At 43.2% G+C, this 56445-nt stretch carries 68 protein-coding genes, 1 tRNA gene and 1 other RNA gene (2 of these 70 running past the window's edge); 50 read left to right on the top strand and 20 right to left on the bottom strand.

Translation table 11 applies throughout. The features are described 5' to 3' along the window. The 3 genes from IEE84_RS04170 to IEE84_RS04180 form a co-directional block, all read right to left on the bottom strand. Positions 1 to 1086, bottom strand: partial view of an aspartate kinase gene (locus IEE84_RS04170; protein WP_057759246.1) — the 5' portion only. 201 nt of this gene lie to the left of the window's left edge; only the first 1086 of its 1287 coding nucleotides appear in the window; its start codon is at positions 1084 to 1086; its stop codon lies off the left edge, out of view. A gap of 357 nt (positions 1087 to 1443) precedes the next feature. Then, complete coding sequence (alaS, locus tag IEE84_RS04175) at positions 1444 to 4116, bottom strand: alanine--tRNA ligase (RefSeq protein WP_191114953.1); 2673 nt, start codon at positions 4114 to 4116, stop codon at positions 1444 to 1446. Positions 4117 to 4270: 154 nt separating this feature from the next. Further along, positions 4271 to 6022: a TIGR00341 family protein gene (locus IEE84_RS04180; protein ID WP_191114954.1), complete on the bottom strand. Its 1752-nt coding sequence runs from the start codon at positions 6020 to 6022 to the stop codon at positions 4271 to 4273. A gap of 275 nt (positions 6023 to 6297) precedes the next feature. Here IEE84_RS04180 and IEE84_RS04185 point away from each other — a divergent pair, with 275 nt between their 5' ends. Continuing rightward, positions 6298 to 6510, top strand: a complete 213-nt coding sequence (locus IEE84_RS04185) for a hypothetical protein (RefSeq protein ID WP_102094255.1) — start codon at positions 6298 to 6300, stop codon at positions 6508 to 6510. Between the two features lie 154 nt (positions 6511 to 6664). Here the strand turns inward: IEE84_RS04185 and IEE84_RS04190 are convergent, their stop codons facing one another. Then, positions 6665 to 8068, bottom strand: coding sequence for a L,D-transpeptidase family protein (locus tag IEE84_RS04190; RefSeq protein ID WP_191114955.1), 1404 nt, complete (start codon positions 8066 to 8068; stop codon positions 6665 to 6667). 340 nt (positions 8069 to 8408) lie between these two features. Here IEE84_RS04190 and prmB point away from each other — a divergent pair, with 340 nt between their 5' ends. Both prmB and aroC read left to right on the top strand, forming a co-directional pair. Next, positions 8409 to 9581 (top strand): 50S ribosomal protein L3 N(5)-glutamine methyltransferase, encoded by a 1173-nt coding sequence (prmB, locus tag IEE84_RS04195; RefSeq protein ID WP_191114956.1) that lies wholly within the window; start codon positions 8409 to 8411, stop codon positions 9579 to 9581. Positions 9582 to 9726: 145 nt separating this feature from the next. After that, positions 9727 to 10830: a chorismate synthase gene (gene aroC, locus IEE84_RS04200; protein WP_191114957.1), complete on the top strand. Its 1104-nt coding sequence runs from the start codon at positions 9727 to 9729 to the stop codon at positions 10828 to 10830. A gap of 131 nt (positions 10831 to 10961) precedes the next feature. Here the strand turns inward: aroC and IEE84_RS04205 are convergent, their stop codons facing one another. From IEE84_RS04205 to IEE84_RS04220, 4 genes are all read right to left on the bottom strand, one after another. After that, the gene (locus IEE84_RS04205; RefSeq protein ID WP_191114958.1) at positions 10962 to 11162 is read right to left on the bottom strand and encodes a hypothetical protein; all 201 of its coding nucleotides are present in this window, start codon (positions 11160 to 11162) and stop codon (positions 10962 to 10964) included. A gap of 235 nt (positions 11163 to 11397) precedes the next feature. Then, on the bottom strand, positions 11398 to 13194 hold the full coding sequence (gene creC, locus IEE84_RS04210) for a two-component system sensor histidine kinase CreC (RefSeq protein WP_191114959.1): 1797 nt from the start codon (positions 13192 to 13194) through the stop codon (positions 11398 to 11400). Positions 13195 to 13210: 16 nt separating this feature from the next. Further along, positions 13211 to 13990: a response regulator gene (locus tag IEE84_RS04215; protein ID WP_191114960.1), complete on the bottom strand. Its 780-nt coding sequence runs from the start codon at positions 13988 to 13990 to the stop codon at positions 13211 to 13213. Positions 13991 to 14222: 232 nt separating this feature from the next. Further along, positions 14223 to 15593 (bottom strand): glycerophosphodiester phosphodiesterase family protein, encoded by a 1371-nt coding sequence (locus tag IEE84_RS04220; protein WP_191114961.1) that lies wholly within the window; start codon positions 15591 to 15593, stop codon positions 14223 to 14225. A gap of 411 nt (positions 15594 to 16004) precedes the next feature. Here IEE84_RS04220 and IEE84_RS04225 point away from each other — a divergent pair, with 411 nt between their 5' ends. Together IEE84_RS04225 and ssrA are read left to right on the top strand one after the other, a co-directional pair. Then, entirely contained in the window at positions 16005 to 16676 is a 672-nt protein-coding gene (locus IEE84_RS04225; protein WP_191114962.1) for an alpha/beta hydrolase, read from the top strand. An 85-nt stretch (positions 16677 to 16761) separates the two neighbouring features. Next, positions 16762 to 17120, top strand: a transfer-messenger RNA (tmRNA) gene (gene ssrA / locus IEE84_RS04230). An 82-nt stretch (positions 17121 to 17202) separates the two neighbouring features. Here ssrA and IEE84_RS04235 read toward each other — a convergent pair. The 9 genes from IEE84_RS04235 to IEE84_RS04270 form a co-directional block, all read right to left on the bottom strand. Next, on the bottom strand, positions 17203 to 18357 hold the full coding sequence (locus tag IEE84_RS04235) for a tyrosine-type recombinase/integrase (RefSeq protein WP_191114963.1): 1155 nt from the start codon (positions 18355 to 18357) through the stop codon (positions 17203 to 17205). Positions 18358 to 18549: 192 nt separating this feature from the next. Beyond that, a complete protein-coding gene (locus tag IEE84_RS04240; RefSeq protein WP_191114964.1) occupies positions 18550 to 19101 on the bottom strand; it encodes a hypothetical protein in 552 nt (183 codons plus the stop codon). Beyond that, positions 19091 to 19645 (bottom strand): hypothetical protein, encoded by a 555-nt coding sequence (locus IEE84_RS04245; protein WP_191114965.1) that lies wholly within the window; start codon positions 19643 to 19645, stop codon positions 19091 to 19093. The genes IEE84_RS04240 and IEE84_RS04245 overlap by 11 nt, the downstream gene beginning before the upstream one ends. Positions 19646 to 19647: 2 nt before the next feature. Further along, on the bottom strand, positions 19648 to 19845 hold the full coding sequence (locus IEE84_RS04250; protein WP_191114966.1) for a TraR/DksA C4-type zinc finger protein: 198 nt from the start codon (positions 19843 to 19845) through the stop codon (positions 19648 to 19650). A gap of 1 nt (position 19846) precedes the next feature. Next, positions 19847 to 19972, bottom strand: coding sequence for a hypothetical protein (locus IEE84_RS13175; RefSeq protein ID WP_267442916.1), 126 nt, complete (start codon positions 19970 to 19972; stop codon positions 19847 to 19849). Positions 19973 to 20099: 127 nt separating this feature from the next. Further along, on the bottom strand, positions 20100 to 20390 hold the full coding sequence (locus tag IEE84_RS04255; protein ID WP_191114967.1) for a hypothetical protein: 291 nt from the start codon (positions 20388 to 20390) through the stop codon (positions 20100 to 20102). A gap of 231 nt (positions 20391 to 20621) precedes the next feature. Continuing rightward, positions 20622 to 20897: a hypothetical protein gene (locus IEE84_RS04260; RefSeq protein ID WP_191114968.1), complete on the bottom strand. Its 276-nt coding sequence runs from the start codon at positions 20895 to 20897 to the stop codon at positions 20622 to 20624. Positions 20898 to 20972: 75 nt separating this feature from the next. Continuing rightward, complete coding sequence (locus IEE84_RS04265; protein WP_191114969.1) at positions 20973 to 21476, bottom strand: HIRAN domain-containing protein; 504 nt, start codon at positions 21474 to 21476, stop codon at positions 20973 to 20975. A 16-nt stretch (positions 21477 to 21492) separates the two neighbouring features. Further along, complete coding sequence (locus IEE84_RS04270; protein ID WP_191114970.1) at positions 21493 to 22254, bottom strand: XRE family transcriptional regulator; 762 nt, start codon at positions 22252 to 22254, stop codon at positions 21493 to 21495. Between the two features lie 125 nt (positions 22255 to 22379). Here IEE84_RS04270 and IEE84_RS04275 point away from each other — a divergent pair, with 125 nt between their 5' ends. The 44 genes from IEE84_RS04275 (at position 22380) to IEE84_RS04485 (ending at position 52373) form a co-directional block, all read left to right on the top strand. Further along, positions 22380 to 22601, top strand: coding sequence for a transcriptional regulator (locus tag IEE84_RS04275; protein ID WP_134292421.1), 222 nt, complete (start codon positions 22380 to 22382; stop codon positions 22599 to 22601). A 54-nt stretch (positions 22602 to 22655) separates the two neighbouring features. After that, positions 22656 to 23105 carry a phage regulatory CII family protein gene (locus tag IEE84_RS04280; protein WP_191114971.1) on the top strand — a complete coding sequence of 150 codons (450 nt, stop codon included), beginning with the start codon at positions 22656 to 22658 and terminating at the stop codon, positions 23103 to 23105. After that, positions 23098 to 23286: a hypothetical protein gene (locus IEE84_RS04285; RefSeq protein WP_134292423.1), complete on the top strand. Its 189-nt coding sequence runs from the start codon at positions 23098 to 23100 to the stop codon at positions 23284 to 23286. The genes IEE84_RS04280 and IEE84_RS04285 overlap by 8 nt, the downstream gene beginning before the upstream one ends. A gap of 40 nt (positions 23287 to 23326) precedes the next feature. Further along, positions 23327 to 24049, top strand: a complete 723-nt coding sequence (locus tag IEE84_RS04290; protein ID WP_191114972.1) for a phage antirepressor KilAC domain-containing protein — start codon at positions 23327 to 23329, stop codon at positions 24047 to 24049. Further along, positions 24049 to 25428, top strand: coding sequence for a YdaU family protein (locus IEE84_RS04295; protein WP_191114973.1), 1380 nt, complete (start codon positions 24049 to 24051; stop codon positions 25426 to 25428). The genes IEE84_RS04290 and IEE84_RS04295 overlap by 1 nt, the downstream gene beginning before the upstream one ends. Next, on the top strand, positions 25425 to 25745 hold the full coding sequence (locus IEE84_RS04300; RefSeq protein ID WP_191114974.1) for a hypothetical protein: 321 nt from the start codon (positions 25425 to 25427) through the stop codon (positions 25743 to 25745). The genes IEE84_RS04295 and IEE84_RS04300 overlap by 4 nt, the downstream gene beginning before the upstream one ends. Before the next feature lie 12 nt (positions 25746 to 25757). Continuing rightward, on the top strand, positions 25758 to 25955 hold the full coding sequence (locus IEE84_RS04305; protein WP_191114975.1) for a hypothetical protein: 198 nt from the start codon (positions 25758 to 25760) through the stop codon (positions 25953 to 25955). Beyond that, a complete protein-coding gene (locus tag IEE84_RS04310) occupies positions 25955 to 26440 on the top strand; it encodes a hypothetical protein (protein WP_224737967.1) in 486 nt (161 codons plus the stop codon). The genes IEE84_RS04305 and IEE84_RS04310 overlap by 1 nt, the downstream gene beginning before the upstream one ends. Positions 26441 to 26442: 2 nt before the next feature. Further along, positions 26443 to 26625, top strand: a complete 183-nt coding sequence (locus tag IEE84_RS04315; protein WP_191114977.1) for a hypothetical protein — start codon at positions 26443 to 26445, stop codon at positions 26623 to 26625. A gap of 10 nt (positions 26626 to 26635) precedes the next feature. Next, complete coding sequence (locus IEE84_RS04320) at positions 26636 to 27226, top strand: deoxynucleotide monophosphate kinase family protein (protein WP_191114978.1); 591 nt, start codon at positions 26636 to 26638, stop codon at positions 27224 to 27226. Next, entirely contained in the window at positions 27219 to 28058 is an 840-nt protein-coding gene (locus IEE84_RS04325) for a hypothetical protein (RefSeq protein WP_191114979.1), read from the top strand. The genes IEE84_RS04320 and IEE84_RS04325 overlap by 8 nt, the downstream gene beginning before the upstream one ends. Positions 28059 to 28333: 275 nt before the next feature. Continuing rightward, entirely contained in the window at positions 28334 to 28537 is a 204-nt protein-coding gene (locus IEE84_RS04330; RefSeq protein WP_191114980.1) for a hypothetical protein, read from the top strand. Continuing rightward, a tRNA-Val gene (locus IEE84_RS04335) sits at positions 28532 to 28608 on the top strand. The genes IEE84_RS04330 and IEE84_RS04335 overlap by 6 nt, the downstream gene beginning before the upstream one ends. Positions 28609 to 28713: 105 nt before the next feature. Beyond that, the gene (locus IEE84_RS04340) at positions 28714 to 28932 is read left to right on the top strand and encodes a hypothetical protein (protein WP_191114981.1); all 219 of its coding nucleotides are present in this window, start codon (positions 28714 to 28716) and stop codon (positions 28930 to 28932) included. Between the two features lie 27 nt (positions 28933 to 28959). Further along, positions 28960 to 29145 (top strand): hypothetical protein, encoded by a 186-nt coding sequence (locus IEE84_RS13205; protein WP_323969974.1) that lies wholly within the window; start codon positions 28960 to 28962, stop codon positions 29143 to 29145. After that, on the top strand, positions 29118 to 29234 hold the full coding sequence (locus IEE84_RS13210; protein WP_323969956.1) for an HNH endonuclease: 117 nt from the start codon (positions 29118 to 29120) through the stop codon (positions 29232 to 29234). The genes IEE84_RS13205 and IEE84_RS13210 overlap by 28 nt, the downstream gene beginning before the upstream one ends. 134 nt (positions 29235 to 29368) lie before the next feature. Next, positions 29369 to 29890 carry an HNH endonuclease gene (locus IEE84_RS04350; protein ID WP_224737895.1) on the top strand — a complete coding sequence of 174 codons (522 nt, stop codon included), beginning with the start codon at positions 29369 to 29371 and terminating at the stop codon, positions 29888 to 29890. A 115-nt stretch (positions 29891 to 30005) separates the two neighbouring features. Then, a complete protein-coding gene (locus IEE84_RS04355; protein ID WP_191114984.1) occupies positions 30006 to 30482 on the top strand; it encodes a phage terminase small subunit P27 family in 477 nt (158 codons plus the stop codon). Positions 30483 to 30644: 162 nt separating this feature from the next. Further along, positions 30645 to 32348, top strand: a complete 1704-nt coding sequence (locus tag IEE84_RS04360; protein ID WP_191114985.1) for a terminase large subunit — start codon at positions 30645 to 30647, stop codon at positions 32346 to 32348. Beyond that, on the top strand, positions 32345 to 33595 hold the full coding sequence (locus IEE84_RS04365; RefSeq protein WP_191114986.1) for a phage portal protein: 1251 nt from the start codon (positions 32345 to 32347) through the stop codon (positions 33593 to 33595). Before IEE84_RS04360 ends, IEE84_RS04365 begins: the two co-directional genes overlap by 4 nt. Continuing rightward, positions 33567 to 34244, top strand: a complete 678-nt coding sequence (locus IEE84_RS04370; RefSeq protein WP_191114987.1) for an HK97 family phage prohead protease — start codon at positions 33567 to 33569, stop codon at positions 34242 to 34244. The genes IEE84_RS04365 and IEE84_RS04370 overlap by 29 nt, the downstream gene beginning before the upstream one ends. Position 34245: 1 nt before the next feature. Next, on the top strand, positions 34246 to 35433 hold the full coding sequence (locus tag IEE84_RS04375; protein WP_191114988.1) for a phage major capsid protein: 1188 nt from the start codon (positions 34246 to 34248) through the stop codon (positions 35431 to 35433). Positions 35434 to 35557: 124 nt separating this feature from the next. Then, the gene (locus IEE84_RS04380) at positions 35558 to 35893 is read left to right on the top strand and encodes a hypothetical protein (RefSeq protein WP_191114989.1); all 336 of its coding nucleotides are present in this window, start codon (positions 35558 to 35560) and stop codon (positions 35891 to 35893) included. 33 nt (positions 35894 to 35926) lie between these two features. Next, positions 35927 to 36109 carry a DUF7302 family protein gene (locus tag IEE84_RS04385; RefSeq protein ID WP_191114990.1) on the top strand — a complete coding sequence of 61 codons (183 nt, stop codon included), beginning with the start codon at positions 35927 to 35929 and terminating at the stop codon, positions 36107 to 36109. Between the two features lie 2 nt (positions 36110 to 36111). Continuing rightward, positions 36112 to 36420, top strand: a complete 309-nt coding sequence (locus tag IEE84_RS04390) for a head-tail connector protein (protein WP_191114991.1) — start codon at positions 36112 to 36114, stop codon at positions 36418 to 36420. A 30-nt stretch (positions 36421 to 36450) separates the two neighbouring features. Continuing rightward, positions 36451 to 36690 (top strand): hypothetical protein, encoded by a 240-nt coding sequence (locus tag IEE84_RS04395; protein ID WP_191114992.1) that lies wholly within the window; start codon positions 36451 to 36453, stop codon positions 36688 to 36690. 5 nt (positions 36691 to 36695) lie between these two features. Continuing rightward, positions 36696 to 37052, top strand: coding sequence for a phage head closure protein (locus IEE84_RS04400; protein ID WP_191114993.1), 357 nt, complete (start codon positions 36696 to 36698; stop codon positions 37050 to 37052). A 3-nt stretch (positions 37053 to 37055) separates the two neighbouring features. Beyond that, the gene (locus tag IEE84_RS04405) at positions 37056 to 37559 is read left to right on the top strand and encodes an HK97-gp10 family putative phage morphogenesis protein (protein WP_191114994.1); all 504 of its coding nucleotides are present in this window, start codon (positions 37056 to 37058) and stop codon (positions 37557 to 37559) included. After that, on the top strand, positions 37556 to 37918 hold the full coding sequence (locus IEE84_RS04410) for a DUF3168 domain-containing protein (RefSeq protein WP_191114995.1): 363 nt from the start codon (positions 37556 to 37558) through the stop codon (positions 37916 to 37918). The genes IEE84_RS04405 and IEE84_RS04410 overlap by 4 nt, the downstream gene beginning before the upstream one ends. A 29-nt stretch (positions 37919 to 37947) precedes the next feature. Next, positions 37948 to 38439 carry a phage tail tube protein gene (locus tag IEE84_RS04415; protein ID WP_191114996.1) on the top strand — a complete coding sequence of 164 codons (492 nt, stop codon included), beginning with the start codon at positions 37948 to 37950 and terminating at the stop codon, positions 38437 to 38439. Positions 38440 to 38517: 78 nt separating this feature from the next. Next, positions 38518 to 38868 carry a phage tail assembly chaperone family protein, TAC gene (locus tag IEE84_RS04420; RefSeq protein WP_191114997.1) on the top strand — a complete coding sequence of 117 codons (351 nt, stop codon included), beginning with the start codon at positions 38518 to 38520 and terminating at the stop codon, positions 38866 to 38868. An 86-nt stretch (positions 38869 to 38954) separates the two neighbouring features. After that, complete coding sequence (locus IEE84_RS04425) at positions 38955 to 39161, top strand: hypothetical protein (protein WP_191114998.1); 207 nt, start codon at positions 38955 to 38957, stop codon at positions 39159 to 39161. 65 nt (positions 39162 to 39226) lie between these two features. Next, a complete protein-coding gene (locus IEE84_RS04430; protein ID WP_191114999.1) occupies positions 39227 to 39904 on the top strand; it encodes a hypothetical protein in 678 nt (225 codons plus the stop codon). Positions 39905 to 40144: 240 nt separating this feature from the next. Next, entirely contained in the window at positions 40145 to 43492 is a 3348-nt protein-coding gene (locus tag IEE84_RS04435; protein ID WP_191115000.1) for a lytic transglycosylase domain-containing protein, read from the top strand. Beyond that, entirely contained in the window at positions 43489 to 43965 is a 477-nt protein-coding gene (locus tag IEE84_RS04440) for a hypothetical protein (RefSeq protein WP_191115001.1), read from the top strand. Before IEE84_RS04435 ends, IEE84_RS04440 begins: the two co-directional genes overlap by 4 nt. Continuing rightward, the gene (locus tag IEE84_RS04445; protein ID WP_191115002.1) at positions 43965 to 44489 is read left to right on the top strand and encodes a DUF1833 family protein; all 525 of its coding nucleotides are present in this window, start codon (positions 43965 to 43967) and stop codon (positions 44487 to 44489) included. The genes IEE84_RS04440 and IEE84_RS04445 overlap by 1 nt, the downstream gene beginning before the upstream one ends. Then, complete coding sequence (locus tag IEE84_RS04450) at positions 44486 to 44866, top strand: hypothetical protein (RefSeq protein ID WP_191115003.1); 381 nt, start codon at positions 44486 to 44488, stop codon at positions 44864 to 44866. The genes IEE84_RS04445 and IEE84_RS04450 overlap by 4 nt, the downstream gene beginning before the upstream one ends. Beyond that, positions 44835 to 47711, top strand: coding sequence for a host specificity factor TipJ family phage tail protein (locus IEE84_RS04455; RefSeq protein ID WP_191115004.1), 2877 nt, complete (start codon positions 44835 to 44837; stop codon positions 47709 to 47711). Before IEE84_RS04450 ends, IEE84_RS04455 begins: the two co-directional genes overlap by 32 nt. A gap of 55 nt (positions 47712 to 47766) precedes the next feature. Further along, positions 47767 to 49365 carry a hypothetical protein gene (locus IEE84_RS04460; RefSeq protein ID WP_191115005.1) on the top strand — a complete coding sequence of 533 codons (1599 nt, stop codon included), beginning with the start codon at positions 47767 to 47769 and terminating at the stop codon, positions 49363 to 49365. 1 nt (position 49366) lies between these two features. Further along, positions 49367 to 50101, top strand: a complete 735-nt coding sequence (locus IEE84_RS04465; RefSeq protein ID WP_191115006.1) for a hypothetical protein — start codon at positions 49367 to 49369, stop codon at positions 50099 to 50101. A 48-nt stretch (positions 50102 to 50149) separates the two neighbouring features. Then, positions 50150 to 50662 carry a hypothetical protein gene (locus IEE84_RS04470; RefSeq protein WP_191115007.1) on the top strand — a complete coding sequence of 171 codons (513 nt, stop codon included), beginning with the start codon at positions 50150 to 50152 and terminating at the stop codon, positions 50660 to 50662. Between the two features lie 9 nt (positions 50663 to 50671). Further along, the gene (locus IEE84_RS04475) at positions 50672 to 51013 is read left to right on the top strand and encodes a hypothetical protein (protein WP_191115008.1); all 342 of its coding nucleotides are present in this window, start codon (positions 50672 to 50674) and stop codon (positions 51011 to 51013) included. Between the two features lie 63 nt (positions 51014 to 51076). Further along, the gene (locus IEE84_RS04480) at positions 51077 to 51571 is read left to right on the top strand and encodes a glycoside hydrolase family 108 protein (protein ID WP_191115009.1); all 495 of its coding nucleotides are present in this window, start codon (positions 51077 to 51079) and stop codon (positions 51569 to 51571) included. 94 nt (positions 51572 to 51665) lie between these two features. Beyond that, a complete protein-coding gene (locus tag IEE84_RS04485) occupies positions 51666 to 52373 on the top strand; it encodes a GDSL-type esterase/lipase family protein (protein WP_191115010.1) in 708 nt (235 codons plus the stop codon). Between the two features lie 770 nt (positions 52374 to 53143). Here the strand turns inward: IEE84_RS04485 and IEE84_RS04490 are convergent. After that, the gene (locus IEE84_RS04490) at positions 53144 to 53644 is read right to left on the bottom strand and encodes a BLUF domain-containing protein (protein WP_224737896.1); all 501 of its coding nucleotides are present in this window, start codon (positions 53642 to 53644) and stop codon (positions 53144 to 53146) included. Positions 53645 to 54115: 471 nt separating this feature from the next. Between IEE84_RS04490 and IEE84_RS04495 the strand changes: the two genes are divergently transcribed. Further along, positions 54116 to 55747, top strand: a complete 1632-nt coding sequence (locus IEE84_RS04495; protein WP_191115012.1) for a long-chain-fatty-acid--CoA ligase — start codon at positions 54116 to 54118, stop codon at positions 55745 to 55747. A gap of 62 nt (positions 55748 to 55809) precedes the next feature. Here IEE84_RS04495 and IEE84_RS13085 read toward each other — a convergent pair whose 3' ends face one another. Both IEE84_RS13085 and IEE84_RS04505 read right to left on the bottom strand, forming a co-directional pair. After that, positions 55810 to 56028, bottom strand: coding sequence for an MgtC/SapB family protein (locus IEE84_RS13085; protein ID WP_224737968.1), 219 nt, complete (start codon positions 56026 to 56028; stop codon positions 55810 to 55812). A gap of 341 nt (positions 56029 to 56369) precedes the next feature. Beyond that, a protein-coding gene (locus IEE84_RS04505) for a glycosyltransferase family 2 protein (RefSeq protein WP_191115013.1) crosses the window boundary here: on the bottom strand, positions 56370 to 56445 show its final stretch. The gene runs 599 nt beyond the window's last position; the window shows 76 of its 675 coding nt (coding positions 600-675); its start codon lies off the right edge, out of view; it ends in the stop codon at positions 56370 to 56372.

Below are 56445 nucleotides of genomic sequence, written 5' to 3' on the forward strand. Positions count from 1 at the left end.
GCCAACACCAACTAGTGACACTTTAACAACTTCACTGTTGCCCAATATTTCTTTGGCGCCAATTTCATCTTTCACTTCTTCGTTAAGTACTTTTAGCGTCTTATCTAAATCAGTGCGGTTAACCGTGAAAGTAAAATCAGTAGTACCGTTATCCGAAAGATTTTGTACAATCATATCGATTTCGATATTGGCACGACCAATTGGGCTTAAGATAGCAGAGGCGATACCAGGATGGTCAGGCACGCCGCGTACTAAGATTTTTGCTTCGTCTCTGTTGAACGCGATACCTGAGATGATTGCCTGTTCCATATTGTCTCCTTCGTCTATCGTAATTAGGGTACCCACGTTGTCTTGAAATTCTTGGTCAAAGCTACCGTCTGTGTTTTCATCAAAGCTAGAGAGTACACGCAGCGGCACGCCATATTTACCAGCGAATTCTACTGAGCGAATCTGTAGAATCTTGGAGCCAAGACTTGCCATTTCAAGCATTTCTTCAAACGTAATTTTTTCAAGCTTTTTGGCTTTTGAGGTCACACGAGGGTCAGTGGTATAGACACCATCGACATCGGTATAAATTTGACACTCATCAGCGCCTAAGGCCGCAGCAATCGCCACACCTGTGGTATCAGAACCGCCGCGCCCTAATGTGGTCGCGTTGCCTTCTTCATCGATACCTTGGAAACCTGCCACAATAACGATATTGCCAGCATCTAATTGCTCACGTATGTTTTTGTCATCGATGCTTTCGATACGGGCTTTGTTATGGGCGTTGTCGGTTTTAATCGCGACTTGGCGACCAGTCATTGAACGGGCACCAATACCAAGCTCTTTAATCGCCATGGCAAGTAGAGAGATAGAAACCTGCTCACCTGTTGAGACCATTTGATCGTATTCGCGAGGATCAGGCTGCGTGCTAATTTGGCGAGCTAGATCGATTAAACGGTTGGTTTCGCCGCTCATGGCTGAGACCACGACGACCACTTGATGACCATTGTCATGCCAGCGTTTGACTCGTTTGGCGACGTTTTTGATGCGGTCGATACTGCCCATCGAGGTGCCGCCGTATTTCTGTACTATTAACGCCATAAAAATCTACCTATTTATTCAATAATGACTTTTTATTGTCATTGAGGAGAGTCAATGTGATGCTCGTCAATGCTTGTATAGATAAAGCCAGATGATAAGAGTTATGTCTTTAGGTTTTTCATCCTTCTAATGGTATATATCAACCTTATGGAATGAACAATATGCCCAAACGTTGACCTTTATACCATATCTACCGCATAACTTTAAGCCTCAGGAGCGCTTAGATGTATGGCGATTGGTTATAGTAGTTATAACCAATCACGTATTCTATGCGTAGTAGAGTAAAGCTATGCGATAAATATAAGTTACATTGTGAGACGCTATACCAGTATATTCGCGAGTTTAATATTCGCTAGCTTAGCTAAGCTGGGTTTCAATCCAAGCAGGTAGAGCACTAATAACCGCTGCACTGTTACCAGACTTCGGTGCGCCGCCTTGTGCGTAGTCAGGCTTACCACCACCTTTACCGCCAAGCTCACCTGCCAAATGACGAATAATATCACCAGCCTTCACTTTGGCAGTAACAGATTTTGCGACGCTCGCTGCGAGTGCTAATTGGTCATCTTTATCACCAATTAATACAATCACGCTATCAGGCAGTTTTGATTTGATATCGTCCATCAGCGTACGGATGGATTTACCATCGATACCGCTTAAAGTGCTGATAAGAACCGGGGTACCTGTGATCGTTTGTACATCATCAAGCAAGTTGGCTGCTTGAGCACTGGCGATTTTTTGCTCTAAGCGCTCTAGTTGTTTTTCTAGGTCGCGTTGCTTATCTGCCATAGTACGGACGCGCTGCGCCACTTCAGGACGTTTTACTTTCAGCTGACTTGCCAACTCGCTCAGTTGTTGCTCGCTTTGCTGAATATTTTTGACCGCGTTCATGCCAGTGACAGCTTCAACTCGGCGGATGCCAGCCGCAATACCAGACTCACTGGTGATTTTTAGCACACCGATATCGCCCGTACGCTGTACGTGCAAGCCACCACATAGCTCGATAGAGAAAGGCTTGCGCTGACCATCGATGATACGGTCTGTACCCATGGTTAGGACTCGAACGTCACTGCCATACTTTTCACCAAACAGTGCCATAGCGCCTTGGTTCATCGCTTCGTCAATCGACATGTGCTCGATACGGGCAGGGGTGTTGGCTTGAATTTGCTCATTAACGAGACGTTCGACACGCATGATTTCAGCGGCGCTGACAGGCTTATCGTAAGCAAAGTCAAAACGTAGTACTTCGCTTGAAACTAGTGAGCCTTTTTGCGTGACCGCATCGCCTAGCACTTCTCTTAGCGCTGCATGCAATAGGTGAGTGGCCGAATGGTTTTTGGCACTGGCTGCACGAATGCTAGACAGTACTTGCGCTTCAGCGGTTTGCTTAGTACTGATATCGCCCATGGTCACGACACCATAATGGATAATCGCCTGACCAGATTTTTTGGTATCTTGTACTTCAAAGACGCCAGATGCTGTACGAATTTCACCAAGCTCACCAACTTGACCACCACCTTCAGCATAAAATGGGGTGCGATCCAATACCACAACGCCTTCCATGCCTTCTGTTAAGCTGTCTGCTGGGTTGCCGTCTTTATAAAGCGCGTCAATAGTCACGCCGTCTTCTTCAAGCTGCTCATAGCCGATAAATGTCGTTGGCGTTTCTACTTGGATGACACTGCTATAATCGACGTCAAACTTGCCAGCATCACGCGCACGCTCACGTTGTGCCTGCATATGCTCATCAAATTCTGCTTCATCAATAGCGATACCACGCTCACGAGTGATATCAGCAGTCAAATCAAGTGGGAAACCATAGGTATCATAAAGCTTAAAGGCGGCTTCGCCAGATAGCGTATCGCCATCTTGTAAGCCTTCAAGTTCGCTGGCAAGTAAACGTAAGCCTTGGGCCAATGTTTTAGCAAACTGTGCTTCTTCTTTTTGAATAGCACTTTCGATGACGCTTTGCTTGTCCTTTAGCTCAGGATAGGCACTGCCCATTTCAGCCACAAGCGGCGCTACCATCTTATAGAAAAACTCACTATCAGCGCCAAGCTTGTTGCCATGACGTACCGCACGACGAATGACACGGCGCAATACATAGCCGCGACCTTCATTACTTGGCGTAACACCATCAGCAATCAAAAACGCCACGGCACGAATATGGTCGGCGATGACTTTTAGTGATGATTGTTGCTCGTTATTGATCTCTAGGATGTCAGCTGCCGCATCCATCAAATGGACAAATAAATCGATTTCGTAGTTGCCATGGACACCTTGCATAATGGCACTAATACGCTCAAGCCCCATGCCTGTGTCGACGCTAGGTGCTGGCAGTGGTAATAGCGTGCCGTCTTTTTGACGATTGAACTGCATGAATACGCAGTTCCAAATCTCAATATAGCGATCGCCGTCTTCTTCTGGGGTACCTGGCAAGCCGCCTTCAATATCGGCGCCATGATCATAAAAGACTTCGGTGCAAGGACCACAAGGACCCGTATCACCCATCGTCCAAAAGTTATCAGAAGCGTAAGGAGCCCCTTTGTTATCACCAATACGAATGATGCGCTCACTTGGAATACCGATGTTTTTATTCCAAATCTCAAAAGCTTCGTCATCAGTTTCATAGATAGTGACATAGAGACGATCTTTATCAATCGCTAACCATTTATCTGAGGTCAAAAACTCCCAGATATACTCGATACCTGATTGCTTGAAGTAATCGCCAAACGAAAAATTACCAAGCATTTCAAAGAACGTATGATGACGGGCAGTATAGCCGACGTTATCTAAGTCATTATGTTTGCCGCCAGCACGTACGCACTTTTGAGAGGTTACCGCACGTGTATAGTCACGTGGCTCCATACCCAAAAAGGTTTCTTTAAACTGATTCATACCGGCATTGGTAAATAGCAATGTCGGATCATTGTGTGGAATCAAGCTAGACGATGAAACTTGGGTGTGCTGCTTGCTTATGAAAAAATCGATAAAGGCTTGGCGAATATCGGCTGAGCGAAATGGCTGGCTCACAGCGGCTCCTTACTGACGGATAGAATTGAGTAAATGACATAAAATAATTTTGCAAGCGATTTTAGCACAAACGCCCAAGCTCTTGGTACAAGAGTTATAACTACTAGGTTATTATACGTGTGCTAGTCATTGCTTAATTTGTAGAGTATGCAGGCTAATTGGTCAAAATTGCCGCATCCGTTTCATCTAATTTGTCTTGCGTCGTTGGATTAGACTCGATTACTTGCACAGGCAAATAACGTAGTTGGAGCTTGATTGGCAAGTACTCTGGGAAATTCTCTGCCATATCATTGGTAATGAGCGTTTCAATCTGGCGTACGTCATATGAGCTCGGTAAAGTCTCTCCACGTACGATTGCCCGCACCACTTGATTGTCATCAAGCGTGTCGAACTGGGTATTGGTCAATACATTACCTTGATCGATAAAATAGTTGTTGATCGCTTCCTTGACACTACTCTCAAATACTTGCTGCTTGGCATTGGTCTGTAGATTGATGGTCAAATAGGCACCTAAGCCGCCAAGTAGTAATAAAGTCACGGCGTTCCGCTGCAAAAAAGTCAAATAGGTATTGGATTTATAATCGTCATCGACCAAACGACGGAAGCCTAATACCCATAATACAAGCGCATTGGTAAACTGGATAGCAAGAATGTTGGTCGCTGCCAATAACAGCGCACCAAGCCCAAGCTGCATCTCGCCATTAGCGAGCAAAATACCGCTAGCAGCTAGTGGTGGTACCAAGGCTGTGGCAACTGCAACGCCGACAACAGCAACCGAGAGATGCGGAGATACCATCGCATAAGCACCAGCCGTACCACCTGCTAAGGCAATCATTAAATCCATAGAGGTGGGCTGGGTACGTGATAGGATTTCTGCCGTTAGCGGTTGGTCTTTATGTAGCCAACCAACGATAAAGCCGACCAATACCACCAATGAGACACCGATAATGACGGTAAAGAGCGACTTACGTAGCAATGGCATACGGTGATCGATAATTGCTAGCGCTATACCCGTGATAGGGCCTAGCATCATCGCAACTAACATCGCTCCGATAACCACGGCTGCTGAATTGGTCACTAGCCCATAACTGGCAATGATGGCAGACAAAATATTCATGATGAAGTACATCTTGCTAGGTAGCGCGTTCGCCTCAATCCTAACCCGCACCTCTGGGTAATCTACCTTTTGATTGCTGAATTGCTCGGCGACAAATTGCTTGTAAGACTCGAGTTTGGCTTCTTTTTCCTCTTGGACCTCATCCTCGTCACTTTCATCTTGAGACTTTTGAGCGTCGCTATCTTCTACATCGGTGTCTTTATTTTGGCTTTTATCTTCTGAGTCATTATTTTGATGGTCATTATTGCGACTAGGTGCATTTTTTATCTGTTGTTGATTGGCTGTTTTGTTATCTGATGACTGTGCTGCGATGTTTGTGTCATCAGCAGGGTCATCAGCATAGTCGTCTTCTGCTTCTACCGTTACTTCAGCATCACTATCGTCTTGAGCACTTTTTTCTGTTGTTTCTGCCGTATCCGACTGAAAGAAATCGGACTTTTCTTTCGCTTCTATAGATTCTGACTCTGCAATCTCAGACGCTTCAGTATTTGACTGTGACTCAGGTTCTGTCGACTCCAATGTTGCCACGACCACATCGTCACTGATGGTTTGCATGGTTATCTCAGCGTCAGGTGGCTGCGCGCATTCAGTGTCTACTTCGGAGTCTATTTCGTCATCTGTATCAGTCGGTTGCTTGTGTTGATTGTCTTCGCTTTCATCATTGTCTACAGCGGCATCATCAACTACTGGGTCAATTGTCGCGTCTTGATTGTGAGAGGCATCATTAGTGGCTGGTGAATCGTTTTGATCCACTGAGTTAGGCGCAGTGTTTTTTTCAGATGAGGACATAGCAGATAGCGTTCTTAGTAGATAAAGAAAGTCATTATTGTAATGATAAATAGATAAAGATATAGGAGATTCTTGAAAATATAAAAAAGAGTTGAGAGAGGATGGGAGTAAGAACTGATGTTTCTTATGATTAATTCTAAAACCTTAATAATAGCATGGTTTTTATTCAAAAGTCATCTAATATAGATGCTATAAGGGTTCAAGGTAAATACTTACTTTTTTTGTGGAATTAAGGTTAAATATATTATATCCACAATAAAGATAAGGAATAACTTATGAACTGGCCTTTATTTTCTGTCATCTACTCAATGGCAGCTACCGTGACTATCGGACTTTTTATGATCGGAGCTCTCATTACAGGGTTCGATGAGATATTTCATATTCAAATAGCAGTGGGATTGGGTGTTTTGGCTTCAATACCTGCAGGATTATTCTTTACCAAAAAAATTGGCAGTATTACTGGGAATGAGGAAGGCTATAAAACATAAAGGCGAACAGTAAAACATAAAGACAAGCAGTGTTATCGATGTGAAGTGGAACCGCCCATCAGCAAACAAAAAAGACCTCAATATGGAGGTCTTTTTTGTAATCATTAGAATTATTTGTTAACTAGCATCGAAGCCAGATTCAATAAGGTTCTATTTATTGAAGTTCGACAACCGCGCCATTTTCGATATTGGCATAAACTTCTAACACATCCCAGTTGGTCAAACGAACACAACCTGCTGAGCCTTGTCGACTGATACCTTCAGGTACTGGTGAGCCATGTAAACCGTAAGAAGGCTTAGATAATCCCATCCAAACGACACCGACTGGGTTGTTTGGTCCTGGTGCTATCATGTGAACTTTCTTTTGAGCGCCTTCACCAACGGTTGATTTATACCAAGGCATTTTCACTTTATTGATAATTTTGAACGTGCCTTTTGGAGACGGTGTGGCATCGCTACCGACGGTCGTCGGATAAGTAGCAACCAATTTGTCACCATTATAGGCATACAATGTTTTGTCGGCTTTGTTGGCAACCACGCGATTGATACGTTGGTTCAGCTTGTCACGAGTATTTAGCACTGTGATAGTCTCGCCAACAGCGTACTTTTTATTTTTGTTGAGTTTATCTAAGTAACGTACATCCATATGGAAACGTTCACCTAGCATCTCTTTAATATCTTGATAATAAAGACCCTTCATTTTTGACTTCGCTTCTGAACCAGAAGGGGTAGTCGCAAAATTGGTATTGATATCGTCTGCGGTCAACGTGTAAGTAACAAGGACAGGTTTGTTCGCAGGGATATTTTTAACCAAGGCATCCCAAGTTTTTTGATCCATTTTACCAGTCGCTGGCAAGCCTTTCATCGTTTGGAAGTTAACAAGGGCTTTTTTGCTGTTCATGCCCCAACCGCCATCAATAGGACCAGGAGAAGCATGGTTCCAATCGAGCAGCGCCTGCATTTTGATGGTCATCGCTGAGTTGACTTTCATATTAGGTGACCAGACAGCACCATTCACTTGCTTAGCATAGTTCGACAAGTTCAGCGTTGTGTGCTTCTTACCATCTTTGTCTTCGATGTTTTTGATGGTTGGGTCATCGCTAAAGTCTTGACGCTTCTCACTCTCTGGTAACTCAAAAGCGAGTGGATCAGATGAGTCGATAGATGATAGGTCGCTAGGCGCCGCAACGGCTTGACCCTCACTAATATCATCATTGCGGTCAGCCTGCTCATCTTTGCGCGTCAGTTCTGCTGCGCTCATATTGTCAGCAGCTGGGGCTGGCAGGTTTTGGTTGGCTTCTTGCTTATTATTGATAAGCTGGTTCATGCTGTCGACTGGTTTCGCTTTCTCTGTATTTAACTGTACAGTAGCAGCGCCATCTGAGCGACTACGGTTCTCTTGCACATTCAGGCTAACCTTTTTGGCAAGACCTGGCATAGCGTCAGCCGTGCGTACTGGCAATGTGCGAGTACTATCGGTAGGTGCAGCAAGTGCGGCTACACTGGCACTTACAGCTGCGATAGATATGGCAGTAATAATTGGCTTTATTTTCATCATATTGAGTCACTTGTGGTTGCTACTAATGCGGCTATTATGCGCATAATTTGATTGCATCGCAAACTTTTGACACATCTTTTTGCATTTAAGACTTGCCAAACGTCAACTGCTGACGTATTCGCTACAGTTGGGTAATAATTTAACCAAGGTGTGTATGGCGTCGTGCTCGATTCTTACGCAAACTGTTCATTATTCGCACTATTTTTTGTGCAAGTAAAAATGACAGTTATTGGCGCTACTAGAGGTTTACGTCTATAATGTATGACTGAATTTTATTTAATATAACGATTTTTAGCAAAAAGCAATTTAACCCGTTAGCAGTTAATCCATAAGGTGCGATATGTCAGAAGACCAAACAATGAGTGCAGAAGAGTTTCAAAACCAATACTTCAATGATGAGTCTGAGGGCTTAGACGGTGAGATGGAGTATGATTTAGAGACTGGACTTCTTGGTGAGCACGATGAATTTGCTAACTTACATGCAGAGCTAAACGAAGCACGTGAGCAGCTCGTCAGTATTCGCGACTTTATTCGTTTTTCAGTCACGCAGCTGCGTAACTACGACGTAGTTGTGGCACAAGGCACGACCGATGAGTTTGCAGAAGCGTCAGCCATTGTCTTGCACTCTTTGTCTCTCGATTGGTCTGCCAATGAGCAGATTTTAGACTGTCGTCTGACCACGTCTGAGAAGCAGTTGGTACTAGGACTGTTAGAAGAGCGTATCGCTGAACGTAAGCCGTTAAGTTATCTGATTAACTTATCGTACTTCTGCGACCTACCTTTTTATGTTGATGAGCGTGTTCTTATCCCGCGCTCACCGATTGCAGAGTTGATTCGTCAGCAGTTCCATCCGTACTTTGAAGTTACCGAATTGGCCAAACCACTGGGTGTCAGTCCGAACGAAAAGTCAGCGGTATTTTATGATCATGGCCTAGATGTGAAGCAGTTGTCGCAGCCTGAGCGTATCTTGGACTTGTGTACTGGCTCTGGTTGTATCGCAATCGCGCTTGCTACCCGTTTCGTTGATGCGTTGGTCGATGCCGTTGATATCGATAAAGGCGCATTAGAAGTGGCAATGGTCAACGTCGATCATCATGACCTTGGTCATCAAGTCAACGTAATCGAGTCTGATTTGTTTGCCAAGATACCTGCTGAGAACCAGTATGAGCTTATCGTAACTAATCCGCCGTACGTAGACGCTGCTATCATGGCAGATTTGCCGCCTGAGTTCTTATATGAGCCTGAGCATGCACTAGCAGCGGGTCAAGATGGCTTAGATTTGGTACATCGTATCTTATTTGAAGCGCCAGATTACCTTAGCCCAGATGGGTTGCTGATCTGTGAAGTGGGTGACAGCGAATGGGCCTTAAAACAAGCCTATCCTGAAATCCAGTTTGATTGGTTGAAGTTTGCACATGGCGGGCATGGTGTCTTTGCGATTACCTATGATGAGCTAGTCTCAAATCGTCAACTATTTGCCTCTTATGTTCAGCTATTAGATAGTCTTAAATAGATAAATATTAGCTTGAACGGGCGTCGGCTATACAAGCCGAAACTATAAGCAACAACCACAATCACTCATTACAAGCAGTATAATTAATAACCATGAGTGATTGGTCACATAGTCATCAGTAGCGTTTACTTGTTTAAGGACAGTTATGGCAGGCAATAGTATTGGGCAGGTTTTTACGGTCACCACTTGCGGTGAGTCGCATGGGGCAGGCCTTATGGCCATCGTTGATGGCGTACCACCAGGTTTAGCATTATCTGCAGAAGACCTACAAGTAGATTTGGATCGTCGCAAACCAGGTACGTCTAAGTATTCAACCCAGCGCCGTGAGTCTGATGAAGTTGAGATTATCTCTGGCGTATTTGAAGGCAAAACCACAGGTACGTCTATCGGTTTATTGATTCGCAATACCAATCAAAAATCTAAAGACTATAGCGATATCAAAGATACTTTCCGTCCTGGACACGCTGACTATACTTATAGTATGAAATATGGCTTCCGTGACTATCGTGGTGGCGGTCGTTCGTCAGCGCGTGAGACGGCTATGCGTGTAGCAGCTGGTGCTATCGCCAAGAAATACTTGCAAGAACGTCTAGGCGTAAAAATCCGTGGTCACGTGACTCAGATTGGTAATGAGCATAGTAACGTTCTAGATCCGAGCCAAATTGACTGGGAGTTTGTAAACAGCAATCCGTTCTTTTGTGCAGACAAAGAAGCGATTGGCCGTTTTGAAACCTTGATTGATAATTTGCGCCGTGAAGGCACTAGCTGTGGCGCGCGCCTTGATATCATTGCGAGCGGTGTGCCAGTAGGCTTAGGTGAGCCAGTATTTGATCGTTTAGATGCAGATATTGCTCATGCGATGATGAGTATCAATGCGGTCAAAGGCGTCGAGATTGGCGATGGGATGGCGGTGGCAGGTCAATTCGGACATAGTGCTCGTGATGAGCTGACGCCAGATGGGTTTGCAGCCAACCATGCTGGTGGTGTCTTGGGCGGTATCTCATCAGGCCAAGATGTCCGTGTGAGTATTGCTTTAAAACCAACGTCTAGCATTACTACTGCTGGCAAGAGCATTAACACTCAAGGTGAAGCCGTCGATATGTTGACTAAGGGTCGTCATGATCCTTGCGTTGGTGTGCGTGCTACGCCTATTGCCGAAGCGATGCTAGCGATTGTAGTGCTTGATCATTATCTGCGTCACCGTGGTCAAAACGCCGATGTAAAGCCGCCAGTACAATCGATTACTTAGCATTTTTTTAACGTAATCAGCCCTTTGTTGTTTCCAGTAGTTTAATACTAGAAATAATAAAGGGCTTTTTTATGTCCAAACAAAATACAGGTGTTACCTAAATACAATTAATGTGTTGAGCGAACAAGATATCAGGCTGCCAGTTGATACTCATCAATAGCTACGCACTGCTGATGTCGAAATACCAATAATAACCGCTGACTAGGAATCGCTAACCAATGACCAAACTCAATACTATCGACGCCTTGGCTTGATAAGGTTTGTGCACAGTGATGACGGCTAAGTCCGATTAGGCTCTTGACGATAGGGTTATCCGTTAATTGATGTGACATAGATTTTCTACTCCTAATTTGCTTTACGAATGTGACGGTTCAACAGATCCTAGTGCTATCGTAAAACAATGAAGTAGAAATCCTGTGTAGTCATAATGGAAAATTGATGAACTGTTATATAGTCATTCCACTATAAAAGTATTACAGCGTTAACCTCGCTTGAAGTATCACATATACATCTGCACTCGGTTGCCTTGTACTACTCTTAAATTGAATCGACTATAAGTTATTATTCTCAAGCTAGTGGTAGGGTGATACTAACCATCACACCAGAACGCTGGTTTTTACCAGTATCAGTGTTATCAGTTCTAGCTTTATTAGTGTCAGCTTTATCACCATTGGTACGGACATTATTGAGGGCTACCTGACCATCATGATGTTCAATCACTTGCTTCACTAGTGTTAGACCAAGGCCCGTGCCTTTCTTGAGCGTATTACTACTATGGTCATTTTGCCTCGGCCCAGTCGTCGGATCTGCCGACTCTGTATATAGATCATTGCTGTCTGTGCGATTTGTTGTTTGAGATGATGGTTGGCTTTGATGAGATAGGCTAAAGTAACGCTCAAATGCTTTGGCGATAGCATATTCGGGTAGCAGTTTACCATCATTGAATATATCGATAGTGACGGTTCGAGCAGTGCTATGCAATGAAATATCAACGGTACGATTTGCAAAGTGTATCGCATTATCAAGCACATTTTGCAATACCTGTATTAACCAAAATTGGTCAGCATACACACTAGTCGCTGCCAGTATTTCTGCTGGCAAATTTGCAGTATTGGTCACATTCTTATGATCAATATATATATCGATAGGGTATAGATTCTGCTGTTGCTGCTTGGCTGTATTATCTTTGATCAGGCTTTGCAATAATGGTAACAGGGGAGTCAGTTGTCGGTTGAGCTTAAAGGTAGGCTGTTCTACTTTAGCCAGCAACAGTAGGCGGTCGATGAGTTGTTGCATTTTTACGCTTTGTTCACCAACCGTCTCAATAAGCATCTGCCGATCTTCATTATCTAGTTTATTGCCATCTAACCCATCGTCCTCTAACAGCTCGCTACTGGCGCGTATGGCAGTCAAAGGGCTTTTTAGCTCGTGGGTCAAAGTATGGACATAATCAGTCACATAAGCACGATTTTCCAATCGATGCTTCATAGTCTCGATGGTATCGGTCAGGCTATTTAATTCACGACCCAGATAAAAATAGGGCTTTTTGGTGTCTTCTGCCAATGCACTGGTATATTGAGTCACCAAGGTAATGCTCTGCTTAAGCCACCATGCCACTAGACCTGCCAGTATAAGGGCGGCGATACTGATAAGTAATGCGGTGATAAGCATGCGGTTACGAGTGTCATCTAAATAAGGTAATACGCTAGCGACAGGCTTACCGACACTGACCACACCAATGATATCTCCAGACGGATTTTTGATGGGCTGAGCTACATACATGACCGAACCGTCGCGCCGCTGATAGTCTCGCAGCGTACTTCTTGCACCGTATTGACCTCTTAATGTGAGATAGACATCATTCCAGCGCCCATAGTTTTGCCCTTCATTATTGTCAGGTTTGGGTAGCGAGTCATAAATGACCTTGCCGCTGCTGTCTGTTACATATACCCGAAAACTGCTATAGCTTTTGGTCTGATAGACGGGACCTAAATTATCGTTAATCGCTGGTATGCCCACAAAGGCCGCATCAAGTTGCGCTTGATAAGCTTCATCGTATAGTTGTCCTGTAGATAATGGCATCTGGAGACTGGCCGCAAGTAATTTACTGGTGTCTAGGAGCGTGTCTTCGATGACTTGCTGCGCGGTTGGCTTGACGTAGCCAAACAATTGAGTAAACACAACTACGCCGCATATGACGAGCACTAACGCAACGGCTAGCCAAATTCTAAAAAATATACTTAAATTGAGTAGTCGTTTGCGTTTGGGTGCTTGCTGAGCAGTACCAATGGGGTGCAATTTGGCATACCAATTACTTTGCTCGTTATGAATAGCATTTTCAGCAGGATTGGTTTTATTATTCATAAACTAGCAGCCACCGTTAAGCGGGACATAGTGCGTAACCCAGTCCGCGATGCGTATGGATGACATCGACATTAGCATCTACCATAGCGAGCTGTTTACGAATTGACTTGATATGACTGTCTATCGTGCGTGCTAAGCGGTGGTCAGGATAGTCGCTTACTGCGCTAAGCAATTGCTCACGGCTAAAGACTTGATGCGGCGCTTGTAATAACGTCAGCAAAATTTTGCGTTCTGTATTACTAAGCTCCAGCTTTTGCTCTTGCCACGTTAATGAATAGTTGAGCGGTTGATAATGCCAAACACCAGATTGATTTTCAAACGTTAATGCTTGTCCTGATAGATTATTCGAGGAAGTACTATCCGTACTGTCATTTGAATTTGGGGTATGAGAGCCTGACTGCTGAATCAGCTGTTCACGTCGCCAAATGGCTTTTAGGCGTGCGACCAACTCACGTGGACTAAAGGGTTTGGCGCAATAGTCGTCACCGCCCATCTCCAACCCTAAAATACGATCGACCTCATCGCTACGCGCGGTCAAAAACACGATAGGCAAATCTTTTAAGGCGTCGATATCAGGTGTATGACGTATTTGTTGACATAGGCTCAAGCCATCACCATCTGGTAGACCGACATCCATAATGATCGCCGATAGATCTTGTGCTTCATGACTATGCAGCATGGGTAACACACTACTGGCATTGTCCAGCCAAGTTATCTGCCAGCCTTCGCGCTTGCAAGTAACCTTAAGCGACATCGCGATCGCAGGATCATCTTCTACCAGTAAAATATGGGTCATAGTCTCTACATCGTTTTATAAGCTTAGTAAATTATCGTAGCACAAAAGAGCAGACTGCTCTTGCTGCTACGAGTTAAATGGTGTGAAAAGTTAATGGAAAAGTAAGGTGCTCAGTAGATAGTGTGCGATGTAATCACCTTAATACATTCAACAAAAAGGCCAGCTCAATAAATAAGCTGGCCTTGGTAACGAAGATTAAGCATGACTGTCTATTAATAGACTAAGCATAAATCTATTTAAGACCTTTGCAGTTGGCATAGTAGCTCACTGTAGCGGGCCAATCTGAGAAAATACCTTGGACACCGACGTCTTGCGCTAGTACGTCAATATAATTCATCATATCACCATCATTGTTGATAGCATCGCTAAGACCGCTATAGTACCAATCGCCACCATCGGTTAATGGCCCTGAACGCTCTATCGACCAAGTAATGATTTTTAGACCATTGGCTTTGGCTTGTTTTGCGTATTCTGATGGTTGCATATTTCCCTTACCATCAGTAGTGACTAGCAACCAAAGTGCTGGGGCAATGGTGTTAATGCCGCGTGCTTTGATATCAGCCAATGAGTGCTTCCATGTGCTTGCGTCATTTTTATCAAATGTTTTATCCTTAGCGGTCTCATTGCTGTCATCGATCAGATAAACGGCATTAGCCCCATAAGCTGGCTCGTTTTTGATCCAGTAATCCAGATCTTCTATATTAAATGACTGGGCAAATACATCGCGTGCAGGCACGTCCGCTGCCTTATAAGTATCTATCAGCTGTTGGCGATAATCGTCCAAACGATAGCCGTTAAACGGCATGGTCACGGCGGGCGCTTTTAGCTCAGGTGTGTGCTTCATGCCTAGCTGGCGTGCCAACGCGATATGCTCCGTTAAAGTTAACACTTTGCCGTTTTGCGAGTATAAGTCCGTTCGCCAAGGCGCGGTTGCATTCATATATTCACTAATACTGGTTGCTTTTTTATTGGCAGCATCCATCTTACCCGTCAAGGTTTTAAACTGAGCAGCACTGATATCTGAGGTACGGCATTCGATACTATCGGCATTGGTAAGTTTGCCTTTAGCATCCAATATTGGCGGTACAGTGCATTGGTTGGCGAGCGGCGTGGTTAGAATATTGGTAGTGGTGTGCAAGTCGTTCTGGGCATGACGACAGACAAGCTCACCGTCATTGGTAAAAGCGACATCACATTCCAAGATGCCAGTACCCATTTGTGCTGACGCCACGTAGCTATCATAAGTATGTTCAGGCAGCTGTAATGGCGCACCTCGATGCGCAATAGAGAAATCTGTCTTACTTGGCAGTTGCCCCTTGCACGCCTGTAGCTCTTCTTTTAGTGGTCCCTCGTCCATGTCGTTTATCAGGTAAAATGGACGCACTCCATAGGTATATGCGACAGGTGAGGGCGATTGTAGCTGTGATTGCGGTTGCGCTGTCGATAAAGAGGCTTTTGATGTGAGCATTGAGCGGCTATCGGTAGTGCAGCCTACTATCAATAAGGAACTGATCAGCGTTAAAGGTAAGGCGATATTAATCTTATTAACCTTAGCCGGCGTCTGCTTACTCAGCTCAAGCGCTGATTTATTAGAAATTGTCATGTAAAATGTTCCTGCAAAATTATAAAAAATCCCATCGGACGTATGGATAGGAATTGAAAAATTAATGTTTGACTATTGGTTGCTACTTGCCAAAAGAAGCTAAGGGTCGTGCATTCTTGTAAGAACTTAGCATTAATGCGGATACAATTGTAGGCACATGTACTAAAGAATAGACAGCTGACAGTATTTGAGCTTTATAGTTTTAAGCTTGATAGTATTGAGCTTATCGGTCGTAAAATCATACGTGTCTTCTTATACTGTTCACATTTTTGCTATTGTCTATTTAGTACCTCACTATTGACCATACTCTCAAACTAACAGATGATATTGACCATATAATGACACACACATTATTTTGGAAAAAATATAGAAATGCTTAAGGCATATCTCACTACATTATTAAGGATAACTATGAGTAACTATTTAGACGCAGTCGTCGTTGAGCACAATCCCTCTCAAAAAAAGATAGATCGCGCAGTGATTTGGCTACATGGTTTAGGTGCTAGCGGTCATGATTTTGAGCCAGTGGTACCGCAGCTTGGACTGGCTGATGATATGGCAGTACGTTTTATATTCCCACATGCCCCTAAACGCCCAGTCACGGTAAATGGCGGCATGGTGATGCCAGCATGGTACGACATCATAGAGATGAGTCTGGAGCGTAAAGTAGATGTGGCTCAGATTGAAGAGTCTGCTCAGCAGATACAAGATTTGATCAGTCGTGAGATTGAGCGCGGCGTGCTACCAGAGCATATCGTCATCGCAGGGTTTTCGCAGGGCGGGGCAGTTGCGTATCATGTGGCACTTGGCTATCCAAAACGTTTGGCTGGTTTGATGACGCTCTCTACCTACTTAGCAACCAACGACAATATTGAGTATAGTGCTGCTAATAGAGACATGCCGATTTTAATTGAGCATGGCTCGCATGACCCAGTCGTGCCTGTCATTCTAGGTGAACAAGCCCAGCAGTTATTGTCGGCAAAGGACTATAATGTGTCTTACAATACGTATCCGATGGCACATCAAGTCTGTATGCCGCAGATTCAAAATATCGGCAAATGGTTAAACACTGTTTTGGCGTAAATTATTAAGCTGTAACGTAATGTAATGCAGGCTACTTATAGGTTGAAACATAACCGATATCTCCTATATAATAGCCAGTCTTATTGGGGATGTTCTGGCTTCGACGCTGGTGATGAAACTCAATGATGCATGTCGAGAGTGTATGTCCTCTCGTTAATCAAACATATATTGTTATAGTCGCAAACGACGAAACTTACGCTCTAGCAGCTTAAACCCTGCTTACTTAGTTGCTGATCACCTACAGTTGGTTAACTAAGTTGAAGCGTCCGCATGTAGGCTCGCCACAAGTGATTGTCTCAATTGCTTGGGTTCAAAAGTAGAGAATCGTCCAATCCATCCTGACTGTCGGATCGGTGCGGATTAAAACTAAAGACAGAAACTAAACATGTAGATTCATGAGCGTAATGCTGGCGGACGCGGGTTCAACTCCCGCCATCTCCACCAAATATATTAAATAAAGTCAGTCACTTAGGTGGCTGGCTTTTTTTATGACATGATTTTGACATGATTGGCTGGCAAGACGATGTCAGTCAGTTGTCAGCTTTGATATCTCAAGCTTATTCTGATCACCATGCAACCAACGCCCATATCGTTTGATAAGCATTTGCAAGCTATGGCCTAACTGGTTGGCGACGAATACTGGATTTACATTATCCATAAGAAGCATTGTAGCGTAAGTATGTCTGGCATTGTATGCAGGGCGATGTCTCACCCTCGTAGACTTCATTGCTTCAATCAATCTCATGCGGGCAGGCTTTTCATTGTAGAAAGGTTCATTCGTTTCTGGACATATCATCACATAGTCATCATTCAGCTTCATAGCGTCCAGTGCTTCAAATGCACGCTTCGAGCGGTCATTCAAATATACTTCACGCGCTGTATGAGTTTTGGTAACTTGCTTCTCAACGCCGCGCACACGGCTTTTATTGATGATCACTGAGCCGTTGAACCAGTCAATATCCTTCCATCTTAGAGCGTTCAGCTCACTAGGACGACATCCAGTCCAAAACGCTACTTCAAAATACCAATAATAAAAATGGTCCTTATCTGCCAAATTCTTATCCAACCAATTTAGTAAGGCATTCATTTCATCACGGGTGAATGGATCAGGTAGTCCTGATTGCACCTTTTTATTTTTAATCATGGCCATGGGGTTTTCTGCAGGCGTGATTAATCGCAGCTCAATGGCTTTATCAAAGACACCGCGCAGTGGTACAAGGCAATTATTAAAAGTCTTGTCAGACTTAAAGTTAATGTCAGAGATGATGTCACGTATTAGGTCAGACGTTATTTCGTGAATGGGTATCAGTGCCATTTCAGGCATCCAGTGCTTATTCAATGCACTCACGTAGTCTTTTTTAGAGTCGGTATTGGCTTCACAGTGCTTCAGATACTTTTGGGCGATTTCTTGAAATAAAGCGCCATCACCAACGATAACGCTATCATCATTAACCATTTCGCCTTTAGCGCTGGCGAGGTCTGCTTCCGTGAGCACGCCCCATTCGGCTTTGGTAATTAGGTCGCGTCTAATTTTAGCAGCTGCTTTGATGCCTTCCGCAGTGACTGGGTGCGGGAGCGTGATGTGATAGGACTTACCGTCTCTGCTAAAGTAGATCTGAATGCGTCCCGATCTAAGCCGCACGCCTTGCGGTAACGTATGTCTGCTTGCTGTGTCATCCACTTGTTATATCCTCTTATTGAGTAATATATATTATTACTTTCTCGCGTCCAAACAACGTTTTCTGGCCAGTGTTGCTTACGGTGAGGAAGTTTCTGCTCAGCAATGCCCGTTAGTTCAGAGAATTGCTTGGCGTCCACCCAATCAAGCGGCGTTAAGCCCATTTGATGGAGTAAGTCGATAGTGGCTTGAGATTCATTTGGCATTTTCAATCACCTCAATTAATGATAGTTCAAGTTTATAAATCTTGTACTTATGATCAGATAACAGCTTTCGGCTTTCCATCCATGCCTTGTATTTCTCAGACACACTTTCGTTAAGCCATTTAATTGCAAGCTTGGCGTTATCTATTTCGTAATCCAATAACTCTTTTTCGCTTTCGAAGTGAGTGTTTGAGTAAATCAAGACACCATCATCAGTTACATTCGGAAAGTCTAAGCTGTCTGTGATAGCGGTTTTTATATCGCCTTTATCATCTGCATAATAAAGGGTAATAGGGCTTTTAATATCGTCAGCGCCATTCCAATAATATTCGCGCTGTTCTTTGGTTAGAGACTCAAGACCTTGACAGATTATTTCTAATTCCGTGTCTTTTGGTCTGCCGCCCAAAGCATAAGATAAATTGCCAGTCTCAACGTTCAGAGACACTAGATTGTTGACATATGCAGACGCCACACAAATTAGACCTTCCTTTGCATGTATGGCCCTAGGCGTACCTAAATGCTTTTGTAGTTCTCTAGCTTTCACAATCGCTCTCCTTATCCAACCTCAAGCCCATCACAACAAACGAACGATCACCATCATTGGCATACATAAAGTTTTCGCCGTCGTCAGCGGTATAGGTATGCAGTATGGTCGCGCCTTTAGTTGACATTCCAAATGTCGCCTCAAGCACATATATCCTTTGAAACTTGCTACTGCCGTCCTTTGGTACCAGTTGACCGTAAAACCAATTTTGTACGTAAAAATCAGATGCAGTTACTTCGCTTGCTGGATTGAAAGCTTTAGCCGCTTGCTTAATCATGACTACTTGCGGCTTAAACCCATCAGGTATCTCAACATCAGTCTCAACCGGAGGTATATTGTTGTTATCCAAGCTTCTTGCAATCTCATAACGACAATAAGCTCCATCATCTAGCTTGCATGGTGCTACATGCATACGGTGACCATCTGTTGCATAAGTATTGCCACTAGCGACGTGTATAAGCTCGAAATGTTCGTTCGCTATACAATCGTCTTTTAGCGCCAAGCACAGCCAATTAAAATCACCTTCTTTGATAAACTTATCCATAACTATCTCCGCCCTTCAAAATGATTTTGACAGTCAACGCACCGGGTAACACCACCAATGGCGCGTCGCTTGCTTGGTATTTCTTCACCGCACGCTTGGCAATCAAGCAATGACGGCATGTTAAATGTTGGTAGGGCACGCAGACGAGCTGTCATTTCAGCATCGATACGTTCACCAGCGCGATCAATATCATCAGCCATCTTAATTACTCTCCACGTTGCTGCCACAGATAGGGCAGGTCTTTGCTGGCATGTCCAGACTTAGCTCAGTTTCGAGCAGCTCAAGCGCTAATGCTTCCATTTCTTGCGGGGATTTATAGTCTGGCATGATTAATCCTTACTGCTATCAACCTGTTTTTTAATTTCAGCCTTTAAATAACCTTTAAAGACCCATTTGGCAAAGTTATAAATTGCTAAGCCTAGAACGATGAAAAATATCATTTTAAAATCAATCATCACTCTCTCCCGTAAGCTGTGGATATAAACAGGTTGGCATGCTTTGCTGTCCCTGCCTGCTCAGATGCCTCGTAGACTTCATCGTCAAACCCATTCATAGGGTCTGTGACGTAGTTGTCATCGTCTTGCGCTAGATACGCCTTATGTTCGGCTATCAGCGCGTCTTGACCTGCTTCCTGACGCTCAAAAGCCTGATTGATATACTGCACGCCAGCCGTTGCTGCTGTCATACCAAGAACCAATAATGCGATAAGGCCAATGCTGGCTAGAAAGTCTTTGATTGAGTTCATAACGGTTACTCTGTGTCGATGTGATACATATAATAATAACCATAGTTATAATTACTGTCAATAACCAAAGTAATAAAAACTACAAATAGTTATTACTTTAGGATTCTTATAGTTATAATAAAACTGTAAGTAATTGTTAGAATGGAATTACAGGCACAAAAAAACCGCCACTAGGGCGGTTTAATATTAGATTTCGACTTTCATGTCTTTACTTTATGTTCTGCAATGAAATCAGGAATACTTACCAAGCCAATCGCGAATTTTTTGAGAAACATTAAACGAAGCCCACAGTTTCCCATTTACTGGAATAACAAATATCTTATCATCACTATCAGTAAAATTTCGTAAATGATCTACAATCTCTCTAGCTGACTTGTTTGATTTAACTATCCATTGAGATTCTGTCGGTCTGGCATAAGCACCAGTTCCGCATGTTTTGATTCCTTCGTATATACGGTCGTAGTCCTTCTTCTTAACAAGATCATAGGTTATAGAGTATAAAGCCATAATTTCACCTCATGCTATCGCCAGTCTCAAGCGTGCTGGCACGGACGCTTATTTATCCTTAGCCAATACCTAGCTTTAAAAGACTATCGAGAAAACAAAAAACAATATTAGTACGCCTACGATAATCATTGTCATCGATATTTTTTGTTTGGGTGTTCCTGATAGCGGTGACGGTGACGGTGACGGCTGACTGGCTGCATCGTTATATTTTTTTAAACTTTGCGACGATCCAGCTAAATCCTCAAGGTTTAAATCAACCCAAGCACCGTACATAGGATGATCTCCTCTATATATCTTGCATCTTACAGACAGAGTATCTCTATTGCCTTCGCATAGGTGGCGATAACGAATAGCATCTTGCTTGGATAAATACCCCAATGTCCCATGAGTAGAAACAACAGCTACTGCATTTTTGTCGTAAGGGTTATTTGGCTCATATACTAATTCGACATCAACAAAAGCAGATGCGCCTTTCTTAAGGGAATTAGGGTTTTTGTAGTTTTTGTCTAAAGCGGGCTGATAGTTCGATTCACCCACAATTGGGGTGTTGAACTCATACCCAAAATGCCAGTCCGTCATCTGCAAAATCCTTTTATTAATGCTTTAAGAATGAATATCGCACCCGTCCAAATAGCGCGAACTGATTAAACGTATCACGAGTAATTAACTGATCTGGGTAGGTGTCTTTGTCAGTATTATCTGATTTTAATATCACCGTGCCATCTAAGTTTTTAATGGTGCGCTTACACATCATTTCGCCATCAGCATTAAACACGTAAATCTTATTATTAATAAAGTTATCGTATTCGCTTTCATTGGTGTTTACCAGCATTAGAGTGCCATGCGGTATGGTATTACCCATGCTATCACTACAAGCGTGCATCAGAACCAATCCATTGCCATCAATGGGCAGGTCGTTATCTCTTAGAAATTCAACGGTAAACGCTTGGGTATGATAATCAGGATGTTCAAGATTGACGTATCCATTTCCACAGCTGGCTTTGATATCCAAATATTTAATATCAACCAACCCATAATCTGTACGACCGCCAATAATAATATGATCTGAATTCTTGGCATCCTTTGAGTAGTCCCTGTCTTTTTCGTTAGACAGTGATGACTTAGTCACACTTCCTATGGCGCCTTGATCAAGCATCTCTCCAATGCCATTTGCCAGCCAATCAATATTAACCTCAAACACCTTGGCTAGCTCGCTTATATAAGTAGTCCGCTTTGTAAGCCCTTTTTCTATCTTGTAATAACTTGGCTGAGACATACCAGTGGCATCTGCCACATCTTGTTGAGATAGATTCAACCTGTCTCTAGCCAGCTTAACCCTCTCTGCTAATGTGCTCATTAACAACCTCCAATTATTACAGTTATTTTAATAACCTAGGTTATCAATGTAAAATGCTTAAAGTTATTGATTTATAATAACTAAAGTTATATTATTAAGGGGTAATTATACCTAGGGTAATAAAAATGAATCCCAACAATCCTTATAAAGCTCTCGTCAGCTATTTCGGCAACCAGCATAAAACAGCTAAAGCCTTGGGCTGTAGCCAGCCTGGTGTATGGAAATGGGTTCGAGGCAAATCTAATATGTCAGCTGCTTTGGCACTAAAGGCAGAACGAGTAACTAATGGTGAGTTCAAGGCCGTCGATCTTTGCCCCGCACTAGCATCGCCTGAAGCCACTGATTAAATACTACAACCAACCCTTAATCAATAACACGTTTTTATAAATAGGAATGACACGATGGACGTAATAGACGCAGCACACAAAACAGTACATAACTCATTACACGGCGGTTCAACAGCTATTGCTGCACGTATGGGTATGTCTAACACCGTACTCAACAACAAAGTAAGCCCAACTTGCAACACACATCATTTGCGTCTGGATGAGGCGGTCACGATCATGGAATACACAGGTGATACCAGCATCATTCAAGCGATGGCCCATCGTCTTGGTGGTGTGTTTACCCGTGTAGATGACGAGGCGACGCAGGCAAGCATAATCATGACCGCATTATCTACGTCTGCATGCCAGGGCGACATCATGAGTGAGATGCAAAAAGCATTAGAAGATGGTCGTATTGATTGTAATGAGCGTGACGCGCTACAGACAAAGACTCAAGACGCCATGGTAGCGCTACGCACACTCAGCGTCCAAATCACGAATCATTGTGAGGGTAATCATGCATAAGATTGATCAGTGTAAAGCTAGCCAGCTAAGAACAGCTTTAGTTGTGACAGGTAATGATGCAGACATCAAACGTGAGTTTGAACGTATCGAACGTGCTTGCCAGCACAAACAAGGGTGGGAGCTTAAACACAAAGCAGACGCCCAAACAAAAACCCCATCAGTTGGAGCTGATGGGGTTTAGGCGTTTCTTCAAAGCAAAAACTAGATAAAGGAATACTACAATGAATATTCAATTGATGCAAGCAAATAACGATAAGCGCATGTCTAGCCGTGAAATGGCAGATCTATGTGCCAAGCCTCATGACAATGTATTAAAGCTAGTTCGCTCGTTGATTGAAAAGGGTATCGTAAAAAATACGACACCCCACCAATACACGCACGAACAGAATGGTCAGCAATACACTCACTTCTTATCAGACCAGCGTGACAGCTTGGTTATTGTTGCTCGTTTATCGCCTGAATTTACAGCCGCCGTCATTGACCGCTGGCAAGAACTAGAAGCGCAAGCAAGTGCGACAGTCATTCCACAAACGTTATCACAGGCACTACGTTTAGCTGCTGATCAAGCTGATTTAATCGACAAGCAGAATGAGCGCTTGGCCCTTGCTGAACCTAAAGCAGCTGCATTGGATGTTATTGATAGCGCTACAGGTAGTCTTAATGCGCGTGATACAGCTAAGACACTAGGCGTTCAACCACAGAAGTTCAATGCATGGTGTATTGCTCATAACTGGATGTATCGTGACAACAAAGAAAAGCTACAGATGTGCAGCAATCGACTACAACAAGGGTTCATGTCACAACGTCCAGTAACTTACACCGTGCCAGTTAATCGGAATGGTGTCACTGTTTATGAAACACGCGCTACAACGCAGCCGCTATTCACGCCAAAGGGCCTAGCACGTCTTGCCCATATATTTGCCATCGTTCATGAGGTGGCCTAATGCATTTCTATAACTTCAACATTGCTGATTTTAACAACTCAACACGCCACCTATCGTTACCTGAGCGTGCTATCTATCGCGACTTGATAGATATGTACTATCACAACGAACAAGCCATCGATTCGTCAGATATGGATAAGCTGGCTCGTCGTCTGCTATGTACTACGCCTGAATATCTCAAGATGCTCGAATACATACTTGATGAATACTTTGTCAAACGTGGTAAGCGTCATCACCATCATCGTATCGATAAAGAGATTAAGAATTACAAATTCAAAAACGGTAACGCTGATAGTAACGGCAAGCGTAACGCTGTAACGAATGATGTAACGCAGGGTGTAACGTCAAGTAACGATAGCTGTAACGTTACGTGTAACGATGATGATATGCCAATGACAGCAGCAGAACGAACCCGTAAGTCTCGTCAAGAACGTAAGTTAATGATTAACGCCCTTACTAATATAGGCGTGTGCGTTGATAAAGGCATTAAGGCTGCTGATTTAAAACTTCTATATGCAGCGAACATTGATGATGTAACAAGTAACGTTACAAGCAGCGTAACGCAATATGTAACGCCTAGTAACGATGACTGTAACGCTAGTAACGCAAAAAACGCTGCTATAACTAGTAACCATGAACCAGTAACCAATAACCAGAAACCAGTTAGTGAGAGAGACGCACACACAAACACAGGCGAGGTGATTGTGGATAAGTTTAACCATGGTTCTGTGGATAACTCTACTGACAATAACCAACCATCAGCCAGCCAACCAGTACCAGTTGAACCACAGCCATCAGCTAACCAGCCAGCAACCAAAGCTGACCAGATACGTGACCAACGTGCTGATGATATTGAGAATTGGGAAGCACCAACCATTGACCAGATGCGCGGTGAGTTATTCAAAGCAGGCAAGATGATACAGCTGACCGATGATCAGTATCAGTTTGAAATCTCAGCATTCAAAGCTCATTACGCTGAGCAAGCGCTCAAAGGCAATCCACTGACCACAGAATCTTATCGCAAAGTAAAACTAATCAAATGGATGATGCGTGAAGCAGACAACCAGAAAGCCGATCAAGCACGTCAGGAAAAAGCTAAGGGCTGTTTCTCTACAGATAACGAGGATTGGGGCACCACGGGCAACAAAGGCGATTCAAACTTTGATAGCGACTTACCGCCTGTCTACCATCCAAGCCACAGCGCAGGACAGCCTACTGATGAGTATGCGCCACTGTTCTTGAATGGCTGCAAGCGGTCACATTTACCAGGTATGACAACTGCGGAGACTGAGGCGTATGTAGATAGATATGTTCAGTCTGGTGAAGCTCGAGTAGCAGCATACGATCGTTTATCAAGAGAAATGAAGGAGGCTGTATGAAGCAGTTAACGCAAGATATATTTAATGGCATGCCTAAATGGGTTAAGAGCGCACGTATAGATGCAAAAGGGAAGCTGGTTGTTTACAGCCTAGAGAAATCTTTAGTCACTAGAATTTTAAACAATGAGATTTTATTGCCGTGGAACTGCGGCATATGGGACTCAGGGTACGACACTACGGACTGGAAAAACAGTGCGATAGATAGAGTTGTGATTGAAGTTAAGCCTGGCTATACATGTGGTGACTGCGGATATCATCATGAGCCGCACCAGTGCCGGACGACATTTTGCGAAGGCTGTGACGCTCTACTTAGGTAAGGTGATGTGAGCATGAAAACCACAAAGGGCCTCAACGTCTTAGGACTGCAAAAGTCATTTGATACAAAGGTTTATTTTTATCAAGGCTGGTCTGGTCGAGTGAGAGTAGTTGAAGGCAACCCTTTCTATGATGACTACGCCAAGTGGTCAGAGAGCGGTCAGGCTAGAGATCATGAATATGGTGATATTAATTTAAAGGATGGTAAGTGATGATTTTAATCGGTATCGACACGGGCGTTAAGACAGGCTTTGCTCATAGTATTGATGGCGTGCTTCAGGATGTATCAACACAGACCATCCTTAGTGCACAAGATAGAGTCTTAGAGATTAGAGACGAAGCGGCACAGTCAGACGTTAAGCTGGTGGTTTGCATTGAGGACGTTCGCAAGCGCAAATGGGTAGACCACAGCATTGGTAAGGAACGTTTGAAGGGTGTTGGCTCAGTCACAAGAGATTGCAGCATCTGGCAAGAGTTCTGTGAACGTAATGGCCTACGTCATATATTAGTACCACCATCTCACATTGATACCAAGCGTAATGCTGAGGACTTCGAGATGATTACTGGCTGGACGGCTCGCACATCTGAGCACGCTCGAGACGCTGGCATGATGATCTACAAATATCACAGGCTTATTGATAAAGGTGTGGTCGACGTGCCAGCGCCAAAGCCAATTAAAAAGAGAGGGAGTAAGTAACTATGGATTGGAGATATTGGCCAGAGTGTTTTCATGCGCTATTAGCGATGATTTATAACGTGGTACTGGTATTAGCTGTGTCATTTACTGTGCTTGAGCTATATAAGCTATCAGGCTCGTTATTAGCATTGCTTGGGTTCGTAGCGCTACTGATGGTTATGAAGCCAGGATTTAAACGCGATTAAGGATAGTGTGATGAGTGATGTTGATTGCACGTTTGACGATGGGATTGAGTTACAGACTTTTGGAGAATTACCAGTGAGTAAGATGAGATTGATTGGTATAGCAGGTGAGGCTCGTAGCGGTAAAGACACAGCCGCTAAATACTTGCTGAATAAGCTGGGCGGTGATTGGTACAGCGCATCGTTTGCAGACCCGATGAAAGAGATGCTAAACGTCATAGGTGTTGACACTGGTGACAACTTCAAAGACTTACCTGTTAATCAATATGGTGTGTCTACACGCCATATGCTGCAAACACTTGGCACCGAGTGGGGCCGTAACTTAATAGATAGTGATTTCTGGGTTGATGTTTTCGCAAATATGAATGCCCACCAATGTGTGATCGTGCCTGACGTGCGTTTTGAGAATGAAGCGGATTTAATTCGTGAGTTTGGTTTTCTGATCCACATCGAAGGACGTGGTGGTATTGAGGGCAGTCATATATCCGAGCGCAAGCTTCAGTATGATGATAGGGATATTTATGTCGATAATCGAGGTTCACTCTCTGAGCTTTACGCAAGGCTTGAGTCAATAGATTTAGAAAGTGAGTCGAGAGATGACTAATATCGAAATCAAGACCGAATGGGTCGACAAGGCAGGCGAGGTAATGGAAGTGCTGCATGTCGATTATGATAAAGACGAACTTAGGTTTAAATGGCTTAACAATCCAAATCGCACAAAAGAAAGAGTTATATCTATCGACAAGTTCCTCCGTTACGCTGTGCCAGTTGTCCGAGCGCAAGAAGTGTCGGATAAGCCTGAGCCAGTAAAAGAAAATCCTGCTAAGCCAGGGCAGCAGTTTATTTCTGTATGGGATGGTGAGTCACAACTTAACTTTGGTCAGTCTCCAAACCTGCAGCTATCAAATCAAGACTGGTTAGAGCAAGGCATGCATGCCAAGACTGTTAAGTTTAATATTGGTTCCGGTGGATTACCGCCAGAAGTAAACTGGGAAGACCATTGTGCTGCTATCGCTATGATTGATGACAAGCCAGCCAAGGCGCTGGCAAGTATATTGCTATGGGGTAGCGACACTAACTGGAATTGGTCACGTCATTTCGATGAGGTCGTACAGTATCTGGCAGCCAATATGATTGAGCGCTGCAATAAAGATAAGCGTGCTGCACCGCAGGCATGTACTCATAGCCTGCCTGAGCTGGCACGACTGATGGCACGTATGGTGTTGCATTTTGAATTGTACGAGCTGTGGGATATATACACAGTGAAAGGTCGGTTGCAGTTCTCAGGAATAGAAGTAAAGGCTAGTTCTTATACAACATTATGGGTACGGTATCAGCGTCAAATAATGGACGATCTTATTGATATGGTATGCACGGCTGATCAGTATATCAGTAGCTATCGCGGGCAGCTTAACAAGGTAGATGATAACGCTTGACGCACCGTGCCAGATTAGGGTAGTATTTGTCATACTGCTAAATGGTAACAGATAAAGCAGAATATAAAAGACGATAGCTTAATTGCTCTCGTCTTTTTTTATACCTGATTGATTTAGCCACAGTCAGCACATGCCATAGAGACACCCGCCAGCAGGTGGCACTGCAAACCAAATCGAAGTCTTCATGGTACAATTACCATTGCATGTGGTGGTTATTGTTATCGTGCAAGGCGAACGTAGCTGCTTATTTATTGACTACTAGTTAAGGTTAATCCATGTCAAATAAAGATTGTAGCGCTGAATATGTAGAAACAATCCAGTCTATCAGGTCGGATGTCAGAGATTTAAGGTTCATGCTAGCAGACAAGAGCCATGGCTATGAACTAGCTGATGGTCTTTTAGATAAACTGGGAGCGCTTGAGCTTCTAACATTGCAATTACTCAAAGAGTCTAAGTTAGAAGAAAGCATTATCCCGTAGGTAGCTCAGCTGGCTAGAGCACTACCTTGACATGGTAGAGGTCGCAGGTTCGAGTCCTGTCCAATGGGCCAAAGCATTCTGGCACCCTCATTCATGACGGTGCCAAATATTCCTTACCCACGTTAGAAATAGCGTGGGCTTTTTTATGTCTAACGTTTGGTAGCGAGGCTGTTGTTATGCGATACGAGTGCACAAGCGAAACGCTGTATAACAACTACCGAACAGGCGAAACGCTAGAGTATAGAGACTCAAACCTGAAGCTACTTACTGCTAGAGCTAACAATGGTAACAGCGATGCTAAGAAGTGCATGGCTTTGATTGAGCCTGATAATAATAAATGGAAACCAAAGTCATGCCGTCCACACCTTGCCGTCAATACCGATGCCCGAACTTAGTTAAACGAAAAGACAAAGGATACTGTGATGAGCATGCAGACCAACGAAGCAACTGGACCAAGCGACCAGACAGAACAGGCAGCACAACCAAGCGAGGTTATGGACATGCTTGGCGCAAGATTCGTGCGCAAGTACTTGATCGTGATGGTCGTCTTTGCGTGGCTTGTAAGCGCTCAAGTAGATACGTGCCAGCCACCGATGTCGATCACATAATTAATAAGGCAAACGGAGGTACAGACGAGCTTGAAAACCTCCAATCACTGTGTCGTAAGTGCCATAGGTCAAAGACAGCTAATGAGTAAGGTTAATAGATATGCCGTCATATAAGTATGTAACTTGCGAGTGGTGCAAGCACAGCGTTAAGCGCCACGTAAGAGGCACAAGAGATGCTGGCAAGTTCTGTTCACGTGAATGTTCTTATGCAAGCGCGACCAACATGAAGTTAGAGCGGCAATCTTTAGAGCGACTAATAAAGAAGCAACGCAAGCGAGCAGCTAAAGCAGCCAAAGAAGCAAGACAAGCACAAGCTGTGTTAGAACGCATGCAATATATTGATGAAGCTCTTAATTGCGTATGCAAGTCTTGTGATATTTCATTTAAACAAAAGACTCATATGGGGAAAAAAGAGGCTTACTGCACGGTTTGCGCAGAAGAAGTGCGCACTAAGGCTGATAAAAAACAGAATCGTATATGTAAATCAAGACGTCGTGCAAGGATAAGAAAAACAAAGAATGAACGTATAGACCCAATAGATGTATTTAATACTGCTGATTGGACTTGCTACCTATGTGGCAATCTTACACCTGAGGTATTACGTGGCAGCTATGACAATCGTGCGCCAGAGTTAGACCATATCATTCCATTGTCTAAAGGCGGCACACATACGATGGATAATGTGGCTTGTTGCTGTAGAAAATGCAACAACATTAAGGGTGATAACTTACCCTCTACCCCATAGGGCACATCAATCCTTCAGCCGGAAGCCCCGTGTGACCGCCATCCAAGTCACATTTTTACGACCGCGAAATTAAAAACTTAGGTTGAAAGCAAAACTTAAAAAATTGGAGATTGAGATGGGCGGCGTTGCAACGGTACCAGGTCGTGGTCGCAAGCCAAAACCCACGAAGCAAAAACAGCTAGCGGGTAATCCCGGTAAGCGTGCACTGAATAATAATGAACCTGAATTTACTAAGCTCACCAAAGTTGATGCCCCTGCTTGGATGCCTGATATCGCTATTGGTATGTGGGAAACCATCGTCCCTGATTTATTAGCTAATGATGTTTTGACGGTACCGGATTTGCATAACGTTGAATCATTTTGCATGGCATATTGTCGCTGGCGTGAAGCTGAACAAGATATTAATGAGAATGGCATTACCATTCATACTGAAAAAACGGTGATTAAAAACCCAGCGGTAACAGTAGTCAATGAAGCCAAACGTCAGATGGTGCAGTTTGGTAGCTTGCTTGGACTTGACCCCTCAAGTAGACAGCGATTAATGGGACCTAAACCAAATGAAAACCAAGGCAATCCATTTGCCGACTTATAAACTTAGGAGTTTTTATGATAAATAAATCTCGTGCGCTCAGAGCGATTTTAATATTAGTGGACATCGCTTTTGTTGCTTATACAAAGTGTCGCAATAAAAACAAACCATGACCGCTACTAAGCGGTTTCTTTAAACCTAAAACAAAAGACAAGAAACTATGAAATGGCCCGCACTAAATACACCAATGTTGCTAAAGCTGAAAAGTATGCACGCGACGTTGTTGCGGGCAAAACCATCGCATGTAAGTGGGTAACGCTAGCATGCCAACGTCACCTTGATGACAAGAAAGCCAGTCGCTCAAAGGATTTTCCGTACAAGTTTGACCCTGCAAAAGCTGAAAAAATAGCCAAGTTTATCCAGTTGCTGCCGCACACCAAGGGCAAGTGGGCACAAGAACGCTTATTGATTACGCTCGAGCCTTGGCAGTTATTCAGTATCTGCATTCCGTTTGGCTGGATTCACAAGAAAACTAAGCTGCGTCGCTATACACGCGTCATTATTTTTGTGCCACGTAAGAACGGTAAGTCAATCATTGCTGCTGGTATCGGCTTGTATATGTTCGTCGCTGATGGTGAGTTTGGTGCTGAAGTCTATTCAGGTGCAACCACTGAGAAGCAAGCATGGGAAGTATTCCGACCTGCTAAGCAAATGGTTGACCGCACACCACAAATGAAAGAGTGGTATGGCATTGAATCCAATGCCTCAAACATGAATGTATCGCGTGATGGTAGCCGATTCGAACCAATCATTGGTACACCAGGTGACGGTTCAAGTCCGTCTTGTGCGTTGGTTGATGAATACCATGAGCACAAAGACAGCACATTGTACGACACGATGGAAACAGGCATGGGTTCGCGTGAGCAGCCAATGATGGTCGTTATCACCACTGCCGGTAGCGGTATTGGTGGACCATGCTACATGCTAATTCGTGACGCACAAAAAATGCTTGAAGGTGTGATGGATATCCCTGATATGTGGGCGATGATCTATACCAAAGACGAACATGACGACTGGACAAGCGAGCTTGCGCTACGCAAAGCCAATCCAAACTACGATATATCAGTCAGCGGCGACTTCTTAGAAGCGCGGTGCCGTGATGCTGTGCAATCTGCACGTAAGCAAAACACCTTTAGAACCAAGCACGTCAATGAATTTGTCGGTGCCAAGTCTGCTTGGATGAATATGTCTAAGTGGAATCAAGCGCCGGCACGTTTATCTCTTGATGAATTACAGGGCCGTCCGTGTTATATCGGCCTCGATTTGGCAACTAAGATTGATATGGTCGCCAAAATTATGGTCTTTCCTCCGTATGGTGGGGATCCTAATTACCACGTCCATGGCAAGTACTACATTCCAGAAGCACGTCTCTACGAAGAGGGCGAGGTTAATAGTGAGCGGTACCAAGAGTGGGACAAGCTTGGCTTGCTTACTGTGACTGATGGTGAGGTCATTCAGTTCTCAGTGATTGAAGATGACATCCGCGATGACATGGCGACTCACGATGTGCAAGAGGTGGCGTTTGACCCATGGCAGGCCGCACAGCTCGCTCAAAACATGGAGAACGATGGCGTAACAATGGTTGAGATACGCCATACCGTTCAAATGATATCTGAACCCATGAAAGAGATGGAAGCGCTGGTGTTATCACAGCGATGGGCGCATGGCGATTGCCCAATTATGACTTGGATGATATCGAACGTGACTGCCACCTTAGATAAAAAAGACAATATCTATCCAAACAAAGAGCGACCAGAAAACAAGATTGATGGGCCAGTTGCTGGAATCATGGCGTTGGCGCGTGCGACGGTACATGACCATGACGCTGGCAACTTAAACGACTTTCTAATGGACCCAATTATCGCATGAGTACACTTAATGACAGCAACTGGTGGTCACGATTCAGAGGTTCGTGGCGTAATGACAGCCGCCTAGACAAGGGAGATACTTCTACGCCTTTTACGGGTGGCAGTACTGCTGGTGGCAATAGCATCAGCCCAGACAAAGCAATGAAGCTTGCTACTGTGTGGGCGTGTGTCCGATTGCGTAGTGAAACCATCGCTTCATTGCCATTTCATCTTCGTGACGAAAAAAAAGACCTAGCAAAAGACCATCCTTTATATCGAATTTTGCATGATCAGCCCAACGCCGACATGACTGCTAGTGAGTTTTGGGAGGCTATGGTTGCTTCTCAAGAGCTTGATGGTAATGGTTACGCGCTAATACTCAGAAACACCTTAAAAACAGTCATCGCTTTAGAGTTTTTAGACCCAGAACATATGCACGTAAGCCGCAGCAAGATGGGCAAAATTGATTACACATATAAGAAAGGTACTAAGGATGAAGTTGTTTATGACGAAGAAGACATCCTACACCTAAAGGGCTTTTCTCTTGACGGCTTGGTTGGTTTGTCTGCTATCAAATATCAGTCCGATGTCATTGGTGGTCAGATTGATGCAAACAATGCGGCCAATTCTGAATTTAAAAACAATCTCAAAGCTGGTGGCTTTCTTAAGACTGGTGAAAAAACGCTCAACAAAGAACAGCGTGAACGCTTACGCCAGAACTTAGCGACATTTGGTGAGCCTCAGAATGCTGGCAAGTGGATGGTACTTGAATCTGGTATGGAACCAGCCAGTGCTTCACATGTACGTATTAGTGCACAAGATGCTCAGTTGCTTGAAAACCGCCGCTTTGGTATCGAAGAGATATGTCGAACTTTTAAAACCCCGCCACAGCTTATCTATCATATGGATAAGGCGTCGTCATGGGCATCCAGCCTTGAGCAAATGAACTTGGGTTATTTGACGTATGGATTACGGCCAACACTGGTACGTATTGAGCAGATGGTCACGCGCAAGCTGCTGACACCTGAAGAACGAAAAAAATACTCACCGAAGTTTTCTGTTGAGGGTTTGTTGCGGGCAGATAGTGCCGCTCGTTCAGGGTTCTATAGCACCTTACTCCAAAATGGCGTAATGACACGTAACGAGGTACGAGCCTTAGAAGATCTGCCTGCACATACTGGCGCTGATCAGTTGACGGTGCAGCTCAATCTTACCCCTATTGAATTACTAGGACGAACCAATGAGCAAACTAAAGACAAAACAGATTAGCTTTGATGTAAAAGCTATCGAAGATGATGGCACGTTTAGCGGTTACTGCAGCGTGTTTGATGTTGAAGATAGTTATGGTGATGTCGTAAAGGCTGGCGCTTATGCTGAGACCATTAAAGAATGGGCAGAGAAAGGCAAAATGCCGCCGGTTCTTTGGCAGCATGGGCGTGGGGATGTTATCGGCGTATGGACCAAGCTTGTTGAAGATGAAAAAGGTTTGTATGGCGAGGGGCGCTTACTAATTAAAGATGTTACGAAAGCACGTGAAGCTCATGCATTGATGAAGCATGGCGCTATTGACGGTCTGTCAATTGGCTACCGCGTAAGAAAGTGGTCGTTCAACGAAGAAGACGGCGTGCTTGAGTTATTGGATATTGATTTAAAAGAAATCAGTATTGTGACATTCCCTGCCAATGAAGACAGCCTTGTCGATAACATAAAATCTATTTTAGAAAGCGGCGATATTCCGTCACTACCCGAATTTGAGAAGTTCCTGCGTGATGCTGGTGGCTTCTCAAAATCGCAAGCCACTGCCATAGCTGGGCATGGTCTGCGCTCATTGATTCAGGGCGAGCCTGAAGCAAAAAAATTAGCTAATGACGCCAGTGAAACATTGGCAATCTTACAACGCATTAATAGGAATGTTTAATATGACTGATGAAACTAAAGCGCTCGCCACTGAGTTGGAAAAGGCCACGGGCAAAGTAAATGAATTGGGCGTTGAGCTCAAAGGCCGTATGGAAAAAGGTGAAAAAGGTATCAACGATCTAAAAGACCAGGTCGATGAAGCGCTGACGTTAATGAACGAAGCCAAAACTCGCCTTGATGAAGTCGAACAGAAACAAGCGCGCCGCGGCGATGACGGTAAAGTTGAGCAAAAATCACTTGGTCAGCAAATGTATGAAAGCGAACAGTTTAAGTCGTTTGCTGAAAACCCACGCAATGGCAGCCGCGCGACACTACATGTTAAAGACATCACCAGTGCCACAACTGCCGCACCTGGTTCTGCTGGCGCGTTAACTACGCCGCAAACTGTGCCAGGCATTGTGGCGCCACCAAACCAAGTACTGCATATTCGTGACTTGATTGCATCTGGTACTACCAATAGCAATTCCATTGAGTACATTCGCGAAACAGGCTTTACCAATAATGCAGGTGCGCAAACCGCTGAAGGTGCGTTAAAGGCTAAATCTGATTTGCAGTTTGATGATGAAACAGTGGCAGTTCGTACCATTGCCCACTGGGTTAAAGCGTCTCGCCAAATCTTGGACGATGCTGCGCAGCTTGAATCATATATTGGTGGTCGCTTGATGTATGGTTTGAAATTGGTTGAAGACCGTCAGTTGCTTAATGGCGATGGACTAACTGGTAATCTAAAGGGGATTATTCCACAAGCATCAGTCTTTGCCGATCCTACTGCAATGGCTAGTTATACGGTGATGGATCAGTTGCGACTGGCTCAGCTGCAAGCAGTTATGGCTGAATATCCAGCAAGTGGTCATGTGTTGAATCCAATTGATTGGGCGATCATGGAATTATCGAAAGATAACGAAGGTCGTTATATTATTGGTAATCCACAAGGTACAGCACAACCTACAATGTGGGGTCTGCCTGTCGTTACTACTCAAGCGATGGGTTTTGGCAAGTTCTTAACCGGTGCATTCAACATGGGTGCGCAAGTGTTTGACCGCATGCAAGCATCAATTGCTGTTGCTACTGAAAACGAAGATGATTTTGTGAAGAATATGATTACCATTCTTTGTGAAGAGCGCTTGGCGTTAGCTGTTTATCGTCCAGAAGCTTTCATCACTGGTACGCTTGCAGCGAAAACGGTGTAATAGTTAACGAAACTTTTATCCTTAGAAATAAAAAACACGCAACCTGTCTAACAAGTTGCGTGTTTTTTTATTAAGCCAAAGCCAGTTTATTAAGCTGATTTTGTCTTACTAACAGGAGCATGTCATGGAATATAAAGTCACTAAGCAGCACTGGGGCGACAAACAGTACTTTGAGGGCGATACGCGCGAAGTTAAAAACGACTCAGACGCTAAAGATTTGATGCGTATGGGTATGATTATCGATCCTAAAGCAGCTGCAGCAGAAAAGAAAAAGGCGGCCGCTGATGCCAAAGCTAAAGCAGACGCTGACGAAGCTGCAGCTAAGGCTAAAAAAGAAGCTGACGAAGCCAAGGCTAAGGCTGGTGCTGAAAAAGCTGAGAAAGAATCTGATGAGGCAGAGAAGGCAGCGCCTGAAACCAATAACAAGATGGCGAAGAAGCCATCTAACAAGTCAGAGTAATTAATTATGTTTATACGTACTTTGAGATACACGATGGTTAATCGGATTTTTCGACAGAGTAATACCACTGTCGAAGTAGATAAGGCCGAAGGTGAGAAGCTAGTGCAAAAAGGCCATGCTGTTGAAGTCGATGCACCTCATGTTGAGGTAGTAAAAGCGGAAACGCCAAAAACCAAAGCTGCAGCAAAAAACGATACCAAAGATAAGGCAGATTAATTATGGTCACAATCGAGCAGGTTAAGCATCAATGCCGCATCGAGCACGATGATGAAGATGTGCTGCTGGCTGGATATATAGCAGCTGCTCGCGACCATGTGCAAATGCACCTAGACCGGACCATTTACGAATTGGCGGTACCGGATGATGATCCTGATGGTGTTATCGATAATCCATCTATTGATCAGGCGACTTTGCTAATGATTGGCCACTGGTATGCCCATCGTGAGGCAGTATCTGAATCATCTATGAATGAGATGCCGATGAGTACTTATTGTCTGCTACAGCCTTATCGAAATATGGGAATGTAATAATGACTTGTAAAGGATGTGAGGCTCGCCGTGAGTGGATCAAACAAAGAACCGATGAAGCAAGCGATCGAGCAAAGCGACTTATTGCCAAGCTTAATAGCTCTAGCGACAAAGATAGTCGAACAAAATAATGTATTAATCCAGCAGTCCAGTGAGAAAGAAAAAATCATATTGCGACTGCTTGATCAGAACGATGAGATATTAAACGAGCTCGTTGAACAAGAAGATGACGACGATGAGCAGACGGGCTCAACCTTTTTAGATGGGTGAATGATATGGCAGTCAAGGCAGGCGAGTTACACCATCGCGTCACAATCCAAAGCTATGTGAAAGGCGGACGTGATGAGGATGGATATGAATTGCCATCAGAGTGGATTTTTTACAAAAAAGCGTATGCCAAAATCACGCCGCTTTCTACTAAAGACTTGCTTAGTGCACAGGCTGCAGACTCTGAAATAACAGCTCGCATGAAGGTTCGATATAGCACTGGTCTTGATATCGACACGACAATGCGGGTGGTTTGGAAAGGTCGATTCTTTGCTATAGACAGCCAAGGTCTTGATGATGGCGATAGTGGCCTGGAATATACAACGTTCACTCTGTCAGGCGGTATTGAGCAATTTAAGGATTAAACCATGGCAAACGAAATTACTGGACTTGACGAAGTGCAAGCAAAGTTACGTCAGCTTGGTAATCAACGTAAAGCAAAGAACGCTGCTACTCGCTCATCACGCAAAGCAATGAACATCGTTAAAAAAGCGGCTGTGGTCAACGCCAAAGCGTTTGATGACAAAGACAGCCCCGAAAAGATTTGGAAAAACATTGTTACCAAGGCTGGCAAAACCAAGGGTGTTGATAATGTCGTGATGAAAGTTGGTGTAAAAGGCGGTGCAAAAAATTACGGCACTAATGCAGATAATAGACGTGCAAACCGTATAGGTCGCACTTATCAGACACAAGGCGATAAGAAGAACCCCGGTGGTGATACCTGGTACTGGCGCTTTAAAGAGTTCGGCAGTGCAACTAATAGTGCAGATCCTTTTTTACGGCCGGCACTAAATAACAATATGGATGCAGTACAAGCTGAGTTTTCCAGAGCATACAAAGAAGAGCTCGACAAGGAGATTGCCAAGCTATGAGCTTTTTACCGATATACCGCACGCTTAAAGCTGATATTGATTTGGCAGCGCTTATCGATGTCGAGAGCAAGGCGTTTGAAGATGTTGCACCGCAGGGCACATCACCGCCTTACATTGTATGGCAAACAATCAGTGCACAAGCAAATAATCACTTAGATGAACCCGCGAATTTTGATGATACACAGTACCAGCTAATGGTCTACGCAGCAGATGCTAAGACTGCCTATAACTTACGCGATGCTTGTCGAGTGGCGCTAGAAAAACAATCTTGGATATCCAATCCTTCTATTAACTTATATGACAGCAAAGCTAAGCTTTATGGCCGCGGCTTTGATGCCAATTGGATATTAGCGCGTTAACTATTTACCAACCACACTAGGAGCCAATCATGGCTAAGAAAGAAAAAGGTGTATTTACGCAGGGCACCAAAGTTTGGATTAAACACGGTGAGGCTGACACGCCGATCTTAACTAAAATGGACTGTATCACTGGCGTTGTGCTTGGTGATGATAGTCCCACTGATATTGATGATACTTGCCTTGACGAAGAAGATTCAGCAACATCAACATATGGTCTTAATAAGCCTGGTGAAGGCTCAATCACCATTAACACTGATCCTAAAAATGCAACTCATATGACGCTACTACAATTAGCAGAAGATAAAGAGTTGGTCGAAGTATATATCGGATGGTCAGATGGTATAGGTATTGAGCCAGACATGGTAACTCCTGACGTTACACTACCTGAGACGCGCACATGGACCGTCTTCACTGCGCGATTAAAAGCAGGTGCTCCTACGTTTGATCCTGATTCACTGGTTAAGCATTCAGTAGCAATGAAGCGTCAAACTAGAGCTGTCACTTCGTATAAGACCACTTAACGAACGATTTAATCGCCAAAAAAAGTTAAAAACAAAGCCTCTTAATTGAGGCTTTACTATTTTTAGAGGATTACAAAGATGGCAAAGTATCAATTATCAGATGTCAAAGCAGGTAGCTTGGTTGGAGAAATCCATGAAGATACGGTTGAGTTCTACCATAAGGGTGAGTTGTGCGACGTTGATATTAAGTACAAGATACTTCCTTTCGTAGAAAGCGACGCGCTTCATAAGCGTATGAATAACAATGAAAATGTTGCAGCCGAATGGATTAGCAAGGCACTGGTTGACGGAAAAGGCAAACAGCAATTCACAGAACATCAAGTTAAAACAACCTTTATTCAACCGTTAGCAAATGCCATATTCAATATAGTGTGGGGGCTTGATAGTGTAAAAAAGGCGATGGAGAAGACCAAGGACAAAAAGGAATAATCGCTGGCGAGAACGAGCTATTGTTTGAGCTTGCGCTGGCAGGTATCGGCGGTAATACAATTCACCAAGTTGTAAGCAACCTTACTATGAGTGAGATTAAGCAATGGGCGGAATATCGCTCAAGGCGTGGTAGTTTAAATGTGGGTAGGCGTGTTGAGCAAGCCGCAGCTAATATTATGAGCTTTGGTTATAATATGAAAGTTAAAGATGCTGAGAATTGGATTGATCCTATCGAGTTGATGCCACATGAAGATGATGTAATTGAGAGCTTTGAAGAACAGTTGACAAACTAAATGTGTTGCTAGAGTGTTTCCACTCGGTTATAGTTAACCTTTGTTTAACCTTGGCGCACTAGATTATGAAAAAGATATTATTCACATCAATTATAACGGCTGGTCTTTTATCAGCCTGCGCGACACCTAGCTACAATTATAAACCTGAACTTAAAGAGATAAGTAAGCCGCCAATCGGGCAGGTGGCTACTGCTAATCTTGGCGATCATATGTTGACGCAAGGAATGATGGTCCAGCAAGATGCTATCTATATAGATGGTGACTACAATATGTCTGGTAATACAGTATCTTCTGGTTATTTTGCCAAACAAGGTGAAGATGAGAAATATGAACAATATAGAATATCTAATGACGTTGGCGCTGGTAAAGTCGCGAAAGGCATCTTAAGAGATCCACCTGCTTTACTAGCTATTAGAAAAGAAGATAATGCTCTTTGCGTCATGACAATTTATAACTATGTCAGTAGTTGCACTACAGAGGTTCCGTATCAAAAGACTAACTGGGCTACTGCCAACAAAAACAGCTTTCAGCAAACACTCCTTTATAATGGCAAGGTAGGCAATAAGATAAATATTGGTTATCGTGAGTTTAGCAGCGATACCGCAAGACCGGCTTTTAATAATGATGTCGAATACGACTTGTCACAATCTAAAGAAATTGGTTACAAGGGCGCTTTGATAGATGTAATTGATGCCGATAACAGACAAATTAAATATAAAGTCACTAAAGGCTTTGATAAATAAAGTATTAAGATGCAATACTCACCACGCCGAAAACTACCCGCCCAGCAATTAACTTGGGCGCAGATATGGGTGAATCATTTGATTGAAAGCAATCACTGGTCACTCGTTGAGTCCATACCCATTGGCTATTACGTTTACATGTATATAGACGACTAATAGTAAGACAACTAGAAGATTTTAAAGAAACCTCAGTCTGAAATGATTGAGGTTTTTTATTGCCAAAAATAAGGATTCACTGTTATGGCCAGCACCTCACTAGGTACATTAACTCTCGACTTAGCTGTGCGCTTAAGCGAGTTTACTGATGGTCTAACACGCGCTGAACGTGAGACACGAGACCGTACTGAAAGTATGGGTGATTCTGTTGGTAAATTTAAAGAGCGGTTAGTAGAGGATCTTAGTGGCACACCTATTGGTGATGCCGTAGGTTCTCTGACCGAAAAACTTTCTTCCATCACTGAAGCTTTTGGTGAGGGTGGCTTGGCAGGAGCAGCTGCAATAGGCGCTGCTTCTGTTATAGGGTCAGTTGTTGCTATAGGTGCCGGTTTAGTAACTCTAGCATTGCAAACAGCAGAAGCGGATGAGCAGTTAGTAAGATTGGCGACGAGAGCAAACACCTCTACTACCAACCTACAGGTCTTGACGGCAGCAACTGGTGCTTATGGATTAGAGATGGAAAGCGTTGGTGATATCTTGGCAGATGCTCAAGAGAAGCTAGGAGAGTTTAGTGCGACCGGCGGCGGTGGCTTGGTAGATACCTTAGAACTTATGCAGAATGCCACCAAAAAAACAGATGCAGAACTAGAGATATTTGGTAAGAGCTTATCTACGATGGACAGTGTAGATGCTATTCAAGCTGTAGTAGATGAGATGGAGAAAGCGGGCGCAACATCACAAGAAGTAAGGTTCGTTACTGAGTCGTTAGCAAGTGGTTTAGGCGATATCATTCCGCTTTGGGACAACAACGGTGAAGCTTTACGTAATTATGAGAATGATCTTAATGAAGCTGGGGTGATCAGAACTAAGGAGTCTATAGAGCAATCTCAGATCCTAGCAAATGAGATGGAAGGGCTACAGATTAAGTTTGAAGGTGTGTCTAATCAACTGGTCACTGAAGCCTTACCTGCCATGGCTACATTAATAGAATATTTTAAAGAAGGCACTACACAAGGCGGCAGCTTCAAGAATGAAATTAGTGGTGTAGGCCGAGCTATAAACATTACAGCGGCTTCAGTAGTGGGTATCGCAGCAGGAATAGGTCAGCTAATTAATGCTTTCTCAGCGGTCGGCATGCAGATGCGCAATATAGGACAGACTGCACAAAATTTTTATAATGCAGATAACCTGGCTGATAGAGGTAAAGCTTTATTTACTGGGTTTTTCTCTGCTGGCGCATTAGCTAGCGGAAGTATGTTAGATATATCTAGCCAATGGGCTAATGATATGGAAACGATAAACAAGTTGTTAGAAGGCGCTTCTAGCAAAATGAATCAGATTAATACACAACGCCCAGCAGTTAACACGTCGTTTGGTAGTGTATTAAACCCTAAAGGTAACAATGCTGCATTCCCTTATAGAAATGATGGTATTCCTTATAGAACTGGTGCGGTAGATGTAGAGATAATAGCTTCAAGGGCAATAGCTGATGCTGCTGAAGAAGAGGCGAAGGCACAAGAAAAGCTTGCTAAAGCTAACGATAAAACAGCAAAGTCACTTAAGGGTTTGGCTACTGCCAAGCTAAGCGTGAATGCCAAAGCACTTGCCAATGCTGAGAACTATGGATTCGCAAACTACGAGGCGAAATACGGTTTACCTTATGGTTTGATGACTGGCATACATATGCAAGAGTCACATGGTAATCCTAATGCTACCGGTCCTATGACTAAGTATGGAAAAGCTAAAGGTGGCTTTCAGATGATAGATGCCACCGCCAAACGTTTTGGGGTAGACGATCCTTACAATATGACGCAAGCAACAGAAGGTGCGGCTAAGTATTTAAGCTGGTTGTATGAGCGTTTTGAAGGTGATTTAGCTAAAACCATTGCAGCGTATAACACGGGTGAGGGGAATGTCGATAAACATCCGATGTCATTGATTCTATCAGATCGCTGGGCTAGAAATAAAAAGACGGGTATTGGTCAAACCAAAGAATACACTAAAAACGTACTGGGCTACATGAAGTCAGCCACGACAGATACAAGCAAGTTGGTGTATGACACAGTGGCCAAGCAAGCGCTTGAAGCTCAAAAACTGCAAGAAGAGACGCTACGTCGTCAAGTTTCAATACAGACAAAGTATGCAACTGACCGTGAAAAGTTAGACCGCGACTATGCCGCTAATATTACTGAAATTGAATCTCTATATGCTGAGGGTTCGATTGAACGCACCGAATTACTGAATCGTGCAAAGGCTGAGTACGACCAAAAGCGTACAGCAGCTGCAAAATCGATACTTGAAAGCTATATGGCAGACGAGGAGAAATTAACATACGAGCATAACAAGAAGATTGAACGTATCAATGTTGAGTTTGCAGAGGATGACCAGTCAAGACAGCTGCTCATTGACTTGCAAAACGCAGCGTATCAAGAAGATTTAGCTAACTTCAAGTTTGCGTCGCAAGCCAAAGCTCGCGCCCAAGACAAAATGTATCAGTCTATTGCCAATAGCATGAGAACAAGTAGCTTATCTGCTGCCAGCAACGGCCTTGATAGTATGGCACAGCGTACTATGAGCGATGATGAGTATTCAGTTTGGCGATTGGGTCAAGACCGCGATGAATCCTTTAATTCTATCAATAGTCAGTACTCTAACCGCCAGTCTGAGATTAATGCGACTGATGAGCGTGGTAACTTTGAATTGCCAGAACTTGAACGCTTCGAGTTATTAGAGCGTGCTAAGCAAGAGCACATGGACAACATGTGGGCGATGGATCAAGAATATGCGCTCAAGCAGCAATCGCTTGATGAGCAATTAAAAGATAAGCGTGTAGCAATACAAGCAAATGCTTTTGGTGCTATGACCGACATTGCAGCTATGTTCTTTGGTGAAAACTCTAGATTGCATCAGGCTGCATTCATAATGGAGCGTACTTTTGCTGTGCAAAAAGCGCTGATGAACGTTAAAGAAACGCAAACTAATACTTTTAATTCTTTATCCGCTATACCTCTTATCGGTCCATATATTGCTGGACCAGGCTCATACGCCGCAGCTGCAATCCAAGTTGCGACTGCTGCAGGAATACAGGGGATTTCCACACCATCTGTTGCTGGTATTGCTCACGGCGGTCTAGACAATGTGCCAGAGGAAGCGACTTATCTACTGCAAAAAGATGAGCGTGTGTTGTCACCTAAGCAGAATAAAGACCTGGTTAAGTTTATGGCCAACGGTCAAAAGGCGAGTGCCGGCAACATTACTATCAACAACAACTCAAAGGCTGAAGTTAGTGCTAGACAAAATCCTGATGGCACGGTAACGGTCGATATGGTAGACAAGATGATTGAAAAGTCATTCAAACGTATTGGCCGCGCCAACTCAATCGAAAGCAAGAGCATACAGCGTGGCACAACAGCAAGGGTGAATCGCCGATGAATAACTTTGCGCTATGCCCACTACAGCGGGGCTATGCACCTGAAGTAGCGAACAATATATTAGAGCAAGAGCTGATGGGTGGGTTTGCTCGTCAGCGTGTTCAGTTTGTCAATAATGTACATGCAGTTACCGCATCGGTCATGCTTGACGACAAAGGTAAGCAGCAATATTGGTGGGCATTTTGGCGTAGTCATCAAGCGAATCCCCGTCCTTTTCTATGGCGCTTGATTGTCGATGATACTGAGATGACTACCTATGTCTGCCAGTTTGTAGCAGGCTCGCTACGGCTTAATGAACGTGACGGCAAGGTTTATAGCGTGTCGTTTGGTCTGCGCTTAAAGCCAAACAATACCGGCACAGATTTTGATGAAACCATCATTGGTCTGTGGGAGTCAGGCGACCCGCGCAAGCTACTTAATTTACTCGAACAACTGGTTAATGAAGACCTACCAGATGCATTAGGGAGTATCTGATGGTAACAATTGATGATATCAAAGATTTACATCTTGATAGTTCACCTAGCATTGCCCCACTTGAGACGCTAGAAGTGAGTCATAGTTTGTGGCCCACGCCGATTCGCATTGTGACCAATCATGCTGATGGGGTTAATGCGATGCTCGAGACTGGTGAGACAGTATATTTTGAGTTTGCACCATTACTGATTAATCGTGGCAAGACCTCTGATGATCTTGATCAAAGTTTTAATATCACGCTTGGCGATTTGGGTGAGATTGTACCGCCATTGATTAAGCAGATAAGAGCATCGGACAGCGATGAATATCCACAAGTTATTTATCGTCAATATGCCTACGACGCTTCATCAATGACCTTTGCCAAAGAAAAGCCTATTGATATTGCAAAGGGTTTATTCGTTGAGCAGATGAGCCGCGACCACCAAGCAACCACGTTTGAGGCCAAGACACCGGACAAGAATACCGTCGCTACTGGTAGACCGTACTCGCCTGATTACTATGTTGATTTAAAAGGTCTGTTATGAAAAGCATCGATCCTTTGCTTAGCTGTAAGTTTGACCGTGATAATTATCATTGTGTGCATCTGCTGATAGATGCGGGCAAGCATCTATTTGAATACGATTTTAGCCACTGTTTTTTGGGTTTGACTGGCTCCATCGATGACAAATTAATCCCAACCAAATCAGCTATGCAGCAAGGCGACTTGGTTGCCAAGCCTAGTACCGCCACTATCGTTTTGATGATGACACTTGATAATCGACACCATGTTGGATTGTACTATTGCGGTCGAATCTTACATTTATCAGAGCTTGGTACACGTTACGAGACGTTGCGCACACTCAAACGCCAATATAAAAAGGTGCGGTTTTATGACGTTAAAGATTTTCCACAACGAGCTTGATGCTACTGAATGCACTGAGCATAGTTTCGACTGTCTTTTGACAGAATGGCTGGCAATACGTGAGGAATATCCTGCGTCACGACTGTACAAAAGCACTATATGTGTGCAGAACGACATCACGCCAAAGACCAAGCTTGAGGCGTGGGCACTTAAAGATGTTACTGGTGATTATCAAGTGCTGTGTCATGCAGCGGATCCAGTAACGCTAGGCATCATCGCTGCGGTCATCTCTGTGGGTGTGGCTGTATATACCTATGCCAATATGCCGGACATGAGTGCTACGAATGATGTAGCAGGATCACCTAATAATAGTCTCGCACAACGTCAAAACAAACACCGCGTCAATGAGCGCGTGCCTGATATTTATGGTCGTCGTAAATCCATACCTGATTTGATATCGTCTGTTTGGCGCCATTATGAAGACAACATACAAGTGGAAGAGTGCTTGCTGGATATTGGTACCGGTTGGTTTGCTATTGATGAAGACACAGTCAATGAAGGTGAAACACCTATCAATACGATTGAAGGTGCATCACTCAGTATTTATGAGCCTGGACAGTCCCTTATAGATACAACTCCACAAATTCAGATAGGCACAGCGTTTGACGAGCTGCCATTGGTCACCAAGCAAGTTAGCGGCATTGATGGTAAGCAGGTACTGAAGACATCAGCTTCAGGAGGTATTACTTTCACCGATTTTACGATCGAAGATGGAAACAAGTTGGTCGGAAATACTGAATATACTACATATGAACACACCTATTGGTACTGGCGCGGTGGCGACCATAACGGTTACTGGAAAACAGAAACGCGTTCAAACTATTTAAGGTTTACCCAGGCATTTGAGCAAGGTGACTCTATCAAGATTGAAAACGCCATATTTGGTTCGGTGGCTGACGCACAGATATCAGGCAATACAGATGTAGGTGTGGATGGTGTTTTAACTATTGCTTCATCAAAAGAGCTTGTTAATCCTAGTGAGTACCGCCGCATTAGAATAGCAGCTCTTAATGTAGCTGATGCAACCAATGGCGATCTGACGCTGGCAGGTGAGTATCCGGTTGATAGTATTATTAAGTCAGGTAGCGCAAACGCTTGGTTTTATGAGGTAACACTATCAGCAGGCTATAAAGACGTAAATCCGAACTTTTACTTACTGACCGCTGATGCAGCAGGTATTACATCGGCTGTATTAACTGCCAATACAAACAATATCGATTTGTCAGGCGTCTATACGATTGCAAGTTTGACCGATACTACAATCAGCCTAGTAAACCCTGCAGGTGTGAATGCTGACTGGTCTAAGATAGATGGCGCGACGCCAGAGCAGATAGCATCATTTAGACAGCGCACCATACGATTTACTGGTACCGGTAGTAACTTCACTGGCTGGAAGTATTCTGGGTCAAAAGAAACGACAGGGTTTATTCTAAACTTTTTGGCTAGCAACGGTATCTATGAGGGAGATAAAGCAAAGCAGGTATCAATAGAAGTGGAATATCAGATGGTAGGTGATGATGGTGTCCCTTATGGGCCTATCATGCGTCATGGCGATACTATGGAAGGTCAGGCCAACAACCGTTCACCAGTTGGCATGACTATCAAAAAAGAGTTGCCAGAAGCGGGTAAGGTGCGCTTTAGGGTTAATCGCCTTAATGACAACGGCAATAGTGCACAGTTAATCGATGACGTGGTATTTGAAAGTGCCTACAGTTATTACGAGACTAAAAAATCAGTTTATGAGCACGATACGGTTATCCGATTGCGCCGTATGGCTATTGGTTCTGGAACTAACGCCAGTGAGTTAAATGCCATCGTGCATCGAAAGCTCAATACTATTGGCGGCTTTCTGCCTACTAGCGACTTTGCCGATATATCAATTGCTATGGCGCTCGATCCTTACATTGGTCGTATGGATGAAACTGAGGTTGATGTTGATTCCTTTTATGACTTGAGTGACGAGATAGCCACGTATTTCGGTACAGACAAAGCATGTGAGTTTAACTATACGTTTGATGATAAATACAGCAGCTATCAAGAGATGATCTTTACGGTTGCTGAAGCTGTGTTTTGTACTGCAAGACGAGAAGGCGGTCTGCATTATTTTAACCTTGAACGTGAAACACCTAATAGCTTGGTACTATTTAATCATCGTAATATTCGTCCAGAGAGTATGGTTGTTACTGAGTTTTTTGGCATTCAAGATAATTACGATGGCGTAGAGCTGAAATGGCGCGACCCGTCTGACAACTATAGTGAAGCTATCATTAGATTGCCTGATGATCTACGAACCAACTACAAGACGATTGAGAGCCAAGGCGTGACCAATTACGCGCAGGCGCATTTCTTGGCACACAGGGCTTGGAATAAGCTAAGATACAACCGTAAAGCGATTGAGTTTACTGCTTACGGCGAGGGCGACTTGGTTACTCGTATGGATAGAATTGCAGTTGTTGATTCTACGGTGCCGATACTATGTAGCGGGCAAGTTGATCTGCAGGAAAACACGATATTGACCTTAGATTATCCAGTTGATTTGGATGAAGACAAGAGCTATGTCGTTCATCTGCAGATTAAAAACTGCACCGTTGATGTGATTGAGATTATTGGCCAAGTTGGTCACTATCAAATTGAGCTGGCACGAATACCAATGATGCCACTGGTGACCAGTGGGGTGGCTCATTCAGCATTTAGTATTACTGAAGCTGTGGATATTGAAGCTGAAGCGTATTTGATCAATGAAAAGTCTGGCAAGGGAGTGTTTGAGTCGACGGTAAGTGCTATGGCTTATGACAGCAGGTACTACCCGAACGACAAAGACTACATAAACGGCTTGATAGCTTAAATTTAATTAAACATATGCCCTCAATTATGAGGGTTTTTTTGTGGGAGTTTGAAAGATGGCAGAGCTGTTAACGATACAAGATTCTATTGATGGTCGTTTGGATGTTAAATCGTTAGGCGAAGCTGCCAACGGTGATGAAAACACACAAGTCGTGACGCGCACTGGAGAGACATACCCATCAGCTAAAAAAGCAATTAAAACAATGTTTGCAAATGGTGGTTTACCTGCCCAACCATTTGCAACCAAAGCTATGATGACTGCTAGCACATTAGCAAACGGTAGCTACGCGCAAGTAACAGACGACACCACTAATAACGGCTTGTACTTAAAAGCAGCAGGTGCTTGGGTTAAGAGTGCTTATGACCCATTGACGCAAGCTAACACTTATACAGACACAGCTATCAAGTCAGTTGCAGATTCAAACGCAGCATATCTCAAGTATTTGAACAATCTAGAGCAAGCTAATAAAGATAAACCAAATGCAGCTATTGTCATATTGCTTGGACAATCTCTAAATGCGCCACGCGGTACAGCAGTGCAAACCAAGTCGTCACCTATCGCTAAAATGCCAGTGGGAGGCGCGTCAATTACTCAGTGGGCTTATAACGCTACAAATGCTCTATGGGTAGGCAGTTACTCAGAGCTTGAGACTGCTGTTGATTACGTATCAGGTGCAGGACAAACCCCAGCAACAGGTATTATCAGTGCAATGTCAGGTGGTGTTTTTAGTCGTTTATACATCGGTAATGCCGCTATTGGTGCCAGGACATTAGACGTACTTAGTGATGGTGGTGCGATAACCAATCTAAATGCGCTGCTACATAGATTATGCACGCTCGCTCGTAACGATGGCTACAACCCACAAGTGATGTTTTATACAGCGCATGGCGAAGCTGATGCGGCAGCGAGTGCGACAGAGCAAGATTACTACAGTGATGGGATACGTTATTACTCAACAGCACAGCTATACGCAGCGCAAGCAATGCGGAAACCTAATTATCGCGCACCTATCGTCTTTACGCACCCTCCGCAACAAAACGCACCCACAGACAAAGAAATCAAAGCGGCTATTAAGCGCCTTGCTTCTGACCTACCCAACAGCATTGATTTGGGTTCTATCTATCAATACCCTATGAGTTCTGACAGAGTTCACCCTACTGAGACTAGCTATGTACTACGTGGTGAAAAAGTGGGTAAGGCTTTGAACAGCTACTTTGAGCAAGCGAGCATAGATAAAGCACTTTACATGACAGATGTGACGTTAAGTGGTACTACGTTTACAGCAACATTTAATGCGACCGTTGTACGTGATGTGAGCCTAAACTTTGGGCAAGCACTTAATGCCTCACAAGCAGAGGATGGTCTTGAATGGATAGATAACGGTACTCAAATCGCTATCGTTTCGAACTCACTTGTCTACAGTGGTCGTAATATCACTGGCACATTAGCAAGTGCACCAGTGGGCACTTTAGAGCAACAGAAATTAAGAGTTGCAGAGCAGGCTACAACAGCGACTTATGTTCTAGGTAATGATGTAAATGCAGGGTCAGTTATTCGTAAAGCTGGTGACGGTTGGCAATCAATCTACACCCCGAGCTATGTCAATTACGTGTGGGCAACTGGACAAACATACAATAAAGTAAGAGGAGCTTAATATGACAAACGCATTTGATATACCGAATTACATTCAGGGTCACATTTTTAAAAACCAAGCGTCTTACTACGACGCTGCTAAAAAAGAGTTTATTGACCAAGCGGGTTATGGCGATGCTAATAACTTAAAGATAACGACAGGCACACCAAATTTTCAGGTGGTTAGTAATAACGAGGGTTTGTTATTAGACAATACTTATCATGGTAAACACGTATCTACAATGCCTTGGCAGGGTTCTATGGTTGTTGTATTAAAGCCTAACTACACAAGTGGTGGTACGTTAGTGCGTTACTTGACATATATTGGCAATAACGCAAACGCAGGGGTGCGAGCTGGTTTACAGACGGTCAGTGTTGGAGGCAACCGCAGAGTTGTACTACAAACAGGCTCAGGTGTAGTAAAAAACACTTATGAGCAGACAGGTGACGGTTTAGTAGTCATCGTCTACGCGCTAGACCAAAAAACACGTAAGTGCTATATGACCGTTAATGGCGTTAATGTTTTTGAGACCTATGCTTCATCATCAAATCCGACATCGGGCAATGAAGTAGCACTTAGTAGCGGTGTGGAGGGCGCTATTTTTGGCAACATTAACGGCGTTATAGGCGACACAACAGCTATTACTGATTTTAATGTTTATATGTTTGAGCAGCATTTTTATGCAGGTAATATCATTACAGAAAATCTTGCTGATACTAAAAAACTGATTGAGTCACTAAAGGCTAAATACGCTTAAAACCAACCCCTTAATCGGGGTTTTTTATTATCTAAATTAGGCGGGGTTATGGACATCAAACAAACATTATTAAAAATGTTTTTATTTAATAAGTGGTTGTGCAGATCAGAATCAGCAAGAAAGACAAGTAAGTCACTTATTAAGTTAAAGCGTTACTTAGCAATAAGCATTACATTTGCTGAGCTTATAAACGCTTCAAACATAATTGGGTTTAGCCTTATCTTTATATATAACAAAACCTTTAGTACCGAGGGTTTAAGCCTACCAAGCTACAGGGTTTTCGATGAAGTGTCGGTATGGTGGTTCATTGTCTTTTTTGTACTAGGCGTCCTACAGCTAATATCTATGCTCGTACCTTCTCTCAGGGCTGTCAAAGCAAGCGGCTTATGTATGATAGCGTCATCGTTATCATGGGGTGTAATCACAGGTGCTTATTACGCATCGCAAAACGGGATGATAACACCAGCGACAGTTATCATTGGCACATGGGCAGCAGCTATGTTCTTCATGGGTAATAAGATCATTAAGCGAGCCATTTTAAAAGAGCGAGTCACTATTTAAGGAGATGTAATGAGCTTAGTATCAGAAGTGATAGCATCATTCACTCCACAAGTAATATTTGGCATGTTTGGCGGCTTTGTTGGTGGAATCTACGGCATCAACAAAAAAGGCTATGACGTAAAAATATCATTAATTCTAATTTTTACAGCGATTGTAGCGGGCAGCGCAATTGCTGAAGTTCTACAAAAAAAGTTCGGTCTGACTTACTTATTACCGCTTTGTCTAATATCAATACCAGCAGGCGCATTCTCTGGTTATTTGATGGTTGCACTAGACATTGTGAGTCCAAAGTTTGCGGCTCAAGTCGCTGACAAAATCGGTGAAAAAGTCGTTGAGAATATAGATAAATAACAATACGCATTAAACACAGCCCTAATTTCGGGGTTTTTTTAATGTCTAAAATAAGGTGAAGCTATGAGCGTATTTGACACAATATTTGAAAGACTGGTGAAGCATGAAGGTGGTTATGTCAACCATCCAAACGACCCTGGTGGCGAAACCATGTATGGAGTCACCAAGCGAGTGGCACAAGCACATGGGTACCATGGGGATATGCGCAAGCTGCCCAAATCACTTGCCAAGCAGATCACTGAGAAGTCATATTATAAAGCAGTGAAGGGTGATAATTTGGATCGATTGATTGCATGGCAGTTGACTGACGCTGCATACAATCATGGCAACCGCCAAGCAGTCAAATTTTTGCAGCGTGCGGTTGGTGCTAGTGACGATGGTTTGATTGGCCCACGCACATTGGCAGCTGTTGCAGCTATGGATAAGAATGATGTGGTATTATTATTCAATGCTGAGCGTATTGAGTTCTATACCGGTCTTCGCGGATGGATTAGTTTTGGCAAAGGTTGGGCAAGACGAGTGGCTGGCAACTTACGATTCGCAGCAGCAGACAATTAAGTCTACGCCCTTCACCTTTACTTATGTAAAAATATTTACTATCACATAAGTAAAGGGTAACATATCTTCTTTTTAAGTTAACATTAGGTTTATAATGCTAAAAAAGATAATGTTAGTTTTATTATTTTCTGTGTTCTTCTTATATGGATTAGCAGTTGGTCACTACAATGTATTTCCGTTTCATCAGATAGTAGCAGCAAAACACTTTATCTCAGGGCCTGAGCCAGAAATATCTTTTGTTGCCACTCCATATTATCTACATAAAAAGACGTTTTTTCAATTAAACTCACAGGATGATTATAATATAGTTTTTATTGGGGATAGTATAACGGACGAAAGTGATTGGTATGATATTTTTCCAGATCAAATCATAGCAAATAGAGGTATCAGTGGCGATAGCACTGAAGGTGTTTTAAAACGTATGGATACAATCACAAATACGAAAGCTGAAAAAGCTTTTATCATGATTGGGACTAACGATATCGCCAGTGATGTTGACGTCGAAACTATCATCGAAAATTATGAGAAAATATTAGATGAGCTAGAGATTAATAAAATCACGCCAATTGTTCAGTCAACTCTTCTTACGTATAACAAAACCGCAGAACGAAACGAGAATATTAATAAATTAAACACGAAATTAAAATCTGTTTGCTTAAAAAGAAATATCACATACGTGGATCTGAATCCGTATCTTTCGGAGAATGGCATGTTGAGTGAGAAATATTCATATGATGGCTTACATTTAAATGGGGAAGGCTATGCTATGTGGTCTAAAGTTATATTAGAGTATGTAAACTAGCTTAATTAACGGAGAATACATTGTTATTAACTTACGATTTGCAGCAGCAGACAATTAAGCTGTGACATGATTTTTGACAGCGTATGGTCATACGCTATCACATGCAATCACATTGCATAATCGTAAGTTATTGATATTATTAAAGGTGGATTTGATAGCGTGTGATAGTATTTGATGTAATCGGGTTCAACTCCCGCCATCTCCACCAAATATTGATAAAGGGCTAACAGTCATAGACTGTTAGCCCTTTTTTTTGGGTTTTCACTACTTTGTAGGAGTATGGCGAACCATATAGAATGTTGGTATTATTTTTGGTATTAGAGTTGATACATACTCTCAATACAAACAAAGGATAGCCCAATGCTCTTAACTCATACCGTCATCAATAAGTTATCACTTAGTACACCTCAATTGATACAAAGCGACCTGACAAGCATAGTGATGACAGTGATGGGCTGCAATTAAGGGTTTATACCAGTCAATAAGATGAAAGCTAAGCATTTCACATTGTGCCACTAGCATCGCAAGCAATGGCGATACTAGAGCAAATCGAAAAACTAAATTTTCTGGTCAGTATATTTTCTTCAATACCTCAACCTGTAAGCCATACAGTCAAAGCGCATTTATTAATGTCCTATAGAATATGGGCTATACCTGAAGCCATTAGACATGGGTTAAATGGGTACTAGCAGCTACAAGGCAATGAAGCTTATAACAGAGTAATGAGCTGTCGATACAAGAGCTAATTTAAGTCTAATAGAACCGTTTAGTTAAGAACTAAGGTATTTCATATCAGTTGCACGTTTTTCTTGTTGCTCTTGAAGAGCTGATAGTTTTTCAATGAGCATTGTAATTTGAGAGGCACTCATTAAGTAAGGTTTGAATTCATTGCTAGCTGAGTACTTGAAATATTCTTTATTCTGATCGCTGGTGGTTAAATATTTCATTGACCACTTATTCCAATATCGTTCTTCAACTGCACGACAATCGATAACTTCCAAATCAAAATGTCTTTCATCGTTAACCAATTTTCTCAATAAATTGTTAATTACAGGTCGTGCACCTTCGATAACTTGGAGGAAGTAGTTTTCATTCATCACTAACACCCCAGTAACGCCACTACGTTCATTGTTTCGTCGCGCTTGCTCTAGAATACGTGCTACTTCGATATTTGCATTTTTGGTGTTATAGCGGCTAATATAAGTTAAACGTAGGATAATATGTTCACCATGATTTACATCCAAATTTTTTATCTCTTCAAGCGCAGTCAAATTTGACTCCATAGCTTACTCCACTTAATTAAATGTCATTTAATCGTTTGCTGTCACTATTAGAGTTAACATTGATAACTACAGCTAAGAATTATGAAGCAATTATAGTAGATATAGTAATTTAGGGCTTGCTACCAAATGTAGCAAGCATGTAAACATGATGTATTGCGCGGCAATGACTAATTGTTGTGAGCAGATACAGAGAAAATGTCGGAGAAATATATAAATTTTATGGTTAATTAAAAAAACAGTGATACCAATGAACTTTTAATGAGAAAGTAAGAATCATTTATATAGAGTAATCATTAAGTTTTTGAAGTTAAGTCACAATTTTTCGTTGTCTATGGAGGACATAATATTAGCTTGTCTTAAAGAATAATTCTGATTATTCTTAATTGAGGCCTATTCTTCGCATCAGGCGATGCAGTAGCAAGAATAAGCGGACTTTCAAATAACTACAGGGAATGTATTATGTTAGGAAAAATGATGTATCAGCCATTGCTGATCAGTGGTCTAATCGAACACGCTGCCCGTTATCATGGTGATACGGCAGTTTTGTCCAAAGAAGTCGATGGACAGATGACTCATACCAATTGGCGTACTGTCTCAGATAACTCAAAACGATTGGCCAATGCGTTGGCTACACTGGGACTTAAATCATCAGAACGCATAGCAACTTTGGCTTGGAATAATCGTCGGCACTTAGAAGCTTGGTATGCGATTTCAGGTAGTGGCATGGTTTGCCATACTATCAATCCACGTTTGTTCCCCGAGCAGCTTAGCTACATTATCAATGACGCTGATGATCGAGTACTGTTTTTTGATACTACTTTCCTACCGCTAATTATGGCAATCAAAGAGCATATCAAAGGTGTTGAACACTTCATTTGTCTAGGTGATCGAGATGATAGTATCGTAGAAAAACTGCCTAATGTACTGTTCTTTGATGAGCTATTAGCAGAAAATTCTACTGACTTTGACTGGCCTCAATTCGATGAAGCAACAGCCAGCTCTTTATGCTATACATCCGGAACTACTGGTAACCCTAAAGGGATTTTATATACGCATCGCTCTTCTGTGCTACATGCGATGGCATTGTGCATGCCTGACGTCTCCGCGCTCTCTGCGCAAGATGTTTTGTTACCCGTGGTACCGATGTTTCATGTCAATGCGTGGGGCACACCTTACGCGGCTGCCTTGACTGGTTGCTCTCTCATACTTCCTGGTCCAAATCTTGATGGTGACAGCCTAGTATCTCTCATTGATGATTGTCATGTCACGGTTGCTTTAGGTGTTCCAACGATTTGGCAAAGTCTATTGACCGCTGCCAAAGCCAGAGGTAGCAAGCTTGATAGCATGACGCGTACCATTGTCGGAGGAGCCGCATGCCCACCATCAGTAATCAAAACGTTCAGAGAAGACTTTAACTGCGATGCGGTGCATGGTTGGGGTATGACAGAAACCAGTCCACTTGGAACGATGAATCAAATAAAAGCCAAGCATAAATCGCTGAGTAAAGATGAGATTAATGAGTTGCGTAACTCTCAAGGTCGTCCACCCTACGGCGTTCAGCTACGCCTCATAGATACTGACGAGCCGCTACAGCAAGTCGAAGAAGATGGTATGTCTCAAGGTCGTTTACAGATCAAAGGGCACTGGATCATCAATGATTATTACACAGAAAATCCTGATGCGATAACTGAAGATGGTTGGTTCGACACAGGCGATATTGCAACCATTGATGCCGATGGCTATATGAATATTCGGGATCGCTCAAAAGATTTGATTAAATCTGGTGGAGAGTGGATATCGTCAGTAGAGCTAGAAAACATCGCAGTTGCCCATCCGCAGATAAGAATGGCAGCCGCTATTGCTGCAAAGCATAAAAAATGGAGCGAGCGTCCAGTATTGATTGTGGTGAAAGAACCAGATTCAGAAATCGATGAGTCGCAAGTGCTGAGCTTTTACGAAGGTAAAATCGCCAGCTGGCAAGTGCCCGATAAAGTCATATTTGTAGATAATATCGTGCTAAATGGCGCTGGGAAAATGGTCAAAAAGGATTTGCGTGATGACTATGGCAACGTATTATTAGCTACTCAATAGTGTACTTTAAATATCCGTCAGAATATTATCTAAAAGGTTATAGTCCAGCATCGTTTTTGATATCAGGCTTTTGGTTTAAAAGTTTTAGAAAACTGTAGGATTAAAGAACCAACTATGGATAATATAATGGCAATCTCATAACGGCTATAGGCAACTGAAATACTGACCGCTGCTATATTCCATAATCTAGCAGCGGTTGCAGTACCTTTAGCACCAGCCTCATTTTTAAAAATAGCTCCTCTATCAATAAAATCCGTACCAGTAATTATTCCATAAATAATTCTAGCCTCAGTATCAGGTTATGGATGTATAAGCATACCTACTAGCATAAAGGCGCATGATGCAATTGTCTCTAAAGGAAAGGTTCTTAAGCCAGCACTATTTGCTTCAAGTTCGCGATTAAGAGCAGTTGGTAATGACAATATAAAAGCAGTACCCAATTGAAAAGTATGGTATGTAAAGATTTCTAGATTAATATTAAAATCGAATATAGGTATATTTAGGTAATAATTGAAGAGGAAGCTGCTTTTATTATGCGAAATTTTATGAATGAATTGTTAGCTATGTAAGTAATCAAATAAAGCTAAACCAGTTTTTTATTCTATCAGCTAAGTACATATAGTTAACATAAGCTGATTTTCTCAAGGTTAGCTAAAAACGCCCCAAAACCTTCTTTTGCTCTTGCTTGTAAACGGCTA

The sequence above is a fragment of the Psychrobacter sp. 28M-43 genome (assembly GCF_014770435.1).
GTDB lineage: Bacteria > Pseudomonadota > Gammaproteobacteria > Pseudomonadales > Moraxellaceae > Psychrobacter.

Excerpts from the sequence above, each read along its gene's own strand:
- IEE84_RS04295 (WP_191114973.1), top strand. The coding sequence starts at position 24,049 with ATGCATTTCTATAACTTCAACATTGCTGATTTTAACAACTCAACACGC.
- IEE84_RS04290 (WP_191114972.1), top strand. The coding sequence starts at position 23,327 with ATGAATATTCAATTGATGCAAGCAAATAACGATAAGCGCATGTCTAGC.
- IEE84_RS04310 (WP_224737967.1), top strand. The coding sequence starts at position 25,955 with ATGATTTTAATCGGTATCGACACGGGCGTTAAGACAGGCTTTGCTCAT.
- IEE84_RS04260 (WP_191114968.1), bottom strand. The coding sequence starts at position 20,897 with ATGGCTTTATACTCTATAACCTATGATCTTGTTAAGAAGAAGGACTAC.
- aroC (WP_191114957.1), top strand. The coding sequence starts at position 9,727 with ATGGCAGGCAATAGTATTGGGCAGGTTTTTACGGTCACCACTTGCGGT.
- IEE84_RS04420 (WP_191114997.1), top strand. The coding sequence starts at position 38,518 with ATGGCAAAGTATCAATTATCAGATGTCAAAGCAGGTAGCTTGGTTGGA.
- IEE84_RS04455 (WP_191115004.1), top strand. The coding sequence starts at position 44,835 with ATGACGTTAAAGATTTTCCACAACGAGCTTGATGCTACTGAATGCACT.
- creC (WP_191114959.1), bottom strand. The coding sequence starts at position 13,194 with ATGAATAATAAAACCAATCCTGCTGAAAATGCTATTCATAACGAGCAA.
- IEE84_RS04190 (WP_191114955.1), bottom strand. The coding sequence starts at position 8,068 with ATGATGAAAATAAAGCCAATTATTACTGCCATATCTATCGCAGCTGTA.
- IEE84_RS13175 (WP_267442916.1), bottom strand. The coding sequence starts at position 19,972 with ATGCCAGACTATAAATCCCCGCAAGAAATGGAAGCATTAGCGCTTGAG.
- IEE84_RS04225 (WP_191114962.1), top strand. The coding sequence starts at position 16,005 with ATGAGTAACTATTTAGACGCAGTCGTCGTTGAGCACAATCCCTCTCAA.
- IEE84_RS04435 (WP_191115000.1), top strand. The coding sequence starts at position 40,145 with ATGGCCAGCACCTCACTAGGTACATTAACTCTCGACTTAGCTGTGCGC.
- IEE84_RS04370 (WP_191114987.1), top strand. The coding sequence starts at position 33,567 with ATGAGCAAACTAAAGACAAAACAGATTAGCTTTGATGTAAAAGCTATC.
- IEE84_RS04320 (WP_191114978.1), top strand. The coding sequence starts at position 26,636 with ATGAGTGATGTTGATTGCACGTTTGACGATGGGATTGAGTTACAGACT.
- IEE84_RS04430 (WP_191114999.1), top strand. The coding sequence starts at position 39,227 with ATGAAAAAGATATTATTCACATCAATTATAACGGCTGGTCTTTTATCA.
- IEE84_RS04440 (WP_191115001.1), top strand. The coding sequence starts at position 43,489 with ATGAATAACTTTGCGCTATGCCCACTACAGCGGGGCTATGCACCTGAA.
- prmB (WP_191114956.1), top strand. The coding sequence starts at position 8,409 with ATGTCAGAAGACCAAACAATGAGTGCAGAAGAGTTTCAAAACCAATAC.
- IEE84_RS04255 (WP_191114967.1), bottom strand. The coding sequence starts at position 20,390 with ATGAACTCAATCAAAGACTTTCTAGCCAGCATTGGCCTTATCGCATTA.
- IEE84_RS04325 (WP_191114979.1), top strand. The coding sequence starts at position 27,219 with ATGACTAATATCGAAATCAAGACCGAATGGGTCGACAAGGCAGGCGAG.
- IEE84_RS04380 (WP_191114989.1), top strand. The coding sequence starts at position 35,558 with ATGGAATATAAAGTCACTAAGCAGCACTGGGGCGACAAACAGTACTTT.
- IEE84_RS04305 (WP_191114975.1), top strand. The coding sequence starts at position 25,758 with ATGAAAACCACAAAGGGCCTCAACGTCTTAGGACTGCAAAAGTCATTT.
- IEE84_RS04300 (WP_191114974.1), top strand. The coding sequence starts at position 25,425 with ATGAAGCAGTTAACGCAAGATATATTTAATGGCATGCCTAAATGGGTT.
- IEE84_RS04480 (WP_191115009.1), top strand. The coding sequence starts at position 51,077 with ATGAGCGTATTTGACACAATATTTGAAAGACTGGTGAAGCATGAAGGT.
- IEE84_RS04360 (WP_191114985.1), top strand. The coding sequence starts at position 30,645 with ATGGCCCGCACTAAATACACCAATGTTGCTAAAGCTGAAAAGTATGCA.
- IEE84_RS04350 (WP_224737895.1), top strand. The coding sequence starts at position 29,369 with ATGAAGTTAGAGCGGCAATCTTTAGAGCGACTAATAAAGAAGCAACGC.
- IEE84_RS04450 (WP_191115003.1), top strand. The coding sequence starts at position 44,486 with ATGAAAAGCATCGATCCTTTGCTTAGCTGTAAGTTTGACCGTGATAAT.
- IEE84_RS04485 (WP_191115010.1), top strand. The coding sequence starts at position 51,666 with ATGCTAAAAAAGATAATGTTAGTTTTATTATTTTCTGTGTTCTTCTTA.
- IEE84_RS04460 (WP_191115005.1), top strand. The coding sequence starts at position 47,767 with ATGGCAGAGCTGTTAACGATACAAGATTCTATTGATGGTCGTTTGGAT.
- IEE84_RS04405 (WP_191114994.1), top strand. The coding sequence starts at position 37,056 with ATGGCAAACGAAATTACTGGACTTGACGAAGTGCAAGCAAAGTTACGT.
- IEE84_RS04340 (WP_191114981.1), top strand. The coding sequence starts at position 28,714 with ATGCGATACGAGTGCACAAGCGAAACGCTGTATAACAACTACCGAACA.
- IEE84_RS04205 (WP_191114958.1), bottom strand. The coding sequence starts at position 11,162 with ATGTCACATCAATTAACGGATAACCCTATCGTCAAGAGCCTAATCGGA.
- IEE84_RS04285 (WP_134292423.1), top strand. The coding sequence starts at position 23,098 with ATGCATAAGATTGATCAGTGTAAAGCTAGCCAGCTAAGAACAGCTTTA.
- IEE84_RS04315 (WP_191114977.1), top strand. The coding sequence starts at position 26,443 with ATGGATTGGAGATATTGGCCAGAGTGTTTTCATGCGCTATTAGCGATG.
- IEE84_RS04365 (WP_191114986.1), top strand. The coding sequence starts at position 32,345 with ATGAGTACACTTAATGACAGCAACTGGTGGTCACGATTCAGAGGTTCG.
- IEE84_RS04385 (WP_191114990.1), top strand. The coding sequence starts at position 35,927 with ATGGTTAATCGGATTTTTCGACAGAGTAATACCACTGTCGAAGTAGAT.
- IEE84_RS04415 (WP_191114996.1), top strand. The coding sequence starts at position 37,948 with ATGGCTAAGAAAGAAAAAGGTGTATTTACGCAGGGCACCAAAGTTTGG.
- IEE84_RS04215 (WP_191114960.1), bottom strand. The coding sequence starts at position 13,990 with ATGACCCATATTTTACTGGTAGAAGATGATCCTGCGATCGCGATGTCG.
- IEE84_RS04475 (WP_191115008.1), top strand. The coding sequence starts at position 50,672 with ATGAGCTTAGTATCAGAAGTGATAGCATCATTCACTCCACAAGTAATA.
- IEE84_RS04265 (WP_191114969.1), bottom strand. The coding sequence starts at position 21,476 with ATGACGGACTGGCATTTTGGGTATGAGTTCAACACCCCAATTGTGGGT.
- IEE84_RS13205 (WP_323969974.1), top strand. The coding sequence starts at position 28,960 with ATGAGCATGCAGACCAACGAAGCAACTGGACCAAGCGACCAGACAGAA.
- IEE84_RS04465 (WP_191115006.1), top strand. The coding sequence starts at position 49,367 with ATGACAAACGCATTTGATATACCGAATTACATTCAGGGTCACATTTTT.
- IEE84_RS04410 (WP_191114995.1), top strand. The coding sequence starts at position 37,556 with ATGAGCTTTTTACCGATATACCGCACGCTTAAAGCTGATATTGATTTG.
- IEE84_RS04355 (WP_191114984.1), top strand. The coding sequence starts at position 30,006 with ATGGGCGGCGTTGCAACGGTACCAGGTCGTGGTCGCAAGCCAAAACCC.
- IEE84_RS04280 (WP_191114971.1), top strand. The coding sequence starts at position 22,656 with ATGGACGTAATAGACGCAGCACACAAAACAGTACATAACTCATTACAC.
- IEE84_RS04275 (WP_134292421.1), top strand. The coding sequence starts at position 22,380 with ATGAATCCCAACAATCCTTATAAAGCTCTCGTCAGCTATTTCGGCAAC.
- IEE84_RS04400 (WP_191114993.1), top strand. The coding sequence starts at position 36,696 with ATGGCAGTCAAGGCAGGCGAGTTACACCATCGCGTCACAATCCAAAGC.
- IEE84_RS04245 (WP_191114965.1), bottom strand. The coding sequence starts at position 19,645 with ATGGATAAGTTTATCAAAGAAGGTGATTTTAATTGGCTGTGCTTGGCG.
- IEE84_RS04220 (WP_191114961.1), bottom strand. The coding sequence starts at position 15,593 with ATGACAATTTCTAATAAATCAGCGCTTGAGCTGAGTAAGCAGACGCCG.
- IEE84_RS04390 (WP_191114991.1), top strand. The coding sequence starts at position 36,112 with ATGGTCACAATCGAGCAGGTTAAGCATCAATGCCGCATCGAGCACGAT.
- IEE84_RS04425 (WP_191114998.1), top strand. The coding sequence starts at position 38,955 with ATGAGTGAGATTAAGCAATGGGCGGAATATCGCTCAAGGCGTGGTAGT.
- IEE84_RS04470 (WP_191115007.1), top strand. The coding sequence starts at position 50,150 with ATGGACATCAAACAAACATTATTAAAAATGTTTTTATTTAATAAGTGG.
- IEE84_RS04375 (WP_191114988.1), top strand. The coding sequence starts at position 34,246 with ATGACTGATGAAACTAAAGCGCTCGCCACTGAGTTGGAAAAGGCCACG.
- IEE84_RS04180 (WP_191114954.1), bottom strand. The coding sequence starts at position 6,022 with ATGTCCTCATCTGAAAAAAACACTGCGCCTAACTCAGTGGATCAAAAC.
- IEE84_RS04445 (WP_191115002.1), top strand. The coding sequence starts at position 43,965 with ATGGTAACAATTGATGATATCAAAGATTTACATCTTGATAGTTCACCT.
- IEE84_RS04270 (WP_191114970.1), bottom strand. The coding sequence starts at position 22,254 with ATGAGCACATTAGCAGAGAGGGTTAAGCTGGCTAGAGACAGGTTGAAT.
- IEE84_RS04185 (WP_102094255.1), top strand. The coding sequence starts at position 6,298 with ATGAACTGGCCTTTATTTTCTGTCATCTACTCAATGGCAGCTACCGTG.
- IEE84_RS04250 (WP_191114966.1), bottom strand. The coding sequence starts at position 19,845 with ATGGCTGATGATATTGATCGCGCTGGTGAACGTATCGATGCTGAAATG.
- IEE84_RS04330 (WP_191114980.1), top strand. The coding sequence starts at position 28,334 with ATGTCAAATAAAGATTGTAGCGCTGAATATGTAGAAACAATCCAGTCT.
- IEE84_RS04495 (WP_191115012.1), top strand. The coding sequence starts at position 54,116 with ATGTTAGGAAAAATGATGTATCAGCCATTGCTGATCAGTGGTCTAATC.